This is a genomic window from Duganella sp. BJB1802 (assembly GCF_013369445.1).
Lineage (GTDB): Bacteria > Pseudomonadota > Gammaproteobacteria > Burkholderiales > Burkholderiaceae_D > Rugamonas > Rugamonas vulcania_A.
Window position 1 is genome coordinate 455,374 of the sequence record NZ_JABWEF010000002.1, and the last position, 45,509, is coordinate 500,882.

A 45,509-nucleotide genomic window follows, 5' to 3' on the forward strand; every position below is an offset into this window, starting at 1 on the left:
CTGGACAAGCACCTGTCGGACAAGTTCGGCGGCGCAAAGCTGCTGAGCGCCTGGTCGCTGCCCAACATCCACCTGGACTACGCGCAGATCGACAAGAGCGGCCTGAAACGCGAGGACGTGGAAAACGCCGCCGCCCGCTACCTGCTGGCGCAGAACGGCATCGTCGAAGCCTACACCCGCACCCAGCTTGAAAGCGGCGCGGCCAACACCACCCGCATGGCCACGCTGATGCGCCGCGCCTGGAACCGCGAGGCGTCGGGCGACCTGATGGTGGTCACCAAGCCTTACTGGTACTTCGGCACCGGCACCAGCGGCACCTCGCACGGTTCGCCCTACGCCTACGACACCAACGTGCCGCTGCTGATCATGGGCAAACGCTGGATCAAGCCGGGCGCCTACGGCCAGTATGCGGAAGTGGTCGACATCGCGCCGACGCTGGCCAACCTGCTGCACGTGCGCCCGCCGGCCGGCGCCGAGGGCCGCGTGCTGACCGAGACGCTGCGCTAAGAAAATATCATATTGATATTTAAAAATAATATATTGGCAATATTGTTAAACAGTGGTAGCTTGTCATTTCTCACAACAAAGATGGGGAAATGATGAAAAAAATCGCATTCGCAGTACTCGCTTTGGTTGCCGGCGTCGCCAACGCCGGCGTGTTATTCAACAATGGACCGGTGGTCGATGGCGACGGCAAGTCCATTTTGGCGCCGGACGCCTCGACCCTGGGCTTCGGCAACCAAAGCGCCGCCGGCAATTTCGTCGCGGACGACTTCGATGTCACGGCCGGCAAAAGCTGGAACGTCTCCAGCCTGAGCTTCTACGGCTACCAGACCAACGCCGGCAAATTCAGCTTCACCTCGGCCACCTGGAGCATCGTTTCCGGCGACGACGTCAACACCGGCAAGGTGGTGGCCTCGGGCACCAGCGCGGTCACCAACGGCGGCCTGGCCGGCTATCGCGTCACCGACACCACCCTGGACAACAAGCAGCGCGGCATCTACCAGATCAACGCGGATATCGCCGACATCACGCTGAGCTCAGGCCACTACTGGCTGACCTGGGGCGTGACCGGCACCGCCGCTTCCGGCCCATGGCAACCGCCGACCTCCGACGCGCGTGAAGGCAACGCGGCTCAAGCCGGCGGCGGCGATCCGTTTGCGACCCTGATCGACGACAATAGCGGCTTGACGTCCGAACTGCCGTTCACCGTCAACGGCACCGTCACCGCCGTGCCGGAGCCGGAAACCTATGCCATGATGCTCGGCGGCCTGGGCCTGATCGGGCTGGCACGCCGCCGCGCGCGCCGCGGCTGACCTCCAGCCTCGCCGTGTCGGCCATGCGGGCGCCTTGCGGCGCCCGCAGTCATTTCAGCGCCCGGCGCCGCGAAAATAACTGTCGCGGGTGGAAAGGCTTCCAGCTATAGTGGGCGTCGATATTCAAATCCTGGATGACGACATGAACAAATACGGTTTGCTGCTGGCTGCCTTCGGCGTGATCGCCGCTCCCTCCTTCGCGGCCGCGCCGCGCGCCACCACCGCCACCGGCGTGGTCGAGGGCACGCTGGAGGCGTCCGGCGTCACATCGTACAAAGGGATTCCGTTCGCGGCGCCGCCGGTCGGCAATCTACGATGGAAGGCGCCGCAGCCGGCGCAGAAGTGGCGCGGCGTGCGCAAGGCCGACCACTTCGGGCCGCGCGCCATGCAGCTGCCGCTGTTCGGCGACATGGTGTTCCGCTCCGACGGCGTCAGCGAGGACTGCCTGTACCTGAACGTGTGGACGCCGGCCAAGTCGACCAAGGACAAGCTGCCGGTGCTGGTCTACTTCTACGGCGGCGGCTTCGCGGCCGGCGACGGCTCCGAGCCGCGCTACGACGGCGCCAGCATGGCCGCCAAGGGCATCGTCACGCTGACCGTCAACTACCGCCTGAACATCTTCGGCTTCCTGGCCCACCCTGAACTGACGGCGGAATCGCCGCACAAGGCCTCCGGCAACTACGGCCTGATGGACCAGGCGGCGGCGCTGCAATGGGTGGCGAGGAATATCGCGGCTTTCGGCGGCGACCCCGCACGCGTCACCATCGCCGGCGAATCGGCCGGTTCCTGGTCGGTCAGCGCGCAGATGCTGTCGCCATTGGCCAAGGGATTGATCGCCGGCGCCATCGGCGAGAGCGGCGCGCTGCTTGGCCTGGAGCCCCCGCAGCCGCTGGCGGTCGCGGAAAAGAAAGGCGCCGCCTTCGCCGCACAAATCGGCGCGCCGACGCTGGCCGCGCTGCGCGCCATGCCCGCCCAGCAGTTGCTGGACACGATGAAGCGGCCGGACGCGCCATGGTTCGCCGCCATCCAGGACGGCTATGTGCTGCCACGCAGCCCGGTCGACATGTACACGGCGGGCGAGCAGGCCAAGGTGCCGCTGCTGGCCGGATGGAATTCGCAGGAGGGCTACTACAAGCAGGTGCTGGGCGAAGCCGAGCCGACGCCGGAGAACTTCGGCAAGGCGCTGCAAACCATGTTCCGCGACCGCGCCCCCGCCGCGCAGGAAGCCTACAGCGGCGACGTGCTGCAGGCCGCGAACGACCTGGCCGGCGACCTGTTTATCGCCCACGGCACCTGGAAGTGGATCGACACGCACTCGCGCACCAGCGGCCAGCCGGTCTACCGCTACTACTATGCGCGCCCGCGTCCGGGCCAGACCGGCGCCGGACATTCGGTCGAAATCGAATACGCGCTGGGTAACCTGCCATCAAATAAAGTGTATGCGTGGACCGCCGGCGATTTCGCGCTGTCGGCGCAGATGCAGGACTACTTCGCCAACTTCATCAAGACCGGCAACCCCAATGGCGCGGGCCTGCCGGAATGGCCGCGCGCCAGCAGCGGCAAGGGTTCCCGCCTGATGCGGCTGGACGTGCCATCGGCCGCGATGAGCGCCACCGACGACGCCCACCACGCTTTCCTGGAGCAGCAGCGGCAAAATCAAACAAGCAAATAAGCAAAAATGAAAACCGCCACTTAGTTTGTATTTTTTTGTATCGCCCGGTAATTCTTTGAAAAGTTGCTATACACTAGCTCCCTTTATTCGGGCAAACACGGGGAAGACAAACTATGCGAAAAACCATCGGCTTCATGGCTCTCTGCTTTACGGCGTCCGCATTCGCGGCGGAGCCATTCGACGACAAGTTCCGCCAGCTGGACGAGATACTCCCCACCGCCAATTCCTACCGCACCGCATCCGGCGCGCCCGGCGCCGCCTACTGGCAGCAGCGCGCGGACTACACGATCCGCGCCACGCTCGACGAGGCCAAGCGCGCCATCACCGGCAGCGAGCAAATCAACTACCACAACAACTCGCCCGATACGCTGAGCTACCTGTGGGTGCAGCTCGACCAGAACATCTACAAGAAGAACTCCGACGCCCGCATGATGCTGACGCAGCCCTCGCGCGAAGCATGGGCCAAGGCGCGCACGCCGGAAGACGGCTACAAGTTCGAAGGCATGCGCGGCATCCTGGCCGGCCGCGACTTCGACGGCGGCTACAACATCAAGACCGTGAGCGCCGGCGGCCAGCCGCTGAAGTACACCATCAACCGCACCATGATGCGGATCGACCTGCCGGCGCCGCTGAAGCCGGGCCAGAGCTTCGTCTTCAATATCGACTGGTCCTACAACATCAACGAGCAGCAGGTGCTGGGCGGGCGTTCGGGCTACGAGCACTTCGAGGACGACAAGAACGACCTGTTCGAAATCGCCCAATGGTATCCGCGCATGGCGGCCTATTACGACGTGATGGGCTGGCAGCACAAGCAGTTCCTGGGCTCCGGCGAGTTCACGCTGGAATTCGGCGACTACGACGTGCAGCTGACCGTGCCGGCGGACCACGTGGTGGCCTCCACTGGCGAACTGCAAAACCCCGGCGACGTGCTGAGCGCCGCGCAGCGCGACCGCCTGGCCAAGGCGAAGACCGCGTCCGCGCCGGTGGTCATCGTCACGCAGGAGGAAGCCGAGAAGGCCGAGAAGTCGGTCAGTACCGCGTCGAAGACCTGGCACTTCAAGGCCGCCAACGTGCGCGACTTCGCCTGGGCCTCCAGCCGCAAGTTCATCTGGGATGCGCAGGGCTTCAAGAAGGATTCCACCAACGTGATGGCGATGTCCTACTATCCGAAGGAAGGCAACCCGCTGTGGGGCAAGTACAGCACGCAGGCCATCATCCACACCATCGACCAGTACAACAAGTACAGCTTCGATTATCCGTATCCGACCGCGATCTCGGTCAACGGCCCGGTGGGCGGCATGGAGTATCCGATGATCTCCTTCAACGGCCCGCGCCCGAACAAGGACAAGAAGACCGGCGCCCTCACCTGGTCGCAGCAGACCAAGTATGGCCTGATCGGCGTGATCATCCACGAGGTGGGCCACAACTACTACCCGATGATCATCAACTCGGACGAGCGCCAGTGGACCTGGATGGATGAAGGCCTGAACACCTTCGTGCAGTATCTGGCCGAGCAGGCGTGGGAAGACAACTACCCGTCGCGCCGTGGCGAGCCGCGCAACATCGTCGACTACATGCGCAGCCAGAACCAGGTGCCGATCATGACCAACTCGGAGTCGCTGCTCCAGTTCGGGAACAACGCCTACGCCAAGCCGGCCACCGGCTTGAACATCCTGCGCGAGACCATCCTGGGCCGCGAATTGTTCGACTACGCGTTCCGGGAATACGCGCGCCGCTGGAAGTTCAAGCGCCCCACCCCGGCCGACTTCTTCCGCACCATGGAAGATGCTTCCGGCACCGACCTTGACTGGTTCTGGCGCGGCTGGTTCTACACCACCGACGCGGTGGACATCAGCATCGACGGCATCAGCGAATACGGCGTGAGCACCAAGGATCCGGAAAAGGAAAAGGCATGGAAGAAGGCGCAGAAGGACGCGCAGCCAATTTCGATTTCCGAACAACTCAACAAGCCGCTGCCCAAGCGCCTGGACGCGCATCCGGAGCTGAAGGACTTCTACAACGAGCATGACGAGTTCACCGTCACCAACAAGGACCGCAATACCTACGCCGAAGCGATCGAGAAGCTGGAGCCGTGGGAGAAGAAGCTGCTGGACCAGGGCAAGCACCTGTACCTGGTGGACTTCTCCAACCTGGGCGGCATGGTGATGCCGCTGATTTTGGAGATTGAACTCAAGAGCGGCAAGAAGTACATCGAGCGCATTCCGGCCGAAGTATGGCGCTACTCGCCGAAGAAGATCACCAAGTTGATCGTCACCGACGAGCCGATGGTGGGCCTGACCCAGGATCCGTTCTGGGAGACCGCCGACATCGACACCAGCAACAACGCCTGGCCGCGCAAGGTGACGCAGTCGCGCCTGGAGCTGTTCAAGACCGACCGTGACCGCAACAACCTGATGCGCGACTACAATACGCCGCTCAAGGGCAAGGGCGACAAGTCGTCCAAGGACTCGTCGGCCGAATGATGCGGCGTGCGCCGCCTGGCCTTGGCGACCGTGCTGGCATGCGCCGGCGTCCCCCGGCGCCCATAATTTTCACATGGGCATAGCGGACATCAGCTACAACGCCCGCACCGGCAACACCGAGATCGTGCACACCTACACGGCGCACGATGTCGCCACGCTGCTGACGAATCTCTACGGCCGCAATTTCGACCTGGGCCAAGCGGACAGCGAGCCCCCGCTGCGCCGCTACGTGGAACGGCAGTTCTACCTCGAAGGCCCGGACGGCAAACGCCTGCCGCTGCACTGGGTGGGCATGAAGGCGGATGCCGACAGCATCGTCATCTTCCAGGAGGTCGAAGGCAAGAAGCTGGCGCCGGCGACGCGCATCCACAACGCCTTGCTGGTAGACTTCCTGCCATCTCAAAAGAACACCGTGAACCTGCAGGCCGATGGTCCCGTCCAGACTCTCATCTTCGATCAAGGCAGCGTCGATCAAACCACCCGTTAAATATTTGCTGCTGTTCGCATTGGGCTCGGCGCAGGCCGACGACCAGATCCTGCAACGGGTGCTGGTCGACGGCTCGCGCGCCAACCAGCTGGGCGTGGCCGATGCGGCCAGCGCGGGCAGCGTGTCGCAGCAGGAGCTGGCGGCGCGCACCGTCTACCGCCCCGGCGAAATCCTCGAAGCGACGCCCGGCCTGATCGTCAGCCAGCATAGCGGCGAAGGCAAGGCCAATCAGTTCTACCTGCGTGGATTCAACCTCGATCACGGCACCGACCTGCGCACCACCGTGGACGAGATGCCCGTCAACCAGCGCAGCCACGCGCACGGCCAGGGCTGGACCGACCTCAATTTCCTGATCCCCGAACTGGCGGTGCGGCTCGATTACAAGAAGGGCCCCTACTCCGCCGAAGAAGGCGACTTCGCCTCGGCCGGCACGGCGTCGGTGGTGTACGCCAACCGCCTGCTGCAAGGCGTGGCCTCCGCGTCGGCCGGCCAGCACGGCTACGGGCGCGCGCTGCTGGCCGACTCGCTGGATGCCGGCGACGGCAGCCTGCTGTACGCGGTCGAGGCGCTGCACAACGACGGTCCCTACACGCATCCCGACGACTACCAGAAACTGAACGCGGTGCTGCGCTACAGCCAAGGCTATGCCAACAACGGCTTCAATGTCAGCCTGATGGCCTACCGCGCCGACTGGAATGCGACCGACCAGATTCCGCTGCGTGCCGTGCAGAATGGGCAGATAAGCCGCAACGACGCCATCGATCCGAGCGACGGCGGCAAGTCGCACCGCTACAGCCTTTCCGGCGCATGGCGGCGCACCGGCGACGACAGCGCGTCCAGGGTCAACGCCTACCTCATCGCCAACCAGCTGGACCTGTATTCCAACTTCACCTACTTCATGGACGATCCGGTGCATGGCGACCAGTTCGCGCAGCCGGACAAGCGCGTGACCAGCGGCGTCAACGCAAGCCACAGCTGGCACCAGCACACGGAGAACGGCAACAGCGCCACCACCATCGGCATCCAGCTGCAAAACGATAATATCTTTAACGGCCTGCTGGCCACGCAGGCGCGCAAGCCGCTGGCGGTCACGCGGCAGGATCACATCGTCGAATCGAGCGTGGGGCTGTACGTCGAGAACAACACGCGCTGGAACAGCGCCTTGCGCACCGTGGCCGGCGCGCGCATCGACAGCTACCGCTTCGACGTGCGCAGCAGCCTGGCGGCCAACTCCGGCAAAGCCAGCGACCATCTGGTGAGCCCGAGCCTGAGCCTGATCTACGGCCCATGGCGGGCGGCGGAACTGTACGCCAACATCGGCAACGGCTTCCACAGCAACGACGCGCGCGGCGCCACGATACGCATCGATCCCAGGACCGGCGCGGCGGCCGACCAGGTGGCGCCGTTGGTGCGCTCACGCGGCATGGAGCTGGGCGCGCGCGGCAACTGGCTGCCAGGCTTGCAGACATCGTTGTCGGTGTACCGCCTGGATTTCGATTCGGAGCTGACCTTCGCTGGGGACGCCGGCACCACCGAGGCGGGACGCCCGAGCCGCCGTCATGGCGTGGAGATTTCGAACTACTACAAGCCGCTGAAATGGCTGTCGGTCGACCTGGACCTGGCCTACGCGCGCGCCCGTTCGCGCGACGCCGCGCCGGAAGGCGATTACATCCCCGGCGCCATCGAAGGCACCGGCCAGCTGGCGCTGACCGTGGACGATGGCGGCCCGTATTCCGGCTCGCTGAAGCTGCGTTACTTCGGCCCGCGTCCGCTCATCGAGGACAACAGCGTGCGCTCCAAACCAAGCCTGACGCTGAACGGCCGCCTCGGATGGAAGCTGCGCAAGGACCTGAAGCTGGAGCTGGAAGCCTTCAACCTGACCAACCGCCGCGATTCCGCCATCGACTACTACTACCCCTCGCAACTGAAGGGCGAAGCGGCGCCGGTCAACGACATCCACTTCCACCCCATCGAATCACGCTCGCTGCGGGCGACGCTGGTCAAGAACTTCTGAACCAAGCCGTCAAACGTAATATGCGGCGTTTTCCGACCGACTTCATGTTCCAGGCAGGTGGTCACAAATTGTGACCACCTCTGGCAACCTCCCGGCTTTCGAACGGCGCCGCCGGTCAGAACTCTTCCCACTCGTCGGCGCTGGCGGCGCTGGCCTTGAGTTTTTTCGGCGCGGGCGCGGCCGGCTTGGCGACCGGCTTGGGACGGGCGGCGGCAGCCTTCGGCAGCGACGCGACCACCGGCGCCGCTGCGCGTACCGGCGCCGGACGGGCCGCAGGCGCGGCTTGCGCGGCATACGAGGCGTTGATCTTGAACGCGCTGACCACCCGTTCCAGTTTGTCGGCCTGCTCGCGCAGGGTCTGCGCGGCGGCGGCGGTCTGCTCCACCAGCGCCGAGTTCTGCTGCGTGGTCTGGTCCATCTGCGTCACTGCCTGGTGCACCTGCGCGATGCCGTCGTTCTGCTCCTGCGTGGCGGCGCTGATCTCGCCGACGATGTCGGTCACCTGCTTGATGCTGGCGACCACTTCGTGCATCGTCGTGCCGGCCTGCTCCACCAGCTTGGTGCCGGAGCCGACCTTCTCCACCGAGTCGTCGATCAGCGCCTTGATCTCCTTGGCCGCCGCAGCTGAGCGTTGCGCCAGGTTGCGCACCTCGGTCGCCACCACCGCGAAGCCCCGGCCCTGCTCACCGGCGCGCGCCGCTTCCACCGCCGCGTTCAACGCCAGGATGTTGGTCTGGAACGCGATGCCGTCGATGACCGAGATGATGTCGACGATCTTGCGCGACGATTCGTTGATCGAGCCCATGGTCACGACCACCTGCTCCACCACGCTGCCGCCCTGCGCCGCCACGTCCGACGCCGAACGCGCCAGCTGGTTGGCCTGGCGGGCGTTGTCGGCGTTCTGGCCGACGGTGGAGGTGAGCTGCTCCATGCTGGCCGCGGTCTGCTCCAGCGCGGCGGCCTGCGACGAGGTGCGCTGCGACAGGTCGCCGGTGCCGCTGGCGATGTCCTGCGAGGCGCTGCCGACCGCGATGGTCGATGCGCGCACCGTGTCGATCACACCGGCGATCTGCTCCAGCAGCTTGTTGAAGGCCACGGCGGTGTGGCCGATTTCGTCCATGCGTTCGATCTTGATCTGGTGCGTCAGGTCCAGCGACTGGCTCACGTCCTCCAGCGTGCCGCGGATCGACGCCAGGCTGCCCTTGATGATGACGTACAGCTGCCACGCCAGCGCGCCGGTCACCAGCAGGCCAAGCAGCACCACGCTCACCAGCAGGCGGAAGGCGAACTTGTAGGCGGCGTCGCTGGCTTCGCGCACGTCGGCGATCAGCTTGTTGTTGTAGGCGATGTGGTCGTCGAAGCCCTTCTTGACGGCGGCGGCCGACAGCGCCAGCGGCGTGCCGGCCAGCAGCGTGGCGCGCACCGCGTCCATGTCGCCGGCGTGGGCGCCGGCCAGGAAGGGAATCAGCGCCTGGCGATAGGCGGCCATGTTGGCCTTGTCCGCCTCCAGCATCTTGCGATCGGTCTCGTCGAAGATGTGTTCCTTGGCGTAGGTCTCGATCACCTCGTCGAACTTGGCGTGGGCATCGCTGTAGGCCTTGTCCAGCGCGGTCTTGTCGGCCAGGTTGGAAAACACCGACAGGCGGTAGCCGGCCAGGCGGCTATCGGCAAGATAGCCTTTTGCCATGTTCAGGCCGGCGATGCTGGGGATCAGCCGGCTCTGCACCATTTCAAGGCGCTGCTGCGCCGTGGACAGTTGAGTGAGGCCGGTAATACCGACAAAAATCAGCGCAAGCAACGCCAATGACAGAGTCAAGATCAAGCGCTTTGTAATAGTCATGGTGACTGTTCCCATAGTAGTGACGAAGAAGCCGGCCGTCTTTGCGGCCACGGACCAGTATAGCGGAACGGTGTTACCTCAAAATAACAATGCGGCAACTTCCACCATAAATTTCTACCAAAACACAACGCATGCAAGACGCTACCTCCTCGCTCAGAAGCGCGCCTTGGCGCGCAGGCCCACCGTGCGCGGACGCACCATGAACAGCGTATCGCCCGGCTGGATGGCGATGGTGTTCGGCGTGACGTCGCTGACCTTGGCGCCGTTGGTCAGGTTGGTGCCGAACAGGCCGAACTCGTAGGCGCCGGTCTTGTACGTGATGGTGGCGTTGAGCGTGTTGGACGACGGGATCTGTGCGTAGCTGCCCTGCGCCGCCGCGAAGTTGGTGTAGGCGTCGCTGTGGTAGGCGTAGCTGGCGGCGATGCCCACTTCGTCGTTGCCGCGCACCGGGATGGTGTAGCTGGCGGTGGCGGTGGCCGACAGGCGCGGCGCATACGGCGCGCGGCTGCCCTCCGGAATGTTCTGCGCGGCGATGCCGGTGACCACGGTGCGGGTGGCGTAGGCGTGGTTGTAGGCGGCGCTCAGGCCGAGCGTGGCGTGGCGGGTGAGCTTGAGGGCGGTTTCCAGCTCCAGCCCTTCGCTGCGCAGCTTGCCGGCGTTCTGCGTGAAGTAGTAGGTGCACGGCAGCTTGTTGAACACCTGGACGTCCTTCCACTCGATCACATAGGCGCTGGCGTTGAGGGTCATGCGCTGGTCCAGCAGCGTGTTCTTCGAGCCGACCTCGTAGTTCCACAGGCTGTCCGGCGCGAAGGTGGCCGGCGCGTTCACGCCGCAGAAGTTGAACGGCACCGGCTGGTTGTTGCCGCCGTAGCGGAAGCCCTTGCCGGCCGAGGCGTACAGCATGTGCTCGCGGTCGACGCGCCACGCGGCGGCGAAGCGCGGGTTGGCGCCGCGCGAGGTGGCGCTGCTGTTGCTCACTTCCGGCTGGCCCACCGGCGCCGACGGCGTGGCGCCAACCAGGTTGCCGAACAGGCCGGTGAAGCGCAGGTCGAAGTCCTGCGTGCCCTTGAACAGGCGCAGGCCGGCCGTCAGGTCCAGCTGGTCCCAGACGGTGTAGGTGCCCTCGGCGAACAACGCCACCTGGCGCGACCTGGTGTTCTGCGTGCCGGAGAAGAAATCGTTGGGCTGGAAGGCCAGATCGTTGGCCTGCGAGTCATAGCCGGGGAAGTTGTGGGCGACGGCGAAGCGCTTGTCGAAGCCGGTGGTCGGCTCGTCCTGGCGCGTGTCGCGCTTGCCGCTTTCGAGGAAGGCGCCGGCGGTCCACTTCAGCGGCCCGCCGCCCTTGGAGTTGAGGCGGAATTCCTGCGCGAAGTCCTGCACCGCGTTGCCGATGGTGTAGGCGGCCTGCATCAGCGGGTTCTTGCCGCCGAAGATGAAGGCGGTGGCCGGGTACTGGGCCGAGGTCACGTACAGCGTGTCCCGGTGCAGGTAGGAGGTCGACGACACCAGCTGCGCGCCGCCCATGTCGTAGCTGACGCCCAGGTTGTAGAGCTGCAGGTTGTCGTTGCTGGTCTGCGGCAGCAGGGCGATGGTGGTGAACGGCGCCAGTCCGGCGTAGGCGTCGTTGACGCCGCCCTTGATGTTGGAGGCGGTGATGCTGGCGTCGACCGTCAGGTCGGGCGAGGCGCGCAGGCGCAGCGCGGCGCGCGCCTGGTTGGTGGAGACGTCGTTGGTGGTCTTGCCGTTGACCTGGTTGCGGATGTAGCCGGAATCGTTGCCGGTGTAGCCCGTCAGGCGCAGGCCCAGCACGTCGGCCTTGAGCGGCAGGTTGACCATGCCGCGCAGGTTGCGGTTGACGCCGCCGTAGCCGGAGGTGTCCGAGCCGACCGCCTCGACGGTGCCGAACAGCTCGCCCAGCTCGGGTTTCTGCGTGATCTGGCGCACCGCGCCGGCCATGGCGCCGGCGCCGAACAGCGTGCCCTGCGGGCCCTGCAGCACTTCCACGCGCTCCAGGTCCAGCACCTTCAGGTCGGGGTTGGACGACTTCAGCGTGACCGGCATGTCGTCGATGTAGACCGCCACCAGCGAGGCGTCCTGCACCTCGGACGGCACGATGCCGCGCACCACCAGCCCGCGCATGGTGATGTTGTTGACGCCCGGCGCCTGCTGCTGCACCGACATGGCCGGCACCAGGTTGGCGATGTCGGCCAGGTTGCCCTGTCCGTAGCGGGCCAGGCCTTCGGGCTTGAGCACGGTGATGGCGGCCGGCACCTGCTGCACGTCGACCGCGCCGGCGGCGCGCGTGGCGGTCACTTCGACCCGCTCGATTTTCCCGGTGCCCGCTTCCATCTCAGCCGCCTGCGCGGCCGCCAGCGCGCCCATCGACCACAGCGCCAACGCGCGATATGCCTTCACTTGCTTGCCCATCCTGCCCTCGTGTCGTTTTAAACAGCGCGCAGTATAACGTTAGGTGAGACAACGCACAGCGGAGGCGGCCGGACGGCGGGAGAATGCCCTCATGGACAAGTCACCCACAGGCTCCAAACCGCCGCCCGCCGCCTACGCCCTGCATCGCCAGATGCGCGCGGTGCAGCGCTGCATCGCGGCGTCAACAGTGGAGGAATCGGAACGGGCGACCAGATGGGCGACTGCCTGGTACAGGCTGGTGCAACGCAAGCTGGAGCAGCTCCAGCATGCGCCGAGGTATTGGCATTAGGCGATGGCGGCAAGGGCGCGACATCAGGCGGGGACGTAGCAGCCGCCGGCGCGGTGCTCCATGGCGCCGCGGTCGAGCACGATGACGGTGCCGCGGCGGTATTCGATCATGCCCTCTTCCTGCAGCTTGCCGGCGCAACAGGTGATGCTTTCGCGGCGCACGCCCAGCAGGTTGGCGATCATTTCCTGCGTGACCTTCAGCTCGTTCGACAGCGAGCGGTCCAGCCGCTCCAGCAGCCAGCGGCACAAGCGCTGCTCGATGCTGCCGTGGCGCACGCCGGCCACCGTCTGCGCCAGCTGGGCGAACAGCGCGCTGGTGTGGCGCATCAGCTGGCGCGCCAGCGCGCCGCCGTCGAAGAAGGCCGAGCGCAGCACGGAGGCCCGGACGCGGTAGCCGTAGCCGGCGGTCTGCACCACGGCCGAGCAGTTGGCGCGCTCGCTCTCGTACATCGAGACGCCGACCACGCCCTCGCGGCCCACCACCGCGATCTCGGCGGCGCCGCCGTCCTCGGTCACGTATTGCAGCGAGACGATGGCGTTGGTGGGGAACCAGGCGTAGTCCATCTTTTCGCCGAAGTCGAACAGGTGTTTGCCGGCGGGCAGCGGCACCAGTTCCAAGTGTTCGAACAAGCTGATCAGTTCTTCGCGCGACAAGGCGCGCAGCAATTCATTCTGCTGGGCGCCGGTCAGGCTGATGGCCGGAGTGGATGCCTCGGCCTGCTCGGTGTCCTGCGTTGCGGTAGGGCGAGTGTAGTGGTACATGGCAAACCTCTTAGAGTTGTTGATCGTTGCGACCTGATGAACAACACTATAGGCCCGCCCTGGGTGGCCGATTATCGGAGCACGCACCGGCTCTATGTAGGTAGGGAACATAGGGGGGTGTGGTCCCAGTCCTACGGCGGCCGTTGCCCACGGCCACCAACCCGGCGCGTCACACCTTGAATTTGAAGCGCGTCGCCTCTTCCAGCAGGCGCTCGTCGCGGTTGCGCAGGCGGCCGGGATTGCGGCGGTGATTGGGCTCGGAAACCACGCGCTGGATCACGGTCTCCGCCACGCCGCGCTGGCTGAGGTAGGCCGCCGCGCTGTCCGGGCCTTTACGATCAGCAACTTCTATGCCGGCTTCGACGACTTCCGCGCCGACATAATCCGGGCGGAAGGTATGGGTGGTGGACATTGCAACCTCCAGGGACGTAGTTGGATGGTGAACGTTCCGATTGTATAGCAGACTGGACCTATGGTAGGTGCGCGCCGGAAATGAGAGGGCTAATATCGCAACACTATCCTCACAGGAAACCACACATGAAGCCTACTCCCATCGCCCGCGCGCTGCTGGCGTGCACGCTGCTGCTGGGCGGCGCCGCGCAGGCCGCCGCGCCGCAGGTACGCACGCAGGCGCCCGGCTACTATCGCATGATGCTGGGCGAGTTCGAAATCACCGCCTTGTCGGACGGCACCCATCCCTTCCCCATCGATACGGTGATGACCCATATCGGCCCGGAACAGATCGCCCGGGACCTGGACCAGGCCGGGCTGCGGGCGCCGGTGCAGGGTTCGATCAACGCCTTCCTGGTCAACACCGGCAGCAAGCTGATCCTGGTGGACGCCGGCGCGGGCAGCCTGTACGGCGATTGCTGCGGCAAGCTGCTGGACCATCTGCGCGCCGCCGGCTACCGGCCCGAACAGGTCGATGAGGTGCTGCTGACGCATCTGCACAAGGATCACGCGGGCGGCATCATGGCGCGCGGCGCGCCGGCCTTTCCCAACGCCGTGGTGCGGCTGTCGCAGGCCGAGGCCGACTACTGGCTGACGCCGGCCAACAAGGCGGCGGCGCCGGCCTTCTTGTCGAGCTTTTTCGACAGCGCGGCGGCGGCCGTGGCGCCGTACGGAAAGCGCTTGCAGCCGTTCGGCGCCTTCGGCCGGATCGAGCCCGGCATCGAGGCCCTGCCCGCGCCCGGCCACACGCCGGGACACGCGATGTACCTGGTGCAAAGCAAAGGGAGCAAGCTGCTGATCTGGGGCGATATCGTCCACGTGTCGGCGATCCAGCTGCCGCACCCGGACGCCACCGTCAAATACGACACCAGCGAGGCCGACGCACAAGCCACGCGCCGCCGGCTGCTGGACATGGCGGCCGGCGGCCAGCTGACGATAGGCGCGGCGCATATCGCCTTCCCCGGCCTGGGCCGGATCCGCGCGTCGGACGGCGCCTACCAGTGGCTGCCGCTCAACTACGATGGCGCGCCCGCCGCCGATTGACGTCCCCCGCTATGGCCGCGCCTAGAAGCTGTAGCGCAGGCCGGCGCGGTACACGCGGCCCACCACGTCGTACAGCGTCGGGTTGATCGCGAAGCTCAGGTTGGCCTGCGGCGCCGCCACCGGATCGACGTTGCCGAGGTTGTCGATCTTGAAGTAGGCCGTGGCTTTTTCGTTGAGCTTGTAGGTCCCGCCCAGGTCGACGTAGAACGCGCCCTTCATCTGGTTGTTGTAGATGGTCGGATGAATCACGGTCGAGACCGGGCAATTGGTCTGGCACTCGATGAACTCGTTGCTGTAGACGCCCTTGCTGATCCAGCGCTCGCTCAAGGTCAGGCTGTACTGGCTGGTGTCCCACGATTGCGACGCCAGGCCCTTCCACTTCGGCGTGCCGCCCATATTGCTGCCCGCGCCCTCGGACGGGATGGTGCCCACCACGCCGGGATCGGTCAGGAAGCTGATGGTGCGGGTGGCCAGCGCGCGCAACGTCAGGCGGCCCGGCAGGCCGAGGTCCTTCAGGTTCATGCGGTAGGACGCCTCGAGGTCGTAACCCTTGTTGCGCAGCGAGGCCAGGTTGAACGCCTGCACCGTCACGTAGTTGCTGGTGGGCGTGGGACTGTTGAGCACCATCGCCGAGCAGATCTCCTGGTTGCCGGCCACGCACAGGTCGACTTCCTGCTGCGCCGTCAAGGTCGAGATCACGCCGTCGACCTTGATGTCGAAATAGTCCGCCGACACGCTGAAGCCGGGCGCCCAGTGCGGACGGTCGAGCACGATGCCGAACACGGTGTTGCGCGCCAGCTCGGGCCGCAGCCGCGTGTTGCCGACCGTGCGCTGCTGCACCGTGATGGTGTTGCCCTGGTAGCTGACCACGTTGTTGACCACGACCGCCGCCGCGTACAGCTCGCTCAGGTTGGGCGCGCGCACGTCCTTGGAGGTGACGGCGCGCAGGCGCAGGCCGTCGATGCCGGTCTTCCAGCTGCCGCCGATCTTCCAGCTTTCGACGTTGCCGGAGGTGCTGTAGCGGGTGCGGCGGTCGGCCAGGTTCAGGTTGGCCTCGCCCCAGGCGGCGGACTTCAGCACCGGGATGTTGAGCTCGACATAGGCTTCCTTCACGTCGTAGGTCCCGGACGCGCTGTGGTAATTGCCTGCGTACCAGTTGTTGCCGACCGCGGTGTTGAGCAGCGGATCAGCCGGATAGTCGGGCGTGTTCGGGCTGCCGGCCGAGACGCCGTTGCCGTACGGGTCGCCCGTCACGCTGTAGTGTTCACGGCGGTATTCGGCGCCGGCCGCCACCGCGACCGGGCCGGCCCAGGAGGAGAAGGCCTCGCCGTTGAGGTTGAAGCTGGCCACCTGCTGGGTCTGGCGCGTGTGCTGTTGCGGCCCCATGGCCGGCTCGACGTAGGCCATCGCGGCCGCATCGGCCGGCACGTCGCCGATGATGTTCAACGGCCGGCAGCCGGACGCCGCCGCCACCGGGTTGCGGCAGACGATGGTGCCGTTCGGGCCGCGCACGGCGTCGATGGCGGCGTTGTAGCGGGCGTTGAGCGTGATGTCGTGGACCAGGATGTCGGTCCGGTTGCGGCCGTATTCGGCGTAGGCGTCGTACGACCATTCCTTGCCGGCCAGCGGGAACTTGCCGTCGGCGCCGAGCACCACGCGCTCCATCTGGCGGGTGGGATGGACGTTGATGTTGGCCGGGAAGCCGGCGTTGGCGGTGCCGTACTGGAAGCTGGTGATGTTGTTGGCCGCGCAGGCGGCGGCGATGGACGCCGGCAGGAAGGGGTTGTCGCACTGGATCGTCAGGTTGGCGTTCTTGGCCGCGCCGGGGTTGGGCGAGAACACCGACTTGACCTTGCCGAAATTGGTGGTGAGGTAGATCTCGTGGTCGGGCGCGAGGTCGAAGCCCACGCGGGTGTAGGCCACCTGGCGCTCCAGGTCCATCGCCAGGTTGGTGCCGGCGCCGACGCTGCCGCTCAGGTCGCCGCCGACGCAGAAGGGATTGACGCAGCCGGTCACGGCGCCGGTGCCGGTCGGCTTGCCGTTGGAGCCGTAGTTGAACTGGTAGGGCGCGCCGCCCGGCCCGAACGCCGTGCCCTGCAGCGGACCGTTGGTGATCAGGCCATACTTGGCGTACTGGTACTGCTGCGCGTGGTCGATGACGGTGTACTGCGGCTTGCCGTCGTTGGTCTGGGACAGCGGACGGATCTGGTAAGCGGTGTTCCTGTACCAGCTGCGGCCGTTGGCGCCGACCTCGCCGAAGCCGGGCGAATCGATGCCCTGCTCGCGGCCGTATTCGCCGCTCACCGCCACATGCAGGCGGTCGTCCATGAACGCCCTGCCCCAGGCCGCCTGCAGCGTGGCGTTGCGGTCGTCGCGGTAGGTGGTCTGGCCGCCCTCGACGTTGACTTTGAAGCCGGTGAACCTCTTGTCGGTGATGAAGTTGACCACGCCGCCGATCGCGTCCGAGCCGTAGGACGCCGAGGCGCCGCCGGTCACCACGTCGACGCGCTTGACCAGCAGTTGCGGGAACTGGCTGACGTCGGTCACGCCGGTGACGTTGGCGCCGACCACGCGCTGGCCGTCGAGCAAGGTCAGCGTGCGGATCGGGCCGAGGCCGCGCAGGCTCAGCGAACTCAATCCCTGGATGCCGCTGCTGGTGCTGTTGGTGCTGGTGGTGCGGCCGGTGCTGCCCTGCAGGGCCGGCAGCTCGGCGATCGTGTTGAACAGGTTGGGCTGGGCGCTCTTGGCCAGGTCGTCCGCGTTGAGCGTGGTGGTCGGCGTGGGCTGCGTGAAGCCGCGCGCGGCGATGCGCGAGCCGGACACGGTCACGACGGCGTCGGGCGCCGGCGCCTCCCCGGCCGGGCCCTGGGCGCCGCCTTCGGCTTGTTGGGCGTGGGCTGGCATGGCGAGCCAGCAGCAGGCGCTGGCGACGGCCAGGCTCATCATGGTGTTACGGCTTCGGATCGGCATTGTAGTCTCCTGCTATTTTTTTATGGGAATAGTGGCCGGCGCGCGGATTCCTGACGGCTGCGCGAAGGTACTGCCTGTTGCATGGTCCGGCCCGTCACGCCGGACAACATCAGAATCCGGCGAGTATCCGCGCCACCAGCACGCGCGGCGGCAGGAGGATGTCCAGCACCATGCCGGCCTCGTCCACCTGCAGCGGCTCCAGGTCGCGCAGCTGGCTGTCCAGCAGCGACAGCGGCATGTAATGGCCGGCCCGCTCCCGCATGCGGCTGGCGATCAGCGCTCGGTCGCCGCTCAGGTGCGCGAAGTGCAGCGCCGGGTCGGCCCGCCGCAGCTGGTCGCGGTACTTGCGCTTGAGCGCCGAGCAGGCCAGCACCAGGCCGCCGTCCGCCCGCTCGATCTGCTCCCGCAACGCCAGCAGCCAGTCGCCGCGGTCGGCGTCGTCCAGCGCGACGCCGGCCGACATCTTGGCCACATTGGCCGGCGGATGAAACCGGTCGCCCTCGATGAAGGGCACGGCCATGGCGGCGGCCAGCGCCTGCCCCACCGTGCTCTTGCCACAGCCACTAGCCCCCATGACCACCCAGCGGGTTTGCTTCATTCATCTCTCCAAACAAAGGTAGCGCTAACATTTCTGCTGAGCCGGAATCGCGCGGATGTTACGCGCAATCATTCAGTCAGGCAGAGGATTGAATAAGGTTGATGGCCACACAAAGGTAGCGTTATCATTTTTGTAGACTTTAGACCAACGTAGGTATTTGTAAAGAAGTATCTGCGCTGCGGCGCAGCACGGCAGGACGCCGCGTCAGGGTGAAAACGCCGCCGTGCAGGGGCTACGGCGGCGCAGCATCGTTGCGGCGGGCGTGGACGGAAAGCCACCCCCCCGCCGGTGGCGGTCTTACTTGGCCGGCACGGCGGCCAGCATCTCGTGGCTGCCCGAGGTGCGTTCCGGCGCCTTGTGCACCATGGTGTAGGCATAGTCCACGCCCATGCCGTAGGCGCCCGAGTGCTCGCGCACGATGGCCATGACGGCATCGTAGGTTTCGCGGTGGGCCCAGTCGCGCTGCCATTCCAGCAGCACCTGCTGCCAGGTCACCGGCACCACGCCGGCCTGGATCATGCGCTGCATGGCGTAGTCGTGCGCTTCCTTCGAGGTGCCGCCGGAGGCGTCGGCCACCATGTAGATTTCGTAGTCGCCTTCGGCCATGGCGCACAGCGCGAAGCTGTTGTTGCACACCTCGGTCCACAGGCCCGAGACGATGACCTTCTTCTTGCCGTTGGCCTTGAGCGCGTCGCGCACCTTCTGGTCGTCCCACGAGTTCATCGACGAGCGTTCCAGCAGCGGCTTGCCTGGGAAGACGTCCAGCAGTTCCGGGTAGGTGTGGCCGGAGAACGCCTCGGTCTCGACGGTGGTGATGGTGGTCGGAATGTTGAACACCTTGGCGGCCTTGGCCAGCGCCACGGTGTTGTTCTTCAGCGCCTGGCGGTCCATCGATTGCACGCCGAAGGCCATTTGCGGTTGATGGTCGATGAAGATCAACTGGCAGTTAGTCGGGGTCAATACTTCAAGTTTGGGGTTGGTCATGATAGCGTCCATTTCGATGAGGTGGGTACGGCGCCCGCTGCGTTCAGCGCGGCTGCGATCATCTTAGGGCGGGCGCCAAAGGCGCACCACTGGCTAAATGGAGAGGCCGGACTAACCTTTTGCAGGCCGCGTCAGCGCGCCGGCATCCGCTGGTTGAGGAAGGCCACGGTGGCGTCGACCGTCGGTTGCAGCCAGGGGTCGAACAGCCAGAAGGAATGCGGCGTGTCCGGCAGCACCAGCGTGCGGCTGGGCACGCCGGCCTGCGCCATGGCGGCCGCCATCGCCTCGCGGCCGGCGGAGAAGCGCGGCTGCGCGCTGGCGATGAACAGGATGGGCGGCATGCCGGGACGCACGTAGCTGATCGGCGAGGCCTCGCTCCAGCGCGCGGGCTGCTCAGCGTAGCGTCCGCCCAGCCAGGCGCCGGCCGCCGAGGGGCGCTTGGCCGGATCGTCCTCGTGCTTCAGCGCCAGTTCGGTGGTGAAATCGGACAGGCCGTCGATGTTGACGATGGCCTGCACCGCGCCCGACATGGCGCCCTCCTCCGCGCCGGCATCGAACTGGGCGAGGTGGGCGGTGACGCCGGCCAGGCTGGCGATCTGCCCCCCGGCCGAGCCGCCCGCCAGCGCGATGCGTTGCGGGTCCAGGTGGTACTGGCCGGCGTGGGCACGCACCCAGCGCACGGCGGCGCGGGCGTCGTGGATGGCGGCCGGATACGGCGCCTCGCCGGACAGGCGGTAGCTAATCGCGGCCGCCGCGTAGCCCTGCTGCGCCAGCCGCACGGCCATCGGCGCGAACTCGGAGCGGAAACCGGAGCGCCAGCCGCCGCCGTGCACCAGAACCACCACCGGCATGCCGCCGTCGGCGCGCGCGGCCAGCGGCAGATAGAGGTCGAGCTTCAGGCAACGCTCGCCGTGCTGCGCGTAGGTCAGGCCGTCGATGCGGTTCACGTCCACCGGCAGCGCCGCGCTGGCGATGCGGATGGACGGATAGTCGCGCGCCAGCTTGGCGTAGGTGTGTTGCGCGTCGTAGGTGTTGGCGGGATCGGGCGGCGGCTCAACGCATGGCGCGGCGGAGGCTGCGGCGTGCAGGCACAGCGCGGCGAGCGCGGACAGGACACGGACGGCGGGGGTGGCGGGAGCAGGCATCATGGCCGCCGAGTATGCCACACGCGGCGGCTGGCGGTGCGGCGTTCGCGCAGCGGCGGCTCGGCAGTGAAGGCTCGCAGTGCGGCGGCTAGCGGTGCGGCAGCCAGGCGGGCTTGGTGTCGGTGTGCAGTTCGCGCTGCACCGGGCCGTCGTATTCGGGCTCCAGCGTGCCGAGCGAGATGGCGATGCGGTCCGGGGCCATGGTGCTGCGCCAGAACAGCGTCGAGCCGCAGACCTTGCAAAAGCCGCGCCGGCCGTGCGAGGACGAGGCGTATTCGGTGATCAGGCCGGCGCCGCGCTCGACCACGTAGCCGGCGGCGGCCACGTTCGCATACGAGCCGGCGGCGGCGCCGTGCTGCTTCTGGCACATGGTGCAGTAACAATGGCTGGCGTGGCTGACCGGCAGCTCCGCCCGGTACGCCACGCCTCCGCACAGGCAACTGCCGTGCAATTGGCCGGTTTCATTCATAGGTCTTCGCTCCGTCGTCGTGGCGCCAGCCGCCATGATGCACGCGGCGCGCGCGGCGCGTCAATCCCGCTTCGTGGCGTCCATCCGGGCGCGCGCAGCATCGGCCACGGGTTCGCGCGGACGGCGCCGGCGTTCGGGGAACAGGAAGCCCACCCGCTCGCCCACGCTGGAACAGGCGGCGATCAATTTGAGCGCGGCCATCGGCTCGGGGAATGCCACCGAAGACGCGGCGGCCAGGGTCTTTTCCGTGGTCGGCAATTCGGTGGTGAACACGCCGTCGATGGCCAGGAAGCGCACCGACCGGATCTGCAGTTCGCGTGCGATGGTTTCCTGGCTGGCGCTGCTGGCGAGCACGTTGCCGCCGGCGCTGAGCGTCATCATGACCACACCGAGTTCCCGCGAAAACGCGACTTCTGCGTTTTGCATTCCACTTCCTTCCAAAAAAAGACCGCCTCGGTGAGAGGCGGCAAGGGTAGAGACCACAGGACGAGGCCTTCAGAAATGGATATTGCCAGCTAGAAATTACGGGCGTGTGACATGCCCCTGCATTTGCGGGTGATCTTTGATGATTTGCGCCGATAGTCGCTGAATGCGGGCGATTTTTTCCTCAAGCTTGGCCAGCTGTTCGGGCGGGATGCCGGCCTGGCGGCCGCGTTCCAGGTCGGCCTGCAGGCGCGGCAGCTCGGTCGCGGCGGCCGCGACGTAGGCGCCGAGCAAGCGGGTGTGCTGCGCCTCCTCGTATTGTTGGTAGGCTTTCGGGTCGGCCAGTTGCGCCGGCGTGGGCGCGCTGCGCGGTTCGGCGTCGCGTTCGATGGGCGGGGTGCGCGGGTCGCCGTTCTCGCGCGCGGCCGACATGCTCATCCAGGCCGAGCCGCCGCTATCGACCGGCGTCAGCGGGACGAACTTCAATTCGCGGGCCGCTGGCTCCTGCGTGGCGGGCGGCCATTGCGCGGCGCGGGCCGCGTCGCCGCCAGCTTGCGACCCGCCCTGCCCTGCTGCGGCGCCCGATGGTTGCGAAGCTCCGCCGGCAGGCCAGGCCATCCAGCCGGCGGCGGCCAGCAGCAATACGGCGGCAGCGATCGGGACCGGTTTCATTTGGCGTCCAGGGTTTGCAGCGGCTGGTCCAGCAGGCCGCGGTTGATGTCGATCTGCGCGGTGCGCAGTAGTTGTTGGCGCAGCGCGGCCAGTTGCGTTTGCGCCGTGCTGCGCGCCAGCGCGTTGCTGGCGGCGTAGCGCACCGCTTCCGAGTCTGCGGCCTGGTAGCCCATCACGCGCTGTTCGACCTGGATGATTTCCCACGCTGCGGCGTCATGCGGGCCGGCGGGTGTGCGGATGGGGCGCGATGGCGGGCCTTCGGGCTGCGCCAGCGCCAGTTGCGCCAGCCAGTCCGGCTTGCCTTCGTGGCGTATCCAGCCCAGCGTGCCGCCGGCGCCGGCGGCTTGGCGGCGATGGAGTGGCGGCGCGCGGTGGCGGCGAAGTCGGCGCCGTTGTTCAGCGCTTTGAAGGCCGTCTGCGCGCTGGACTCGTCGGCCAGGCGGATGTGGCGGGCCTTGACCCGCTCGATGCGCGTGAACTCGCTGCGGTGGCGGGTGTAGTAGGCCGCGATCTGGGCCGGCGTCACTTCGCCCGCCAGGCGCTGCAACAGGGGGCTGGTGCTTTCGATGTCGTCGCCGATGCCGTGCAGTTGGCGCAGCGCGTGCACTTCGCCGCGTTCGGCCAATACGCGGCGCAGGTCGGCGATGGCGGTGTCGCCGAAGCGGCGGCGACTCCAGTCGAGCACGAAGCGGGAGGCCAGGTCCTGTTTGGCTTGCTGCTGCAGGAAGTCCGGCTGCCGGTTGTACAGCGCCACGCGGCCCTGCACGTTCTGGCGGCGGTACACGTCGTACAGCGTGACCGTGCCGGCGCCGGATGGCAGCGTGTAGCGCAGCAGTACGATGTCGCGGGCGCGCGTGAGTTGTCCGGCGTTGAGCGTGAACTCCAGCTTGAGTTGCTCGGGCTTGCCGAATACGGCGTCCAGCGCGGCAGGCGTGGGCTTGGCCTGGTCGACGATGAGGCCGTCGAGCGTGCCGCCTGGCAGCTGGCGCAGGGCTTGCTGCATGTCCTGGTCGTACAGGGTGCGCAGGGTTGCGACCAGTTGGTCGTCCAGCGCGACGTCGCGCGTGAAGCCGACCCGCTGGCCGGCGTACAGTTGCGCCTCGTCGAAGCGTTCGCGCGCGGCGGCCGACAGCAGGCGGTTGAGCACCACCTCCTCCAGCATGGCGCTGCGCGCGGCCTGCGGCTCCTTGATGCGCGCCAGGCGCCACAGCGCATCGACAGCGAACGCGGTCACCGGCGCGCCATCGATGCGCGCGGCCAGCGCCGGATCGTTCAGCCGATAGCCGACCGAGGCGGCGGCCGGCAGCGCCAGCGCGCCGGCCAGCAGCGCCAAACACAGCGCGTACCGCATCAATTGGCCAGGCGTTCGGCGGCGCGGTTGAGCACCACCACGACCATCGCGATCGAATGCGGGATCATCATCTGCGCGACGCGGGTGCGGTCGCCCTGGTCGGTGGACGACAGGACGATGCCGCCGTTGGCGTACGAGTAGCTGCCGCCCTGCGTCAGCAGCGGCCGGATGTCGACGGCGGCCGGTGCCAGCGGCGTGAAGTCGGCCAGCGCGGCGGTCACCAGCGCCGGATCGTTCAGGTGCTGGGTGCTGTAGTTGTCGCGCACCCACTGCTCCCACGACGAGTGGTTGTGCGCCGACGTGGCCCAGGTGTGGTGCGGTTGCAGCAGGTCGGTGGTGTGCAGCGTGAAGCCCAGGCTCTGCGCGGTCGGTTGCGCCAGGAACTGCTGCCACCAGTACTGGCCCAGGTTGTCGATCGGCTGGAACGGCATGGTCTCGAAATCGGCGTACTGCGACGCGCTCGACACGCCGCCGAAGCGATAGTGCGCCTCGGTCACGCCATAGCTGTTGTACTTGCTGCTGTCGCCGAACCAGCCCTTCAGGCCGCCGGCGCCGTCGTCCAGGTAGTCGCCGTAGAGCCAGCCGGCGGCCAGGTTGTCGATGTCGCCGGCCATGCCCAGCTTGGCGTAGTTGTAGCCGCCGAACGGGTTGCCGTGCACGTCCGCGCCGGAGGTGTGGTTCTGGAAGTGCCAGTACGAGGTGTACTTGACGATGCTCGCGCCCGCGCCCCACACCGGCGCCAGCTGGCAGTCGCCGGTCGAGGCGCCGCAGATGTAGGTGTCGGCGAAGTCGTCGACGTCGTAGGCGCCCTGGCCCAGCGCGGCCGCGAACTGGTCCAAGGTGAAGCCGGCGCGCGTCACGCCCGCCACCAGCTTGTTGTAGTTGGTGGTGGCCGGATGGGTCTTCATGTAGTTGACCGCGTCCAGGACGATCTGGCGGTGGGTCTCCTGCTCCCATGCGAGGGCGGGCGTGCTGGCGCAAACGGCCAGGGCGATGCTGGTGGCGATCAGTGCGGTTTTCATAGAGTCTCCTGGTAGGGGACTCGCATAGTACAACGCACATATTGCTTTTTTTAGAATGACCTCACTACCGAGTCCATGCTAGAAAGTTGCTTGGAAGCATTTCCAATCAGGCGCCGGCGCAGGGCAGATGGACGGTGAAGGCGGCGCCGCCGGCCGGCAGGTTGGCGGCCTCGATGCGGCCGCCGTGGCCCTGGACGATGGTCTGCGTCAGCGCCAGCCCGAGGCCGACCCCGGCCGCCGAACCCGAGCGCGCCGAGGCGCCACGGTAGAAGCGCTCGAACAGGTGCGGCAGTTCGTCGACGCCGATGCCGGGGCCGCTGTCGGAGACGCGCAGGCAGGCCTGATCGCCATCCCGCCAGACGCGCACTTCGACCGCGCCGCCGGCCGGCGTGAACTTGACGGCGTTCTCCAGCAGGTTGACCACGATCAGCGTGGCCGCGCCCTCGCCGATGGCGGCGAGCACCGGCGCGTTCGCCGCCTGCAGCGTCAATCGCACCTGGCGCTGCGCGGCCGTGGCCTGCGCGCGGCCGATGGCGGCGACGGCGATCTCGCCCAGCGAGGTGGCGGCCGAGGCGTCGCGGTCCTGGCCGGCGTCGTAGCGGGCCAGCGCCAGCAGCTCTTCCACCAGCAAGGTCAGGCGCTCGACCTCCTCCATGCAGGAGCGCAGCGTGTCCACGTACTCGGCGGCGTCGCGCGGGCGGCGCAGTGTGATCTCGATCTCGGCCCGCAGGCGCGACAGCGGCGAGCGCAGTTCGTGCGAGGCGTCCGAGGTGAAGCGGCGCTGGATCTGGAAGCTCTGGTCGATGCGGTCCAGCATGTCGTTGAGCGTGTCGACCAGGTGGCCGATCTCGTCGCGCGTGCCGGGGTGGATCAGGCGCTGGTCCAGGTTGCCCTCGCCGATGCGCTGCGCCTGGCCGACGATGTCGTCGATCGAACGGAACACCCAGCGCGTGATCGAGGCGCTCGCCACGGTCAGCGCCACCAGCAGCGCCAGCGCCAGCGCCAGGAACATCACGCTGGCCGAGGCCACCACGTGGCGCACGTCGTCCAGCGAGCCGGCTACCTGCACCGTGTAGCGCAGCGTCGTGGCGCGCACCGGCAGCGAGACGATGCGAACCGGCTCCTCGGCGAAATGGTCGAGCGTTTCGAACACGGTGTCGCCGGCCGCCATACGCGCCATCAGCGCGGCCGGCGCCGGCAGGCTGGCCGCGCCCAGGTTGGTGCTGCGCGCCAGCACCCGGCCCTGGGCGTCGACGATCTGCACCCAGCGGTCCAGCCGCGCCAGCGATGGCGGCGACGGGCCCTTGGCGGCGTCGTGCACCTGCACCGGCTGCTCCGGCGCGGCGCGCAGCATGGCCGCCTCGGTTTCGGCCAGCGCCAGCAAGGCGCCGTCCAGTTGTTCGTTGACCGCGCCCGACAGACTCAGGTAGCCGGACATGGCGGCCACCGCCAGCACCGAGACGATGACGGCGGTCTGCACCAGCGCCAGCCGGCGCCGGAAGCTAAGCATCGTCATCGGCCACCTCCGCCAGCCGGAAGCCCTGGCCGCGCACCGTGTGGATCAGACGCGGCTGGCCTTCGGGGTCGATCTTGCGGCGCAGGTTGCGCATGTGCGAGTCCATCAGGTTGTCGAGCGCGATCAGGTCGGCGGTCCAGATGCGCCCGGCCAGCTGCGCGCGGCTGACCACGTGGCCGGCCTGGCGCATCAGCAGTTCGAGGATGGCGTATTCCTTGGGCGTCAGGTCCAGCGCCTGGCCGGCGCGCTTGACGGCGTGGGTTTGCGGGTCCAGGGTCAGGTCGGCCACGGTCAGCAACGCGGGGCGCACCAGCGTCGAGCGGCGCAGCAGCGCGCGGATGCGGGCCAGCAGCTCGTCGAAGGCGAAGGGCTTGGTCAGGTAGTCGTCGGCGCCGGTGTTGAGGCCGGCCACGCGGTCGCCCAGGCCGTCGCGCGCGGTCAGCATCAGGATGGGCGTGAGCAGGCCGCGCGCGCGCAGCTCGCCGCACAGCGTGATGCCGTCCTTGGCCGGCAGCATCCAGTCCAGCACGATGAGGTCGTAGTCGCCGGCCAGCGCGGCCGGCTCGCCCTCCTCCGCGCTGTGCACGGCGTCGACGGCGAAGTCTTCCTCCTCCAGGCCGCGCTTTAGCAGGCGGGCCGCCTTCTGGTCGTCTTCGATCAGCAATATCTTGGTCATGCGGCATTTTACCGCCGGCCGCCCGGCACGGGATGTTTCCTGAAGGAAGATTCAGGATGGCCGGGGCCAGTTCTCGGTACACTGCGGCCATTCCTCTTACCCATGGACGACACCGGCACCGCGAACGCCGGGGACTCCTTTCGCCTTTCAGGGACCGCCATGACCAAATTCGACCCACGCCGGCAGCCGCGCGCGCTGCTGGCCCTCCCCCTGCTGTGCGCAGTCCTCGGCGGCTGCGGCCACGCGCCCGAGACCGATTCCGCCCCGCCCGCCGCCGTGGTGCGCAAGGGCGCGTCCATCGCCGTGCCGGCCGGCTCGCCGCTGCGCCAGTCGCTGCAGGTGGCCAGCGCCGCCGAACAAACCGTGGCACGCGCCATTCCGGTTCCGGCCGTGGTGGAGGCCGATCCGGCCCACCTGGTACGCGTGGTGCCGCCGGTGGCCGGCCGCATCGAGCAGCTGCTCAAGCATCTGGGCGACACGGTCAAGGCCGGCGACGCGCTGTTCACCATGGACTCGGCCGACGTGGCCGCCGCCCACAGCGACGCCAGCAAGGCGCAGGCCGGCCTGACGCTGGCGCGCCGCAACCTGGAGCGCCAGAAGGAGCTGCGCGCGGCCGACATCTCGGCGCACAAGGATCTGGAGCAGGCCGAGAGCGACTACGCGCAGGCGCTCAGCGAAAGCGAACGCAGCAAGGCGCGCCTGGCCCAGCTGGGCGGCAGCCTGGCCGGCGGCAATGGCCGCGTGTACACCTTGCGCTCGCCGCTGTCCGGCCATGTGATCGAATTGAACGGCGGCCAGGGCGGCTTCTGGAACGACACCAACGCGCCAGTGATGGTGGTGGCCGACCTGTCGACCGTGTGGCTGACCGCCAGCGTGCAGGAGAAAGACCTGGCCGCCGTGTTCGCGGGCCAGGCCGCCGACATCGAACTGAACGCCTATCCCGGCCAGCACATCGCCGGCAAGATCGGCTACGTGGGCGAGGTGCTGGACGCGGACACCCGCACCGTCAAGGTCCGCGTGGCGGTCGACAACAAGGACGGCCGCCTGAAGCCGGGCATGTTCGCGCAGGTGACCTTCAGCGCCGCGCCGCACCAGGGCGTGGTGGTGCCGGCTTCCGCGCTGGTACAGAGCGGCACGCACACCCAGGTCTACGTGGAGACGGCCGCCTGGACCTTCGAGGCGCGCACCGTCGCCACCGGCGTCCACAGCGGCGAGATGGTGGAGATCGTCTCCGGCCTGAAGGCGGGCACCCGCATCGTCGCCAAGGAAGGAGTGCTGCTCAATGATTGATCGCCTGGTTGCCATCAGTTTCCAGCGGCGCGGCATCGCCTGGCTGGTGTTCGTGCTGGTCGCGCTGTACGGCGTGTTCTGCTGGAAGCAGCTGCCGCTGGAAGCCTATCCCGACATCGCCGACACCAGCTCGCAGGTGGTCACGCAGGTGCCCGGCCTGGCGGCGGAGGAAGTCGAATCGCAGATCACCATTCCGCTTGAGCGCGAGATCATGGGCACGCCCGGCATGCACGTGATGCGCTCGAAGAGCACCTTCGGCCTGTCGCTGATCACCGTGGTGTTCCGCGACGGCGTGGAGGATTACTGGTCGCGCCAGCGCCTGCAGGAGCGCATCGCCAGCGTGGCCCTGCCCTACGGCGCGCAGCCGGGGCTCGATCCGCTGACCTCGCCCATCGGCGAGATCTACCGCTATACGCTGGAATCGAAGACGCGCTCGCTGCGCGAATTGTCGGAGCTGCAGTTCTGGACCGTGATCCCGCGCCTCAAGCAGGTGGCCGGCATCGCCGACGTCGGCAACTTCGGCGGCCTGACCACGCAGTTCCTGCTGGAGTTCGACCCCGCCAAGCTGAGCAAGTACAACCTGTCGCTCAAGCAGGTCACCGACGCCGTCAACGCCAACAACGCCAGCGCCGGCGGCAGCATCCTCAACCGCGGCCAGCAGGGCTTCGTGGTGCGTGGCGTCGGCCTGATCCACAACCTGGACGACCTGGGCAACGTGGTGGTCACGCAGAAGAACGGCGTGCCGGTGCTGGTCAAGGACCTGGGCGAAGTGCGCCTGGGCAGCAAGGAGCGCCACGGCATCCTGGGCAAGAACACCAATCCCGACACGATCGAGGGCATCGTGCTGCTGCTCAAGGGCGAGAATCCGTCGCTGGTGCTCAAGGACGTGCACGCGGCCGTGCAGGACCTGAACGACAACGTGCTGCCCAAGGACGTGAAGATCGTGCCCTACCTGGACCGCACCGGGCTGGTGGACGCCACGCTGCACACCATCGGCAAGACGCTGGTCGAGGGCATGCTGCTGGTGACGGTGGTGCTGGTGCTGTTCCTGGGCAGCCCGCGCGCGGCGGCCATCGTCGCCGTGACGATTCCGATGGCGCTGCTGACGGCGTTCATCTTCATGCATCACTTCCACATCCCGGCCAACCTGCTGTCGCTGGGGGCGATCGACTTCGGCATCGTGGTCGACGGCGCCATCGTGGTGATGGAGAACATCCTGCGCAAGTATGAGGAGAACCACGGCGCCGCGCTGCGCGCGCGCGACGTGATGAAGGCCACGCTGCAGGTGACCAAGCCCATCTTCTTCGGCATGATCGTCATCATCACCGCCTACCTGCCGCTGTTCACCTTCCAGCGCATCGAGTACAAGCTGTTCTCGCCGATGGCGTTCGCGATCGGCTTCGCGCTGCTGGGCGCGCTGGTGGTGTCGCTGACCCTGATACCCGGGCTGGCCTACCAGGCGTATCGCAAGCCGCGCAAGGTGTTCAACAATCCGGTGCTGGTCAAGGCCAAGCAGTTGTATGAGCCGTTTCTGGCGGCCGTGGTGGGCCGGTCGCGTGTGACGCTGGCGGCGTTCGCGCTGGCCTTCGCCGCCGTGTGCGCGCTGGGCGGCACCATCGGCCGCGACTTCCTGCCGTACCTGGACGAGGGCTCGATCTGGCTGCAGGTGACGCTGCCGCCGGGGATCTCGCTGGAGAAGGCGGCCGAGATGTCGGACGGCTTGCGCAGCGCGGCGCTGGAGTTCCCGGAGGTGGCCACCATCGTCACCCAGCTGGGCCGCAACGACGAGGGCACCGATCCGTGGACGCCGTCGCACATCGAGGTCAGCGTGACCTTGCATCCGTACGACACGTGGAAGTCCGGCCTGAGCAAGCAGGAGCTGATCGAGAAGATGGGCCGGCGCTTCGCCAAACTGCCCGGCACGCGGGTGGGCTTCACGCAGCCGATGATCGACGGCGTGCTCGACAAGCTGGCCGGCGCCCACAGCGACCTGGTGGTGAAAATCTACGGCAACGACTTCAAGGAGACGCGCCGCATCGCCGCCGACGTCGAACGCACGCTGGCCGCCGTGCCGGGCGCGGAGAGCGTGATCATCGACCAGGAACCGCCGCTGCCGCAGGTACGCATCGAGGTGGACCGGGCCGCCGCCGCGCGCTACGGCATCAACGCCGCCGACGTGGCCGACCTGATCGGCACGGGCATCGGCGGCAAGCCGGTGTCGCAGGTGTTCATCGACGACCGGCAGTACGACATCGGCGTGCGCTTCACCGACGCCTCGCGCAGCAATCCCGACACCATCGGCGATTTGCTGCTGACCTCGGCCACGGGGGCGCGCATCCCGCTGGCGCAGGTGGCGACGATACGCTTGGACGACGGCGAGAGCACCATCACGCGCGAGATGGGCAAGCGCCACCTGACCGTGCGGCTGGACCTGCGCGGGCGCGACCTGGCCTCCTTCCTGGACGACGCCAAGGCGCAGATCGAGGCCAAGGTGCGCTACGACCACGGCCGCGTGCAGCTGGCCTGGGGCGGTCAGTTCGAGAACCAGCAGCGGGCGCAGGCGCGCCTGGCGCTGATCATGCCGATGGTGGTGGCGCTGATGTTCGTGCTGCTGTTCGCGCAGTTCAAGAACCTGCGCCAGCCGGCCATGATCCTGGCGGCGGTGCCGCTTGGCGCGCTGGGCGGGCTGGTCGCGCTACATCTGCGTGGCATGACGCTCAATGTGTCGAGCGCGGTCGGCTTCATCGCGCTGTTCGGCGTGGCGGTGATGGACGGCATTTTGATGGTGTCCAACCTGAACCAGCTGCGCGCCGAGGGCGGGCTGACGCTGAAGGATGCGGTGCTCAAGGGGGCCTACAGCCGCTTCCGTCCGGTGCTGATGACGGCCAGCGTGGCCGCGCTGGGCCTGCTGCCGGCCGCGCTGGCGCACGGCTTGGGCAGCGACGTGCAGCGGCCGCTGGCCACCGTCGTGGTCGGCGGGCTGATCACCGCCACCGGCCTGACGCTGGTGTGGCTGCCGGCGCTGTACTACCTGGTCGAACGGTATTTCGAGAACAAACCCAAACAGGCCGAGGACGGTCTGGTGCAAGCGGAGCAAGTCCATGACATTTAAACTCAACCCCGTGTGCGCGCTGCTGGCGATGTGCGTCGCCCTGCCCGCTTCAGGCCAGGTCACCTTGCGCGAGTATGCGGCGGCCGCCGCCCAGTACAGCCTGGACTTGCAGATGCAGCGCGAGAATGTGGGCAGCGCGCAGGCCGGCGTGTCGGTGGCTGGCGTGCGGCCCGATCCGGTGCTCACGGCCGGCATCGACTCGCGGGAATTGAACGCGGCGAACAAGCCGAACGCCCCCACCGCCACCACCATGGGCGTGGCGCTGACCATCGAGACGGCCGGCAAGCGCGGCCAGCGCATCCGCGCCGCGCAGGCGGCGGTCAAGGTCGGCGAGGCCACGCTGGACGGCGGCCGCCGCCAGCTGTACGCCGACGCGGCGGCGGCCTACACCGAATCGTGCCGCGCGCGCCAGGCGCTGGTGCGGCAGGAGTCGACGCTGCGGGCGCTGGACGATATCGTCAAGGCCAATACCGTGCGGCGCAAGGTCGGCGATATCGGCGGGCTGGAGTTGTCGCAGTCGCAGGTGGAGCGCGACCGCTTCGAGGCGGATGTGGTGTCGGCGCGGGCGCAGGTGCAGGCGGCGGCAGAGTCGCTGTCGATCCCGCTGGGACGGCGTTACAGCGAGGTGTTCGGCAGCGCGGAGCTGGCTTGCGATGCGCCCGCCGTCAACGGGCTGGACGACGTGGAGCAGCTGGTGCGGCAGGCGCAGGACGGGCGCGACGACATCCGCATCGCGCGCGCGGCGCTGGAGGCGTCGCGCGCCTCGGCCGATCTGGCGCAGGCCAATCGCTGGGTCGATCCGGTGGTGAACGTCAGCTTGAAGAACACGCCGTCGGTGCATGCGCTGACCGACGCGGGCGGCGCGGTGACCAATTCGCCGACGCAGCGTTCGCTGAGCCTGGGGTTGACGGTGTCGGTGCCGATACCGCTGTCGCGCACGCAGCGCGGCGAGGTGTTGCAGGCGCAGTCGGCGGTCACGCAGGCCACGCTGGCGCTGCGCTCGGCCGAGCTGAAGGCGCAGATCGACGTGCGGCGTCTGTACGCACAGTACCGCGCGGCGCAGGCCAACGAGCAGCGTTATCGGGAATCGGTGCTGACGCAGTCGGACAAAGTCGTGGAAGGCATGCGCCTGTCCTACAAAAAAGGCGCGGCCTCGTTGCTGGAACTGCTAACCGCGCAGCGCTCCGCCGACGAAGTCTACCAAGCCTACCTGCAAGCAAAAGCCGACCTGGCCACCGCCACCGTGCAACTGCAACTAGCCGCCGGCGCCAACTAAGCTGCAAACCCATTGGGGTCAAGTCTGACATTCGGACTGAAGCTCTGCCGTAGGCGCGCGCCTACGGCAGAGCTCGTGTCCGAATGTCAGACTTGACCCCAATTTACGTGTCCGAATGTCAGACTTGACCCCAATTTATGACCCCAATTTAATTTGGTGGTTTGAACATTGTGCGGAACGCTTGTAGGGCGGCGGGCTGGTAGATCGTCGCTTGGGTTTCGGCGGGCAGTGGCTGGTAGTGCCAGCGCAAACCTTGCGGCGCGCGGGCGGTCAGCAGCGTCGACAATTGCGCGCTTCCCTTGTCCATGCCGGCCGTGCCGCTGCTGGCGAAATAGAAGCTCTGCGCCCTGGCCGCGCGCTGGTCCAGCAGCGTTGGCGCTTCGTTCAGCAGCTTGCCGTCGTTCCACCACAGGCTGGGATCGATCGCGATGTAGTGATCGAACAGCCCCGGCTCGCGCAGGAAGGTTTCAACCACGAACAGGCCGGCCAGCGATTCGCCAATCAGGGCGGTCTCGCCCGTGGTGCGGTAGCGCTGCTTCACCGCCGGCATCAGCTCTTCGCGGATGAAGCGGCGGAAATGCGCGGCGCCGCCCACCACCGGGGCGATCTTCTTGTCCTCGGCGTTGTCGGTCGGGCCGGTCATGTCGCGGCGGCGCTGCGTGTTCTCTATGCCGACCAGCATGAATGGGCGCATGGTGCCGTTGTCGACCGACACTTGCAGCAGGCCGGCGATGTGCAGGAAGTCCTCGCGCAGGCCGCCGTCGGGCATGTACAGCACGGGCAACGGCGCGTCGGCCGGCAAGGCGTAGCCGCGCGACATGTAGACGTTGATGTGCCGCGTTTCGCCCAGCGCCTTCGATGCGATGTTGAAGCTTTCGCCGATCACCAACGGCGTGGCGGCCGCAACCGCAGTCTCGGCGTGCACCTGTCCGCCGAGACTGGCGCCCAGCAGCGCCGCCGCCAGCCACGCGCTTGCATGAAACTTGTTGAGCATAACGATGTGCCGCATTTCCCGCCCTTCACGTTGTTGTCGAGTGAGCGGGAGTCTGGCGCAAGCGGAGGCGGCGGTCAAGGCATGGTGGCGGCTCAGGCGTCGATCAGCTGCACCACCACCTTGCCTTTGGCGCGGCCTTGTTCCAGGTAGGCCAGGCCGTCCTTGGCCTGCGTGAACGGGAACACCTTGTCGATCACCGGACGGATGCGCCCGGCCTCGATGAGCTGCGTGATCTCGCCAAGCTGCTTGCCGTCCGGGCGTACGAACATGAAGGCGTAGGTGGCGCGGTGCCTGGCCGCGAGGCGGATGATCTTGCGGCTCAACAGGCCGAACACGAACCGCATCAGGAAGTTCATCCCGCGCGCGCGGGCGAAGGCGGCGTCCGGCGGGCCGACGAGCGAGACCACCGCGCTGGCCGGCTTCAGGACGCCGATGGCCTTCTCCAGCCCGTCGCCGCGCGTCGTGCCGAGCACGGCGTCGTAGCCCTTCAGCACTTGCTCGACTTGCTGCTTGGTGTAGTCGACCACCTCGTCGGCGCCCAGGCCGCGCACCAGCTCGACGTTGCCGCCGCTGGTGGTCGTGCCTACCGTGGCGCCGAGGTGCTTGGCCAGCTGGATCGCGAACGTGCCGATGCCGCCCGAGCCCGCCGGGATGAACACCTTCTGCCCGGGCCGCAGCCGCAGCCGTTCCTTGAGCGCCTGCCATGAGGTCAGCCCCACCATCGGGATCGAGGCGGCCTGCACGAAGCTGAGGTTGGCCGGTTTCGGCGCGGCGGCATACTCGGGCACGGCGGCATATTCGGCCAGCGTGCCGGTGCCCAGGTCGAAGACGCTGGCGTACACTTCGTCCCCCACCTTGAAGCGGCTGACGCGGCTGCCCGCTTCCACCACGATGCCCGCAACGTCGCTGCCCAGCGTGGCCGGCAGCTGGAATTTCAGGATGGGCTTGAAGTCGCCCTTGGGGATCACGTAGTCGATGGGATTGAGGCCGACCGCGTGGACCTGCACCAGGATTTCGTCCGGCTTGATCGCGGGACGCGGAATGTCGGCGAATTCGACCACGCCGGGCTTGCCGTACCGCTTGAGGATGAGTGCCTTCATGATTGCCTTCTTTTCGTTGTAGTCTTATGCCAGCCGCAGGTCCTTGCGCATGCCCGCGTCCATCACGCCGGCCGGCGCGAAGGTGCGCAGCAGGCGCAGGCGTCCGGCCAGCGTACCAGAGGTGTAGCGCAGTTTCGGCGCGCGGGCCAGCGCCGCTTTCAACACCGTCGCCGCCACCACTTCCGGCCCATCCGCGGTCGCCATGACTTCCTGCACGCGCCGGGTGACGGCGGCGCGCACCTCGCCGTAGGCGTCGAGCTTGGCGTCCGCCGCCAGCATGTTGGCGTCGAACGGGGTGCTGGTGTAGGCCGGCTCGATGACGACGGCGCGGATGCCCCAGTTGCGCAACTCGTGGTCCAGCGATTCGGTGTAGCCCTCGACCGCGTGCTTGGTGGCGGCGTACAGCGCGGCATACGGCATCGGCAGGAAGCCGAGCACCGAGCCGATGTTGACGATGCGTCCGGCGCGCTGCGCCCGCATGTGCGGCAGCACGGCGCGCGTCATGCGCACCAGGCCGAAGAAGTTGGTGTCGAAGATGGCTTGGGCCTGCCCGATCGAGCTTTCCTCGGCGCCGGCCGGCGCCACGCCAATCCCGGCGTTGTTGACCAGCAGATCGATGCGCCCCTCGCGCCCGATCACCTCGGCGACGGCGGCCTGCACCGAGGCGTCGCTGGTCACGTCCAGCGACAGCATCTCGACGCCCTGCCGCGCCGACTGCGCGCCACGGCGGCTGGTGCCGTACACCTTGAAGCCGGCCTCGGCCAGCCGCTTCGCCGTGGCGGCCCCTATGCCGGACGAGGCGCCGGTGACCAATGCGATCTTGCTGCTCATGGTATTTCCTCTCAAGTGAATATGATGGTCATCATATTTTAATGCAAAAAAAACGGCCGCCCGTCGCTTCAGGCGGCCTTCGGGCTCAGTTGATTCAGGGTGGCCGCGCACAGCGCCGCCGACAGCTTGGGATCGTCCACCGCGCGCGCCATCATGGTGGTGCCGATCAGGGAACACACCAGCGCCATCGCCCGCTCGTGCGCCTGCGGCTGGCCCCAGTCGGGCATCTGGCGGGCGAACAGGTCGATCATTTCCTTGATGTGGATGGTCGCGGCGCGCCGCACCTCCGGCGCCTGGCGCGGCATTTCCGAACCCAGCGCGGAGACCGGGCAGCCGGTCTCGATGGCGTCGATGTGCTGCGGCGACAGGTAGGCTTGCATCATGGCCTGCAGCGCCTGCCCGGGCGGCGCGGCGGCGGCCACCCGCGCGGCCAGCGCGACCGACTCGGCGCCGGCGCGGTCGCCGGCCTCGGCCAGCAGCGCGTCGCGCGATTCGAAGTGCGCGTAGAAACCACCGTGCGTCAGGCCCGCCTCCTTCATGATGTCGGCCACGCCGGTGCCGTCGTAGCCGCTGCGCCGGATGGCGCGCGAGGCCACCTCCACGATGCGTTCGTGGGTGGCTTCCTTGCGGCTGACGGCTGCGCGTTTGGTTTGTTTCGATTCCATGATGGTCATCATATCCTATTTTTTGCCGCCGTGCACGCGACCGTTCAAAACCCGCTTGACATGGCGGCCGTCTTTGCCAATACTATACCTTATGGTTAAGTATAACGATCCCCAGCTGGACCTGATCTTCGCGGCGCTGTCCGACGCCACGCGGCGCGGCGTGCTGGCGCAGCTGGGCAACGGCAGTTGCACCGTCACGGAGTTGGCGCAGCAATACGAGATGTCGCTGCCCGGCTTCATGAAGCACCTGGCCGTGCTGGAAACAGCCGGCCTGATCGCCCGCTCGAAGGAGGGACGCGTGGTGCGCTGCGAGCTGCATGCCGCGCCCATGCAGGACGCCGCCATGTGGATCGCCCATTACCAGCGTTTCTGGACCGGCCAGCTCGATGCGCTGGGACGCTATCTCTATCACCAGGAGGAAGTCGCATCATGCCAACCGCAGAACAACCCGCCCAAGTCAACCTCCGACGGGTCTACCCCGTCGCCCCCGAAAAAGTCTGGCGCGCGTGGACCGACCCGCAAGCGCTGAGCCAGTGGTTCGGCCCCGGCGAGGCCTCGCTGACCAGGGCGGACATCGACCTGCGCGAAGGCGGCCAATACCACCTCGCCTTCGCCGGCCCCGACGGCGGCCTGAACCAGATGACCGGCGTGTACCAGGAGGTGCGCCCGTTCACGCGGCTGGTGTTCACCTGGGCCTGGCACAGCACGCCGGAACGGGTGTCGCGGGTCAGCATCGACCTGGCGCCGGTGGCCGAAGGCACCGAGCTGCGCTTCGTGCACGACCGCTTCCTCGACGAACAGGCGCGCATCAACCACGAGCGCGGCTGGGCATTTTTCTTCAGCAGTCTCGATCGTTTTTTACAGGAGGTGTGAAATGAAATACCAGGGAAGCTGCCACTGCGGCAGAGTGAAGTTCGAAGCCGAGGGCGAGATCACCTCGGCCATGTCCTGCAATTGCTCGATGTGCCAGCGCAAGGGCACCTTGATGTGGTTCGTGCCGCGCCCGGACATGTATCTGCTGACGCCGGACGACAACGCCAGCACCTATCTGTTCAACAAGCATTTGATCAAGCACCGCTTCTGCCCGACCTGCGGCATCTCGCCCTACAGCGAGGGCACGGCGCCCAACGGCGAGGCCATGGCGGCGATCAATATCCGCTGCATCGAGGGCATCGACCTGGACGCCATTCCGGTCAAGCACTATGACGGCCGCGCGATTTAATCCGCTCGACCTCCGGTGGCTTTGCTTTTAGAATAAGATTCCGAACCGATAAGGCAGCGCGAATGAAATCCAGCTCCACCGATGCAACCGAGATGCTGTTCTCCTACGGCACGCTGCAACAGCCGGAAGTGCAGATGGCCACCTTCGGCCGCCTGCTGTCCGGCCGCCAGGACAGCCTGCCGGGCTATCGCCTGTCGGCGGTGGCGATAGACGATCCGGCCGTGGTCGCCACCAGCGGCAAGACGCATCATCCGATTGTTTCCCGCAGCGGGTCGCCGGACGATCAGGTGGCCGGCGCGGTGCTGGCGGTGACGGCCGAAGAGCTGCGCGACTCGGACCGCTACGAGGTGGCGGCCTACCGCCGCCAGAGCGTGACGCTGGCTTCGGGCACGCTCGCCTGGGCGTATGTGGACGCGCGCGACGCGCCGCCCGGCGTCGGCTAACGGCGCGGCCATAAAAAAGGGCAGCCTCAGCTGCCCTTCCTGTTACCTCACCACGCTAGATTCAGATCGCTGCAATCGCCGCGTTGAACGTCGCGCTTGGACGCATGACCGCTTCGGTCTTGGCCGGATCCGGGTAGTAGTAGCCGCCGATGTCCATGGCCTTGCCCTGCACCGAGTTCAGCTCTTCGACGATCTTGGCTTCGTTGGCCGCCAGCGTCTTCGCCAGTGGCGCGAAGTAGGCTTGCAGTTCAGCGTCCTCGGTCTGCGCCGCCAGCGCCTGCGCCCAGAACAGCGACAGGTAGAAGTGGCTGCCACGGTTGTCCAGCTCGCCCGTGCGGGTCGATGGCGACTTGTTGTTGTCCAGCAGCTTGCCGGTGGCTTCGTCCAGCGTCTTGGCCAACAGCTTGGCCTTGGCGTTGCCGGTCTTGATGCCCAGGTCTTCCAGCGACACCGCCAGCGCCAGGAACTCGCCCAGCGAATCCCAGCGCAGGTGGTTCTCTTCCACCAGCTGCTTGACGTGCTTCGGTGCCGAACCGCCGGCGCCGGTCTCGTACATGCCGCCGCCGGCCATCAGCGGAACGATCGACAGCATCTTGGCGCTGGTGCCCAGTTCCAGGATCGGGAACAGGTCGGTCAGGTAGTCGCGCAGGATGTTGCCGGTCACCGAGATGGTGTCCAGGCCGCGGAAGGCGCGCTCCAGCGTGTAGCGCATGGCGCGGGTCTGCGACATGATCTGGATGTCCAGGCCCTTGGTGTCGTGGTCCTTCAGGTAGACCTGCACCTTCTTGATCACTTCGTTCTCGTGCGGACGATAGCTGTCCAGCCAGAACACGGCCGGCATGCCGGAGTTGCGGGCGCGGGTGACGGCCAGCTTGACCCAGTCGCGGATCGGCGCGTCCTTGACCTGGCACATGCGCCAGATGTCGCCCGCTTCCACGGTCTGGGTCAGCAGCACTTCGCCGGTGGCCAGGTCGGTGATGTTGGCGGTGCCGCCTTCCGACACTTCGAAGGTCTTATCGTGCGAGCCGTATTCCTCGGCCTGCTGGGCCATCAGGCCGACGTTCGGCACGGTGCCCATGGTCTTCGGATCGAAGTTGCCATGCCATTTGCAGAAGCCGATCATCTCCTGGTAGATGCGGGCGAAGGTCGATTCCGGCATCACGGCCTTGACGTCCTTCGGACGGCCGTCGGCGCCCCACATCTTGCCGCCGATGCGGATCATGGCCGGCATCGACGCGTCGACGATGATGTCGTTCGGCGAGTGGAAGTTGGTGATGCCCTTGGCCGAGTCGACCATGGCCAGTTCCGGACGGTTGGCGTGGCAGGCGTGCAGGTCCTTGAGGATCTCTTCCTTCTGCGAGGCCGGCAGCTTCTCGATCTTCTCGTACAGGTTGGCCATGCCGTTGTTGACGTTGACGCCCAGCTCATCGAACAGCGCCTGGTGCTTGGCGAACGCGTCCTTGTAGAAGATACGCACGCAGTGGCCGAACACGATCGGGTGCGACACCTTCATCATGGTGGCCTTGACGTGCAGCGAGAACATCACGCCGGTCTTGAAGGCGTCGTCGATTTCCTTCTCGTAGAACTCCAGCAATGCCTTTTTGCTCATGAACATGCTGTCGATGATCTCGCCGGCCTGCAGCGAGACCTTCGGCTTGAGCACGATGGTCTTGCCGGAGTCGGTGATCAGTTCCATCTTGACGTCGCGCGCGTGGTCCAGCGTCAGCGATTTTTCGCCGTGGTAGAAGTCGCCGTGGTGCATATGCGACACGTGGGTGCGCGATGCCTGGCTCCACTCGCCCATCGAGTGCGGGTGCTTGCGGGCGTATTCCTTGACCGCCTTCGGTGCGCGGCGGTCGGAGTTGCCTTCGCGCAGGACCGGATTGACCGAGCTGCCGATGCACTTGCCGTAGCGGGCCTTCAGGGCCTTTTCCTCGTCGGTCTTGGCTTCCTCCGGATAGTCCGGCAGCTTGTAGCCGCGCGCCTGCAACTCGCGGATGCAGGTCATCAGCTGGCCGACCGAGGCGCTGATGTTGGGCAGCTTGATGATGTTGGTGTCGGCGAGCTGGGTCAAGGCGCCCAGTTCGGCCAGGGTGTTCGGAACCTTCTGCTCGTCGCTCAGGTATTCGGGGAACTCGGCCAGCACCCGCGCCGCCACCGAGATGTCGCTGGAGGTCACGTCTACACCAGCCGATGCGGCGAATTTCTTGATAATAGGCAGCAGCGAATAGGTCGCCAGCATGGGCGCTTCATCGGTCAGCGTGTAGATGATTTTAGATTTCTGTGTTGCCATGTTCATTCCATGTCATGCGGGCGATACCCGCCGATTGAATTCTCTCCGTTTCGGATTACAAGATGATGTGTCGTAATCCGGCAACGGCCCCAGACTGCATTTTAGACCTGTTGGCGGCACATGCCCAGAGGCGGATTCTGCGTATGGTTTTTTTGTCTACGGTAAATGTAAAAAGAACATCCACCAAAGTTGCTACATGGCATCACTTCTGCAACTAAAAGTTTCAAACATTGATCTCGATACATATTTCATTGTTGCAGCAGTGTTGAAAGTGATTATGTGTGAGATTCCGAGCCGCACCGCCCAACTAAGATCGTGGAAGCGTTCCACCAAATTCTCATTTGGATATTTGGAATGCTTATATGCCCTAAGGAGGCGATATGAAATTTCAGAATTGGACCATAGCAAGCCGGCTGGGCCTGGGTTTCGGCCTGTGCGCCGTGTTTTTGTTGGTGATCATCGCGCTGGCCCTGAACAGCATGCGCCAGATCCAGGGACGCCTGGACGAGATCACCAAAATCAACGACGTGGAAACCAAACTGGCCCAGACCATGGACCTGACGGTTACAGAACGCGCGCTCGCCACGCGCAACCTGATCCTGCTCAAGGAAGACAAGGAAATCCAGATCGAGGTCACCCGCATCGGCGAGCAGGAGAAGAAATACGCGGCCGCCCAGGACCAGCTGGGCCAGATGTTCACCAAGCTGGCCGGCACCTCGAACGAGGAAAAGGAGTTGCTCGACCAGATCCGCAAGCAGGCCGACCAGGCCACGCCCTTCGTCCAGCGCGCCGCCGCGCTGGCGCTGGAGCAGAAGCAGGACGAGGCCTACAAGCTGCTGCGCTATGAGTTCCGGCCGGTGCAGAAGCGCTGGTGGGAATTGCTGCGCAAGCTGATCGCGGTCGAGGAGAAGCAGAACGTCGAGGCGTCCGAGGCGGCCGAGGTGGCCTACGGCCAGGCCCGCACCGTGATGCTGGTGATGGGCTCCCTGGCGCTGGTGACCAGCGTGCTGGCGGCCTGGCTGATCACCCGCGGCGTCACCCGCCAGCTGGGCTGCGAGCCGTCCGAGGCCGCCGAGATCGCCGGCCAGATCGCCGCCGGCAACCTCACCGTGCGGGTCGAGCCCAAGCACGGCGACGAGTCCAGCCTGCTGTACGCGATGCGCTCCATGCGCGACAGCCTGGCGCGCATCGTCAACCAGGTGCACGCCAGCACCGAGACCATCGCCGCCGCCGCCGGCCAGATCGCCTCCGGCAACCTCGACCTGTCCTCGCGCACCGAGCAGCAGGCCAGCACGCTGGAGGAGACCGCCTCGTCGATGGAGGAGCTCACCAGCACCGTGCGCCTGAACACCGACCACGCGCGCCAGGCCAACGGGCTGGCCGAGTCGGCCTCCGACGTGGCGGCCAAGGGCGGCGCCGTGGTGGCCCAGGTGGTCGACACCATGGCCGCCATCGACGTCTCGGCGCGCAAGATCGTCGACATCATCGCGGTGATCGACGGCATCGCCTTCCAGACCAACATCCTGGCGCTGAACGCCGCCGTGGAAGCGGCGCGCGCCGGCGAACAGGGACGCGGCTTCGCGGTGGTCGCCACCGAGGTGCGCAACCTGGCCCAGCGCTCGGCCGCCGCCGCCAAGGAGATCAAGGACCTGATCGGCGACTCGGTCGACAAGGTGCAGGCCGGCAACCGGCTGGTCGAACAGGCCGGCACCACCATGCACGACGTGGTCTCCAGCGTCAAGCGCGTCACCGACATCATGTCCGAGATCATGCTGGCCAGCCAGGAGCAATCGTCGGGCATCGAGCAGATCAACACGGCGGTCACGCAGATGGACGACGTGACCCAGCAGAACGCCGCGCTGGTCGAGGAGGCGGCCGCCGCCGCGCACGCCATGCAGGACCAGGTCAACAGCCTGAACGAGCTGGTCAGCGTGTTCCGCACCGAGGCCCCGGCCGCGCGGCCGGCGCTGCAGCGGGTGGCGGTGGCGGTGCCGTCGGCCATGCGGGCCCCGGCCCTGACCGCGGCGGCGCGTCCGCGCGGCCCGGCCAAGGTCGACACGCAGGAATGGGAACAATTCTAAAACGGAGGAATCGCAATGGGTAAGCTGGACAAGATCGACGACACGGCCGTGCGCGCCACGCCCCACATCTTCTGGCACGGCAGCCAGGTCGCGCCCGAGGCGCGCTGGCGGCAGGCCGGGCAGCGCGCCGCCACCATCTGGCTGACCGGCCTGAGCGGCGCGGGCAAGTCGACGCTGGCCAGCGCGCTGGAGGACAAGCTGGTGCAGGCCGGCCACCCGGCCTACGTGCTCGACGGCGACAACCTGCGCCACCACCTGAACCGCGACCTGGGCTTCTCGCCGGCCGACCGCCAGGAGAACATCCGCCGCAGCGCCGAGGTGGCGCGCATGATGAACGACGCCGGCCTGATGGTGATCTGCGCCTTCATCTCGCCGCTCCGCCAGGACCGCGAGATGGCGCGCCAGATCATCGGCGCCGACAACTTCCTCGAGACCCACATCAGCACCTCGGCCGACGTGTGCGAGGCGCGCGACCCCAAGGGCCTGTACAAGAAGGCCCGGGCCGGCCTGATCCCGGAGTTCACCGGCGTGTCGGCGCCGTACGAGCCGCCGCTGGCGCCGGCGCTGTCGCTCGACACCGGCATGCTGTCGCTGGAGCAGTCGTGCGACCGCCTGTTCCAGCAGCTGGCGCGCCGCTTCGTCTGAGCCGGCCATGACGCACTACGACGTCTTCAACGGCGACGCCGACGGCATCTTCGCGCTGCACCAGCTGCGCCTGGACACGCCGCGGCAGGCCGAGCTGATCACCGGCGTCAAGCGCGAGATCGAGCTGCTGCAGCGGGTGCCGCACGGCTGCGGCGGCCAGGTGACGGTGCTGGACGTCTCGCTCGACTGCAACGCCGCCGCGCTGCGCCGCGTGCTCGACGGCGGCGCGGCGGTCGAGTATTTCGACCACCACTCGGCCGACTGCGCCTTCGCCCATCCGCGCCTGCGGCTGCACTGCGACGGTTCGCCCGAGGTCTGCACCAGCATCCTGGTGGACCGCCACCTCGCGGGCCGGCGGCGGCCGTGGGCGGTGGCGGCGGCCTTCGGCGACAACCTGGACGGGCCGGCGCAGCAGCTGGCCGGGCAGCTCGGGCTGGACGCCGCCGCCGTGGCCGCGCTGGCCCAGCTGGGCCGGGTGGTCAACTACAACGCCTACGGCGAGAGCGAGCACGACCTGCACATCGCGCCGGCCGCGCTGTACCGCGCGCTGGGCGCCTACGCGCAGCCGCAGGATTTCATCGCCGGCAGCGAGCTCTACCGCATGCTGTGCGACGGCTACCGCGACGACTGCGCGCGCCTGCGCAGAACCTGCGCCCGCACGCCGAGCTCGACGCCGGCACGCGGTCCCGTCCTGCCGGCCAGCGCCTGGGCGCGCCGCGTCAGCGGCGTGCTGGCAACCAACTGGCCGCGCGCAGCGGCGCCTCGTTCGCCGTGCTCAACGAGCGCGACGACGGCAACCACCTGGTCAGCGTGCGCTCCGGCGCGCCGCCCGGCGCACAGCGCCTGCGGCTGCGCCAGCAATTCGGCAGCGGCGGCGGACGCAGGCCGCCGCCGGCATCAACCGCCTGCCGGCGTCCGAGCTGGGCCGCTTCATGGACAGCTTCCGCCGCTACTTCACCACCCCGCAAGACCTTATCCTTCAGAAAGAATGACCATGCAGAACACTTCAAGCAGCCAGCGCCCGCGTCCGGCGATGATGATCCCGCTGCGCCGCTGCGGCAGCCACGCGCTGCGGCTGCGGCTCAACATGTCGCCGCAGTTCTACTCGCCCTACCCGCTGCACATCGTCGACATGATGCCGCTGCTGCCGCTGTACGGCGACCTGCGCGACGACCGCGCCTACTTCAACCTGGTGGTCGACGTGGTCGGCCTGCAGGCGGTGAGCATGGTCAAGTGGCCGGAGGTGGTGTTCGATCCGGTCGAAATCTTCGAGACGCTGCGCAACCAGCCGCGCAGCATCCACCGCGTGGTGTGGGAGCTGCTGCTGCGCGCGGGCGAGAAGCGAGGCGCGCGGGTGGTGATGGACAAGTCGCTCGACAGCGTGCACTACGCGCAGGAGCTGATGACGCTGCTGCCGGACATGGTGTTCGTCAACGTGGTGCGCGATCCGCGCGCGCAGGTGGCGTCGATGAACCGCGCCATCATCCACGACTTCGACACCCTGCTCAACGCCGAGACCTGGCTGGCCGCGCACCAGGCGGCCGACCGCGTGATGCAGCAGTGGCCCGAGCGCGTGCTGACCATCCGCTACGAGGACTTCCTGTCGCAGCAGCAGCACACGCTGGAGGCGTTGTGCCAGTTCCTGGGCCTCGAGTTCCTGCCGCAGATGCTGGACGTGGCCGGCTCGCGCGAGGCGCGCCAGCTGTCGCAGATGTCGGCGCTGTGGTCGTCCAACTGCTACCCGCCGATCGCCGCCAACATCGACAAGTTCAAGCAGCAGCTCACGCTCGACGAGATCAACGTGATCGAGACGCTGACCGGCGACTACATGGACCGCTACGGCTACACCCGGCTGGCGGCCGGCGACGCGCAGCTGACGCCGGCGCGGCGCGAGCAGGCCGCGGCCAAGTCGGTCAGCGGGCGCGAGCAGGCCTGGCGCGACCTCGAACAGAGCAACTTCCGCGACTACGCGCTGCGCCGCAGCCGCGCCGACTACCTGGCCCGCCTGCGCGCGCGGCTGACGTCGCAGCCGGCGCCGAGCGGCCGCGAGCAGCTCGTCACGCTCGACCAGCTCGACCCGGCCGCGTTCGAGCCGGCCGACTGAGAAGCCGGCCGGGCCGGCCGGCTCCAGCGAGAGCGGGAGTGCGCCCATGATTGGACTATAATGGTTTCATCACAGTTGGAGCATGCTGTCATGAAACTCAAAGCCCGTCGTCCCGATCGGTTCCAGGCCCCGACCGCCTTGCAAGGTGATGCCCCATTCCTGGGCGCCACCGTCAGGCAATGGGACCGGGCCATCGTCGGCAATATGGAGCAGACTCTGGCGCAAATTAAACGGCAAGCCGCGTCGGCGCCAAAGCGCGACGTGGCCACCGCCACGACATTTGATGTCGCCAGTTACGCCAGCCGGCGCCTGCCCGCAGCCAAATAAACCCACCTGACGTCAACGCGGCCCCGGCCGCGTTTTTTCCAATGGCCGCTCCCCACGACAACGCCGAAGCCGATCCGCTGGTGGTGATATTCGCGGGGCCCAACGGCTCGGGGAAGGCGAACACCTGACGATCACCTACACGCCGGACGGCGCGCCGGTGACTGCACGCCAGCCAGTAGCCTGACGCCGTCCCGCGCCAAACCGCTAACCCAGCAACTCCACGCACTTGGCCAGCGCCAGCCGCAGCTCGCGCAGCTTGGGCGGCTTGCTCAGCACCTGGTCCACGTGCACCGGCGCCTCGCCGCTGTCGGGGATCAGGCGCTGGCCCCAGCCGGTCAGCAGGATCACCGGCGTGGCCGGCGCCACCCGCTTGACCGTCTCGGCCACCTTGCGCCCATCCACGTACGGCATGCCCAGGTCGGTGATCACCACCGCGAACCCCTGCCCCGCCTGCTCGGCCGCGCAGAAGGCGTCGATGCCGGCCTGGCCGCCGTCGGCCCGGGTGACCTCGTGGCCG

General features: G+C 67.1%; 40 protein-coding genes (1 of these 40 running past the window's edge). 18 read left to right on the forward strand and 22 right to left on the reverse strand.

Annotated elements, in window-relative coordinates; all coding sequences use genetic code 11:
• From HUX88_RS05185 to HUX88_RS05210, 6 genes are all read left to right on the forward strand, one after another.
• Positions 1–507 carry the final stretch of an alkaline phosphatase family protein gene (locus HUX88_RS05185; RefSeq protein WP_176361058.1) on the forward strand. The gene continues 1,167 nt to the left of window position 1, outside the view, so only the last 507 of its 1,674 coding nucleotides appear in the window; its start codon lies off the left edge, out of view; its stop codon occupies positions 505–507.
• A gap of 92 nt (positions 508–599) precedes the next feature.
• Positions 600–1,316 (forward strand): PEP-CTERM sorting domain-containing protein, encoded by a 717-nt coding sequence (locus HUX88_RS05190; protein ID WP_117013848.1) that lies wholly within the window; start codon positions 600–602, stop codon positions 1,314–1,316.
• Positions 1,317–1,458: 142 nt separating this feature from the next.
• Complete coding sequence (locus HUX88_RS05195; protein WP_176361059.1) at positions 1,459–2,988, forward strand: carboxylesterase/lipase family protein; 1,530 nt, start codon at positions 1,459–1,461, stop codon at positions 2,986–2,988.
• A gap of 113 nt (positions 2,989–3,101) precedes the next feature.
• Positions 3,102–5,471: a M1 family metallopeptidase gene (locus HUX88_RS05200; RefSeq protein ID WP_176361060.1), complete on the forward strand. Its 2,370-nt coding sequence runs from the start codon at positions 3,102–3,104 to the stop codon at positions 5,469–5,471.
• 73 nt (positions 5,472–5,544) lie between these two features.
• Positions 5,545–5,958: a DUF6702 family protein gene (locus HUX88_RS05205; RefSeq protein ID WP_229219201.1), complete on the forward strand. Its 414-nt coding sequence runs from the start codon at positions 5,545–5,547 to the stop codon at positions 5,956–5,958.
• On the forward strand, positions 5,900–7,972 hold the full coding sequence (locus HUX88_RS05210; RefSeq protein ID WP_176361061.1) for a TonB-dependent receptor: 2,073 nt from the start codon (positions 5,900–5,902) through the stop codon (positions 7,970–7,972). Before HUX88_RS05205 ends, HUX88_RS05210 begins: the two co-directional genes overlap by 59 nt.
• Positions 7,973–8,087: 115 nt before the next feature.
• Here HUX88_RS05210 and HUX88_RS05215 read toward each other — a convergent pair whose 3' ends face one another.
• From HUX88_RS05215 to HUX88_RS05230, 4 genes are all read right to left on the reverse strand, one after another.
• A complete protein-coding gene (locus tag HUX88_RS05215) occupies positions 8,088–9,812 on the reverse strand; it encodes a methyl-accepting chemotaxis protein (RefSeq protein WP_176361062.1) in 1,725 nt (574 codons plus the stop codon).
• Between the two features lie 153 nt (positions 9,813–9,965).
• Positions 9,966–12,239: a TonB-dependent receptor gene (locus tag HUX88_RS05220; protein ID WP_117013755.1), complete on the reverse strand. Its 2,274-nt coding sequence runs from the start codon at positions 12,237–12,239 to the stop codon at positions 9,966–9,968.
• 312 nt (positions 12,240–12,551) lie between these two features.
• Complete coding sequence (locus tag HUX88_RS05225; RefSeq protein WP_117013754.1) at positions 12,552–13,289, reverse strand: Crp/Fnr family transcriptional regulator; 738 nt, start codon at positions 13,287–13,289, stop codon at positions 12,552–12,554.
• A 169-nt stretch (positions 13,290–13,458) separates the two neighbouring features.
• Complete coding sequence (locus HUX88_RS05230; RefSeq protein WP_117013753.1) at positions 13,459–13,701, reverse strand: hypothetical protein; 243 nt, start codon at positions 13,699–13,701, stop codon at positions 13,459–13,461.
• Between the two features lie 125 nt (positions 13,702–13,826).
• Between HUX88_RS05230 and HUX88_RS05235 the strand changes: the two genes are divergently transcribed.
• Positions 13,827–14,783 carry an MBL fold metallo-hydrolase gene (locus HUX88_RS05235; RefSeq protein WP_176361063.1) on the forward strand — a complete coding sequence of 319 codons (957 nt, stop codon included), beginning with the start codon at positions 13,827–13,829 and terminating at the stop codon, positions 14,781–14,783.
• Positions 14,784–14,804: 21 nt separating this feature from the next.
• Here HUX88_RS05235 and HUX88_RS05240 read toward each other — a convergent pair whose 3' ends face one another.
• The 12 genes from HUX88_RS05240 to HUX88_RS05295 form a co-directional block, all read right to left on the reverse strand.
• Positions 14,805–17,753: a TonB-dependent siderophore receptor gene (locus HUX88_RS05240; protein ID WP_229219202.1), complete on the reverse strand. Its 2,949-nt coding sequence runs from the start codon at positions 17,751–17,753 to the stop codon at positions 14,805–14,807.
• Positions 17,754–17,862: 109 nt separating this feature from the next.
• Complete coding sequence (locus HUX88_RS05245; RefSeq protein WP_229213204.1) at positions 17,863–18,351, reverse strand: gluconokinase; 489 nt, start codon at positions 18,349–18,351, stop codon at positions 17,863–17,865.
• A gap of 297 nt (positions 18,352–18,648) precedes the next feature.
• Entirely contained in the window at positions 18,649–19,335 is a 687-nt protein-coding gene (locus HUX88_RS05250) for a hydrolase (RefSeq protein ID WP_117013844.1), read from the reverse strand.
• Positions 19,336–19,466: 131 nt separating this feature from the next.
• Positions 19,467–20,483 carry an alpha/beta hydrolase gene (locus HUX88_RS05255; RefSeq protein ID WP_229219203.1) on the reverse strand — a complete coding sequence of 339 codons (1,017 nt, stop codon included), beginning with the start codon at positions 20,481–20,483 and terminating at the stop codon, positions 19,467–19,469.
• An 85-nt stretch (positions 20,484–20,568) separates the two neighbouring features.
• On the reverse strand, positions 20,569–20,949 hold the full coding sequence (locus tag HUX88_RS05260; RefSeq protein WP_176361064.1) for a GFA family protein: 381 nt from the start codon (positions 20,947–20,949) through the stop codon (positions 20,569–20,571).
• Between the two features lie 60 nt (positions 20,950–21,009).
• Positions 21,010–21,375 (reverse strand): hypothetical protein, encoded by a 366-nt coding sequence (locus HUX88_RS05265; RefSeq protein ID WP_176361065.1) that lies wholly within the window; start codon positions 21,373–21,375, stop codon positions 21,010–21,012.
• A gap of 96 nt (positions 21,376–21,471) precedes the next feature.
• A complete protein-coding gene (locus HUX88_RS05270) occupies positions 21,472–22,044 on the reverse strand; it encodes a hypothetical protein (protein WP_176361066.1) in 573 nt (190 codons plus the stop codon).
• Positions 22,041–22,220: a hypothetical protein gene (locus HUX88_RS05275; RefSeq protein ID WP_176361067.1), complete on the reverse strand. Its 180-nt coding sequence runs from the start codon at positions 22,218–22,220 to the stop codon at positions 22,041–22,043. Before HUX88_RS05275 ends, HUX88_RS05270 begins: the two co-directional genes overlap by 4 nt.
• Positions 22,217–23,395, reverse strand: coding sequence for a hypothetical protein (locus HUX88_RS05280; RefSeq protein ID WP_176361068.1), 1,179 nt, complete (start codon positions 23,393–23,395; stop codon positions 22,217–22,219). The genes HUX88_RS05275 and HUX88_RS05280 overlap by 4 nt, the downstream gene beginning before the upstream one ends.
• Positions 23,395–24,417: a phospholipase gene (locus HUX88_RS05285; protein WP_176361069.1), complete on the reverse strand. Its 1,023-nt coding sequence runs from the start codon at positions 24,415–24,417 to the stop codon at positions 23,395–23,397. Before HUX88_RS05285 ends, HUX88_RS05280 begins: the two co-directional genes overlap by 1 nt.
• A 106-nt stretch (positions 24,418–24,523) precedes the next feature.
• Positions 24,524–25,927 (reverse strand): cell wall metabolism sensor histidine kinase WalK, encoded by a 1,404-nt coding sequence (locus HUX88_RS05290; protein WP_176361100.1) that lies wholly within the window; start codon positions 25,925–25,927, stop codon positions 24,524–24,526.
• Complete coding sequence (locus tag HUX88_RS05295; protein ID WP_176361070.1) at positions 25,920–26,609, reverse strand: response regulator transcription factor; 690 nt, start codon at positions 26,607–26,609, stop codon at positions 25,920–25,922. The genes HUX88_RS05290 and HUX88_RS05295 overlap by 8 nt, the downstream gene beginning before the upstream one ends.
• A gap of 159 nt (positions 26,610–26,768) precedes the next feature.
• On the opposite strand from HUX88_RS05295, the gene HUX88_RS05300 reads away from it, so the two are divergent.
• Genes HUX88_RS05300 through HUX88_RS05310 form a run of 3 tightly spaced genes read left to right on the forward strand, consistent with a single transcriptional unit; the run spans position 26,769 to position 32,287 of the window.
• A complete protein-coding gene (locus HUX88_RS05300; protein ID WP_176361071.1) occupies positions 26,769–27,899 on the forward strand; it encodes an efflux RND transporter periplasmic adaptor subunit in 1,131 nt (376 codons plus the stop codon).
• A complete protein-coding gene (locus tag HUX88_RS05305) occupies positions 27,892–31,011 on the forward strand; it encodes an efflux RND transporter permease subunit (RefSeq protein ID WP_117013745.1) in 3,120 nt (1,039 codons plus the stop codon). The genes HUX88_RS05300 and HUX88_RS05305 overlap by 8 nt, the downstream gene beginning before the upstream one ends.
• The gene (locus HUX88_RS05310; RefSeq protein WP_176361072.1) at positions 31,001–32,287 is read left to right on the forward strand and encodes a TolC family protein; all 1,287 of its coding nucleotides are present in this window, start codon (positions 31,001–31,003) and stop codon (positions 32,285–32,287) included. Before HUX88_RS05305 ends, HUX88_RS05310 begins: the two co-directional genes overlap by 11 nt.
• Positions 32,288–32,435: 148 nt before the next feature.
• On the opposite strand, the gene HUX88_RS05315 is transcribed toward HUX88_RS05310, so the two are convergent.
• The 4 genes from HUX88_RS05315 to HUX88_RS05330 all read right to left on the reverse strand — a co-directional run bounded on the left by HUX88_RS05315 (position 32,436) and on the right by HUX88_RS05330 (position 35,889).
• Complete coding sequence (locus tag HUX88_RS05315) at positions 32,436–33,296, reverse strand: alpha/beta hydrolase (RefSeq protein WP_176361073.1); 861 nt, start codon at positions 33,294–33,296, stop codon at positions 32,436–32,438.
• Positions 33,297–33,373: 77 nt separating this feature from the next.
• Positions 33,374–34,381: an NADP-dependent oxidoreductase gene (locus tag HUX88_RS05320; RefSeq protein ID WP_176361074.1), complete on the reverse strand. Its 1,008-nt coding sequence runs from the start codon at positions 34,379–34,381 to the stop codon at positions 33,374–33,376.
• Positions 34,382–34,405: 24 nt separating this feature from the next.
• Positions 34,406–35,212: an oxidoreductase gene (locus HUX88_RS05325; protein WP_117013741.1), complete on the reverse strand. Its 807-nt coding sequence runs from the start codon at positions 35,210–35,212 to the stop codon at positions 34,406–34,408.
• 68 nt (positions 35,213–35,280) lie between these two features.
• Positions 35,281–35,889 (reverse strand): TetR/AcrR family transcriptional regulator, encoded by a 609-nt coding sequence (locus tag HUX88_RS05330; RefSeq protein WP_176361075.1) that lies wholly within the window; start codon positions 35,887–35,889, stop codon positions 35,281–35,283.
• A gap of 79 nt (positions 35,890–35,968) precedes the next feature.
• On the opposite strand from HUX88_RS05330, the gene HUX88_RS05335 reads away from it, so the two are divergent.
• From HUX88_RS05335 to HUX88_RS05350, 4 genes are all read left to right on the forward strand, one after another.
• The gene (locus HUX88_RS05335; RefSeq protein ID WP_176361076.1) at positions 35,969–36,406 is read left to right on the forward strand and encodes a helix-turn-helix transcriptional regulator; all 438 of its coding nucleotides are present in this window, start codon (positions 35,969–35,971) and stop codon (positions 36,404–36,406) included.
• Positions 36,307–36,750 (forward strand): SRPBCC domain-containing protein, encoded by a 444-nt coding sequence (locus tag HUX88_RS05340; RefSeq protein WP_176361077.1) that lies wholly within the window; start codon positions 36,307–36,309, stop codon positions 36,748–36,750. Before HUX88_RS05335 ends, HUX88_RS05340 begins: the two co-directional genes overlap by 100 nt.
• A 1-nt stretch (position 36,751) precedes the next feature.
• Positions 36,752–37,099, forward strand: coding sequence for a GFA family protein (locus HUX88_RS05345; RefSeq protein WP_176361078.1), 348 nt, complete (start codon positions 36,752–36,754; stop codon positions 37,097–37,099).
• Positions 37,100–37,161: 62 nt separating this feature from the next.
• Positions 37,162–37,542 (forward strand): gamma-glutamylcyclotransferase family protein, encoded by a 381-nt coding sequence (locus tag HUX88_RS05350; protein ID WP_117013737.1) that lies wholly within the window; start codon positions 37,162–37,164, stop codon positions 37,540–37,542.
• A 61-nt stretch (positions 37,543–37,603) separates the two neighbouring features.
• Here the strand turns inward: HUX88_RS05350 and HUX88_RS05355 are convergent, their stop codons facing one another.
• The gene (locus tag HUX88_RS05355) at positions 37,604–39,835 is read right to left on the reverse strand and encodes an NADP-dependent isocitrate dehydrogenase (protein WP_176361079.1); all 2,232 of its coding nucleotides are present in this window, start codon (positions 39,833–39,835) and stop codon (positions 37,604–37,606) included.
• A 380-nt stretch (positions 39,836–40,215) separates the two neighbouring features.
• On the opposite strand from HUX88_RS05355, the gene HUX88_RS05360 reads away from it, so the two are divergent.
• The 4 genes from HUX88_RS05360 to HUX88_RS05380 all read left to right on the forward strand — a co-directional run bounded on the left by HUX88_RS05360 (position 40,216) and on the right by HUX88_RS05380 (position 44,992).
• Positions 40,216–41,916 (forward strand): methyl-accepting chemotaxis protein, encoded by a 1,701-nt coding sequence (locus HUX88_RS05360; RefSeq protein WP_117013736.1) that lies wholly within the window; start codon positions 40,216–40,218, stop codon positions 41,914–41,916.
• A gap of 15 nt (positions 41,917–41,931) precedes the next feature.
• Complete coding sequence (gene cysC, locus HUX88_RS05365) at positions 41,932–42,561, forward strand: adenylyl-sulfate kinase (RefSeq protein ID WP_117013735.1); 630 nt, start codon at positions 41,932–41,934, stop codon at positions 42,559–42,561.
• Between the two features lie 988 nt (positions 42,562–43,549).
• Positions 43,550–44,665, forward strand: coding sequence for a sulfotransferase (locus HUX88_RS05375; RefSeq protein WP_176361080.1), 1,116 nt, complete (start codon positions 43,550–43,552; stop codon positions 44,663–44,665).
• Positions 44,666–44,755: 90 nt separating this feature from the next.
• A complete protein-coding gene (locus tag HUX88_RS05380) occupies positions 44,756–44,992 on the forward strand; it encodes a hypothetical protein (RefSeq protein ID WP_176361081.1) in 237 nt (78 codons plus the stop codon).
• Between the two features lie 204 nt (positions 44,993–45,196).
• On the opposite strand, the gene HUX88_RS05385 is transcribed toward HUX88_RS05380, so the two are convergent.
• A partial coding sequence (locus HUX88_RS05385) for a response regulator (protein WP_176361082.1) occupies positions 45,197–45,509 on the reverse strand: 313 nt, incomplete at its 5' end.

What these genes read in the sequence shown, in the direction of transcription:
- HUX88_RS05190 (WP_117013848.1), top strand. Translation starts at nt 600, where the DNA reads ATGAAAAAAATCGCATTCGCAGTACTCGCTTTGGTTGCCGGCGTCGCC.
- HUX88_RS05195 (WP_176361059.1), top strand. Translation starts at nt 1,459, where the DNA reads ATGAACAAATACGGTTTGCTGCTGGCTGCCTTCGGCGTGATCGCCGCT.
- HUX88_RS05200 (WP_176361060.1), top strand. Translation starts at nt 3,102, where the DNA reads ATGCGAAAAACCATCGGCTTCATGGCTCTCTGCTTTACGGCGTCCGCA.
- HUX88_RS05205 (WP_229219201.1), top strand. Translation starts at nt 5,545, where the DNA reads ATGGGCATAGCGGACATCAGCTACAACGCCCGCACCGGCAACACCGAG.
- HUX88_RS05210 (WP_176361061.1), top strand. Translation starts at nt 5,900, where the DNA reads ATGGTCCCGTCCAGACTCTCATCTTCGATCAAGGCAGCGTCGATCAAA.
- HUX88_RS05215 (WP_176361062.1), bottom strand. Translation starts at nt 9,812, where the DNA reads ATGACTATTACAAAGCGCTTGATCTTGACTCTGTCATTGGCGTTGCTT.
- HUX88_RS05220 (WP_117013755.1), bottom strand. Translation starts at nt 12,239, where the DNA reads ATGGGCAAGCAAGTGAAGGCATATCGCGCGTTGGCGCTGTGGTCGATG.
- HUX88_RS05225 (WP_117013754.1), bottom strand. Translation starts at nt 13,289, where the DNA reads ATGTACCACTACACTCGCCCTACCGCAACGCAGGACACCGAGCAGGCC.
- HUX88_RS05230 (WP_117013753.1), bottom strand. Translation starts at nt 13,701, where the DNA reads ATGTCCACCACCCATACCTTCCGCCCGGATTATGTCGGCGCGGAAGTC.
- HUX88_RS05235 (WP_176361063.1), top strand. Translation starts at nt 13,827, where the DNA reads ATGAAGCCTACTCCCATCGCCCGCGCGCTGCTGGCGTGCACGCTGCTG.
- HUX88_RS05240 (WP_229219202.1), bottom strand. Translation starts at nt 17,753, where the DNA reads ATGCCGATCCGAAGCCGTAACACCATGATGAGCCTGGCCGTCGCCAGC.
- HUX88_RS05245 (WP_229213204.1), bottom strand. Translation starts at nt 18,351, where the DNA reads ATGAAGCAAACCCGCTGGGTGGTCATGGGGGCTAGTGGCTGTGGCAAG.
- HUX88_RS05250 (WP_117013844.1), bottom strand. Translation starts at nt 19,335, where the DNA reads ATGACCAACCCCAAACTTGAAGTATTGACCCCGACTAACTGCCAGTTG.
- HUX88_RS05255 (WP_229219203.1), bottom strand. Translation starts at nt 20,483, where the DNA reads ATGATGCCTGCTCCCGCCACCCCCGCCGTCCGTGTCCTGTCCGCGCTC.
- HUX88_RS05260 (WP_176361064.1), bottom strand. Translation starts at nt 20,949, where the DNA reads ATGAATGAAACCGGCCAATTGCACGGCAGTTGCCTGTGCGGAGGCGTG.
- HUX88_RS05265 (WP_176361065.1), bottom strand. Translation starts at nt 21,375, where the DNA reads ATGCAAAACGCAGAAGTCGCGTTTTCGCGGGAACTCGGTGTGGTCATG.
- HUX88_RS05270 (WP_176361066.1), bottom strand. Translation starts at nt 22,044, where the DNA reads ATGAAACCGGTCCCGATCGCTGCCGCCGTATTGCTGCTGGCCGCCGCC.
- HUX88_RS05280 (WP_176361068.1), bottom strand. Translation starts at nt 23,395, where the DNA reads ATGCGGTACGCGCTGTGTTTGGCGCTGCTGGCCGGCGCGCTGGCGCTG.
- HUX88_RS05285 (WP_176361069.1), bottom strand. Translation starts at nt 24,417, where the DNA reads ATGAAAACCGCACTGATCGCCACCAGCATCGCCCTGGCCGTTTGCGCC.
- HUX88_RS05290 (WP_176361100.1), bottom strand. Translation starts at nt 25,927, where the DNA reads ATGCTTAGCTTCCGGCGCCGGCTGGCGCTGGTGCAGACCGCCGTCATC.
- HUX88_RS05295 (WP_176361070.1), bottom strand. Translation starts at nt 26,609, where the DNA reads ATGACCAAGATATTGCTGATCGAAGACGACCAGAAGGCGGCCCGCCTG.
- HUX88_RS05300 (WP_176361071.1), top strand. Translation starts at nt 26,769, where the DNA reads ATGACCAAATTCGACCCACGCCGGCAGCCGCGCGCGCTGCTGGCCCTC.
- HUX88_RS05305 (WP_117013745.1), top strand. Translation starts at nt 27,892, where the DNA reads ATGATTGATCGCCTGGTTGCCATCAGTTTCCAGCGGCGCGGCATCGCC.
- HUX88_RS05310 (WP_176361072.1), top strand. Translation starts at nt 31,001, where the DNA reads ATGACATTTAAACTCAACCCCGTGTGCGCGCTGCTGGCGATGTGCGTC.
- HUX88_RS05315 (WP_176361073.1), bottom strand. Translation starts at nt 33,296, where the DNA reads ATGCGGCACATCGTTATGCTCAACAAGTTTCATGCAAGCGCGTGGCTG.
- HUX88_RS05320 (WP_176361074.1), bottom strand. Translation starts at nt 34,381, where the DNA reads ATGAAGGCACTCATCCTCAAGCGGTACGGCAAGCCCGGCGTGGTCGAA.
- HUX88_RS05325 (WP_117013741.1), bottom strand. Translation starts at nt 35,212, where the DNA reads ATGAGCAGCAAGATCGCATTGGTCACCGGCGCCTCGTCCGGCATAGGG.
- HUX88_RS05330 (WP_176361075.1), bottom strand. Translation starts at nt 35,889, where the DNA reads ATGATGACCATCATGGAATCGAAACAAACCAAACGCGCAGCCGTCAGC.
- HUX88_RS05335 (WP_176361076.1), top strand. Translation starts at nt 35,969, where the DNA reads ATGGTTAAGTATAACGATCCCCAGCTGGACCTGATCTTCGCGGCGCTG.
- HUX88_RS05340 (WP_176361077.1), top strand. Translation starts at nt 36,307, where the DNA reads ATGCCAACCGCAGAACAACCCGCCCAAGTCAACCTCCGACGGGTCTAC.
- HUX88_RS05345 (WP_176361078.1), top strand. Translation starts at nt 36,752, where the DNA reads ATGAAATACCAGGGAAGCTGCCACTGCGGCAGAGTGAAGTTCGAAGCC.
- HUX88_RS05350 (WP_117013737.1), top strand. Translation starts at nt 37,162, where the DNA reads ATGAAATCCAGCTCCACCGATGCAACCGAGATGCTGTTCTCCTACGGC.
- HUX88_RS05355 (WP_176361079.1), bottom strand. Translation starts at nt 39,835, where the DNA reads ATGGCAACACAGAAATCTAAAATCATCTACACGCTGACCGATGAAGCG.
- HUX88_RS05360 (WP_117013736.1), top strand. Translation starts at nt 40,216, where the DNA reads ATGAAATTTCAGAATTGGACCATAGCAAGCCGGCTGGGCCTGGGTTTC.
- cysC (WP_117013735.1), top strand. Translation starts at nt 41,932, where the DNA reads ATGGGTAAGCTGGACAAGATCGACGACACGGCCGTGCGCGCCACGCCC.
- HUX88_RS05375 (WP_176361080.1), top strand. Translation starts at nt 43,550, where the DNA reads ATGACCATGCAGAACACTTCAAGCAGCCAGCGCCCGCGTCCGGCGATG.
- HUX88_RS05380 (WP_176361081.1), top strand. Translation starts at nt 44,756, where the DNA reads ATGAAACTCAAAGCCCGTCGTCCCGATCGGTTCCAGGCCCCGACCGCC.